This is a genomic window from Sphaerisporangium rubeum, from assembly GCF_014207705.1.
GTDB lineage: Bacteria > Actinomycetota > Actinomycetes > Streptosporangiales > Streptosporangiaceae > Sphaerisporangium > Sphaerisporangium rubeum.
In genome coordinates this window covers 2,393,187-2,450,857 of sequence record NZ_JACHIU010000001.1, presented here as the reverse complement: position 1 = coordinate 2,450,857, position 57,671 = coordinate 2,393,187, and the positions used below count along the sequence as shown (strand labels likewise).

The 57,671-nt window shown below is 69.8% G+C and carries 43 protein-coding genes (1 of these 43 only partly in view); 18 read left to right on the top strand and 25 right to left on the bottom strand.

Features of this window, described 5'->3' with window-relative positions; all coding sequences use genetic code 11:
* Together BJ992_RS10425 and BJ992_RS10420 are read right to left on the bottom strand one after the other, a co-directional pair.
* Positions 1-1,448 carry the 5' portion of an amino acid adenylation domain-containing protein gene (locus tag BJ992_RS10425; protein WP_221474755.1) on the bottom strand. The gene continues 91 nt to the left of window position 1, outside the view, so the window shows 1,448 of its 1,539 coding nt (coding positions 1-1,448); it begins with the start codon at positions 1,446-1,448; its stop codon lies beyond the left edge, outside the window.
* Between the two features lie 96 nt (positions 1,449-1,544).
* Positions 1,545-2,792, bottom strand: coding sequence for an acyl-CoA dehydrogenase family protein (locus tag BJ992_RS10420; RefSeq protein ID WP_184979908.1), 1,248 nt, complete (start codon positions 2,790-2,792; stop codon positions 1,545-1,547).
* Positions 2,793-3,113: 321 nt separating this feature from the next.
* On the opposite strand from BJ992_RS10420, the gene BJ992_RS10415 reads away from it, so the two are divergent.
* Entirely contained in the window at positions 3,114-4,544 is a 1,431-nt protein-coding gene (locus BJ992_RS10415; protein WP_184979906.1) for an extracellular solute-binding protein, read from the top strand.
* 50 nt (positions 4,545-4,594) lie between these two features.
* Here the strand turns inward: BJ992_RS10415 and BJ992_RS10410 are convergent, their stop codons facing one another.
* The 3 genes from BJ992_RS10410 to BJ992_RS10400 are packed head-to-tail and all read right to left on the bottom strand — an operon-like array spanning position 4,595 to position 7,851.
* Positions 4,595-5,434: a methyltransferase domain-containing protein gene (locus BJ992_RS10410; protein ID WP_184979904.1), complete on the bottom strand. Its 840-nt coding sequence runs from the start codon at positions 5,432-5,434 to the stop codon at positions 4,595-4,597.
* Positions 5,435-5,443: 9 nt separating this feature from the next.
* Positions 5,444-6,976, bottom strand: a complete 1,533-nt coding sequence (locus BJ992_RS10405; protein WP_184979902.1) for a class I SAM-dependent methyltransferase — start codon at positions 6,974-6,976, stop codon at positions 5,444-5,446.
* A gap of 35 nt (positions 6,977-7,011) precedes the next feature.
* The gene (locus BJ992_RS10400) at positions 7,012-7,851 is read right to left on the bottom strand and encodes an SAM-dependent methyltransferase (protein WP_184979885.1); all 840 of its coding nucleotides are present in this window, start codon (positions 7,849-7,851) and stop codon (positions 7,012-7,014) included.
* Between the two features lie 226 nt (positions 7,852-8,077).
* On the opposite strand from BJ992_RS10400, the gene BJ992_RS10395 reads away from it, so the two are divergent.
* Positions 8,078-9,460: an FAD-binding oxidoreductase gene (locus BJ992_RS10395; RefSeq protein ID WP_184979884.1), complete on the top strand. Its 1,383-nt coding sequence runs from the start codon at positions 8,078-8,080 to the stop codon at positions 9,458-9,460.
* Between the two features lie 54 nt (positions 9,461-9,514).
* On the opposite strand, the gene BJ992_RS10390 is transcribed toward BJ992_RS10395, so the two are convergent.
* Together BJ992_RS10390 and BJ992_RS10385 are read right to left on the bottom strand one after the other, a co-directional pair.
* Positions 9,515-10,786: an acyltransferase family protein gene (locus BJ992_RS10390; protein ID WP_184979882.1), complete on the bottom strand. Its 1,272-nt coding sequence runs from the start codon at positions 10,784-10,786 to the stop codon at positions 9,515-9,517.
* Between the two features lie 157 nt (positions 10,787-10,943).
* The gene (locus BJ992_RS10385; RefSeq protein WP_343072587.1) at positions 10,944-12,608 is read right to left on the bottom strand and encodes a benzoate-CoA ligase family protein; all 1,665 of its coding nucleotides are present in this window, start codon (positions 12,606-12,608) and stop codon (positions 10,944-10,946) included.
* A gap of 220 nt (positions 12,609-12,828) precedes the next feature.
* On the opposite strand from BJ992_RS10385, the gene BJ992_RS10380 reads away from it, so the two are divergent.
* Both BJ992_RS10380 and BJ992_RS10375 read left to right on the top strand, forming a co-directional pair.
* The gene (locus tag BJ992_RS10380) at positions 12,829-13,623 is read left to right on the top strand and encodes a tryptophan 2,3-dioxygenase (RefSeq protein ID WP_343072586.1); all 795 of its coding nucleotides are present in this window, start codon (positions 12,829-12,831) and stop codon (positions 13,621-13,623) included.
* Positions 13,620-14,822, top strand: coding sequence for an aminotransferase class V-fold PLP-dependent enzyme (locus tag BJ992_RS10375; protein ID WP_343072585.1), 1,203 nt, complete (start codon positions 13,620-13,622; stop codon positions 14,820-14,822). Before BJ992_RS10380 ends, BJ992_RS10375 begins: the two co-directional genes overlap by 4 nt.
* A 64-nt stretch (positions 14,823-14,886) precedes the next feature.
* Here BJ992_RS10375 and BJ992_RS10370 read toward each other — a convergent pair whose 3' ends face one another.
* Positions 14,887-16,149, bottom strand: coding sequence for a cytochrome P450 (locus tag BJ992_RS10370; RefSeq protein ID WP_184979880.1), 1,263 nt, complete (start codon positions 16,147-16,149; stop codon positions 14,887-14,889).
* 57 nt (positions 16,150-16,206) lie between these two features.
* A complete protein-coding gene (locus BJ992_RS10365; protein WP_184979878.1) occupies positions 16,207-17,208 on the bottom strand; it encodes a methyltransferase in 1,002 nt (333 codons plus the stop codon).
* 256 nt (positions 17,209-17,464) lie between these two features.
* Here BJ992_RS10365 and BJ992_RS32745 point away from each other — a divergent pair, with 256 nt between their 5' ends.
* Positions 17,465-18,589, top strand: a complete 1,125-nt coding sequence (locus BJ992_RS32745; protein ID WP_246496594.1) for an alpha/beta hydrolase — start codon at positions 17,465-17,467, stop codon at positions 18,587-18,589.
* 235 nt (positions 18,590-18,824) lie between these two features.
* Positions 18,825-19,382: a hypothetical protein gene (locus BJ992_RS10355; protein ID WP_184979876.1), complete on the top strand. Its 558-nt coding sequence runs from the start codon at positions 18,825-18,827 to the stop codon at positions 19,380-19,382.
* A gap of 222 nt (positions 19,383-19,604) precedes the next feature.
* Here the strand turns inward: BJ992_RS10355 and BJ992_RS10350 are convergent, their stop codons facing one another.
* The 3 genes from BJ992_RS10350 to BJ992_RS10340 all read right to left on the bottom strand — a co-directional run bounded on the left by BJ992_RS10350 (position 19,605) and on the right by BJ992_RS10340 (position 27,080).
* Positions 19,605-19,946, bottom strand: a complete 342-nt coding sequence (locus BJ992_RS10350) for a VOC family protein (protein WP_184979874.1) — start codon at positions 19,944-19,946, stop codon at positions 19,605-19,607.
* A 100-nt stretch (positions 19,947-20,046) separates the two neighbouring features.
* Positions 20,047-20,850 carry a DUF4240 domain-containing protein gene (locus tag BJ992_RS10345; protein ID WP_184979872.1) on the bottom strand — a complete coding sequence of 268 codons (804 nt, stop codon included), beginning with the start codon at positions 20,848-20,850 and terminating at the stop codon, positions 20,047-20,049.
* 95 nt (positions 20,851-20,945) lie between these two features.
* On the bottom strand, positions 20,946-27,080 hold the full coding sequence (locus BJ992_RS10340; RefSeq protein ID WP_184979870.1) for a DNRLRE domain-containing protein: 6,135 nt from the start codon (positions 27,078-27,080) through the stop codon (positions 20,946-20,948).
* A 114-nt stretch (positions 27,081-27,194) separates the two neighbouring features.
* Between BJ992_RS10340 and BJ992_RS10335 the strand changes: the two genes are divergently transcribed.
* A complete protein-coding gene (locus BJ992_RS10335; RefSeq protein WP_184979868.1) occupies positions 27,195-28,247 on the top strand; it encodes an AfsR/SARP family transcriptional regulator in 1,053 nt (350 codons plus the stop codon).
* Positions 28,248-28,346: 99 nt separating this feature from the next.
* Here BJ992_RS10335 and BJ992_RS10330 read toward each other — a convergent pair whose 3' ends face one another.
* The 3 genes from BJ992_RS10330 to BJ992_RS10320 form a co-directional block, all read right to left on the bottom strand.
* Positions 28,347-30,656 (bottom strand): ATP-binding cassette domain-containing protein, encoded by a 2,310-nt coding sequence (locus tag BJ992_RS10330; protein WP_184979866.1) that lies wholly within the window; start codon positions 30,654-30,656, stop codon positions 28,347-28,349.
* A 133-nt stretch (positions 30,657-30,789) separates the two neighbouring features.
* Positions 30,790-32,181: an FAD-dependent oxidoreductase gene (locus BJ992_RS10325; RefSeq protein WP_184979864.1), complete on the bottom strand. Its 1,392-nt coding sequence runs from the start codon at positions 32,179-32,181 to the stop codon at positions 30,790-30,792.
* Positions 32,182-32,314: 133 nt separating this feature from the next.
* Positions 32,315-33,466 (bottom strand): epoxide hydrolase family protein, encoded by a 1,152-nt coding sequence (locus BJ992_RS10320; protein WP_184979862.1) that lies wholly within the window; start codon positions 33,464-33,466, stop codon positions 32,315-32,317.
* A gap of 519 nt (positions 33,467-33,985) precedes the next feature.
* On the opposite strand from BJ992_RS10320, the gene BJ992_RS10315 reads away from it, so the two are divergent.
* Positions 33,986-35,098 carry a serine hydrolase domain-containing protein gene (locus BJ992_RS10315; protein WP_184979860.1) on the top strand — a complete coding sequence of 371 codons (1,113 nt, stop codon included), beginning with the start codon at positions 33,986-33,988 and terminating at the stop codon, positions 35,096-35,098.
* Positions 35,099-35,191: 93 nt separating this feature from the next.
* Entirely contained in the window at positions 35,192-35,758 is a 567-nt protein-coding gene (locus BJ992_RS10310; protein WP_184979858.1) for a dihydrofolate reductase family protein, read from the top strand.
* Positions 35,759-35,899: 141 nt separating this feature from the next.
* Here BJ992_RS10310 and BJ992_RS10305 read toward each other — a convergent pair whose 3' ends face one another.
* The 3 genes from BJ992_RS10305 to rfbH form a co-directional block, all read right to left on the bottom strand.
* Positions 35,900-36,967, bottom strand: coding sequence for a glucose-1-phosphate thymidylyltransferase (locus tag BJ992_RS10305; protein ID WP_184979856.1), 1,068 nt, complete (start codon positions 36,965-36,967; stop codon positions 35,900-35,902).
* Between the two features lie 39 nt (positions 36,968-37,006).
* Entirely contained in the window at positions 37,007-38,335 is a 1,329-nt protein-coding gene (locus tag BJ992_RS10300; RefSeq protein ID WP_184979854.1) for a nucleotide disphospho-sugar-binding domain-containing protein, read from the bottom strand.
* A gap of 93 nt (positions 38,336-38,428) precedes the next feature.
* Positions 38,429-39,733 (bottom strand): lipopolysaccharide biosynthesis protein RfbH, encoded by a 1,305-nt coding sequence (gene rfbH / locus BJ992_RS10295; RefSeq protein WP_184979852.1) that lies wholly within the window; start codon positions 39,731-39,733, stop codon positions 38,429-38,431.
* 419 nt (positions 39,734-40,152) lie between these two features.
* Between rfbH and BJ992_RS10290 the strand changes: the two genes are divergently transcribed.
* Together BJ992_RS10290 and BJ992_RS10285 are read left to right on the top strand one after the other, a co-directional pair.
* Entirely contained in the window at positions 40,153-41,466 is a 1,314-nt protein-coding gene (locus BJ992_RS10290; protein WP_343072584.1) for a nucleotide sugar dehydrogenase, read from the top strand.
* Positions 41,463-42,449 carry an NAD-dependent epimerase/dehydratase family protein gene (locus BJ992_RS10285; protein ID WP_184979848.1) on the top strand — a complete coding sequence of 329 codons (987 nt, stop codon included), beginning with the start codon at positions 41,463-41,465 and terminating at the stop codon, positions 42,447-42,449. The genes BJ992_RS10290 and BJ992_RS10285 overlap by 4 nt, the downstream gene beginning before the upstream one ends.
* A 60-nt stretch (positions 42,450-42,509) precedes the next feature.
* Here BJ992_RS10285 and BJ992_RS10280 read toward each other — a convergent pair whose 3' ends face one another.
* Both BJ992_RS10280 and BJ992_RS10275 read right to left on the bottom strand, forming a co-directional pair.
* Positions 42,510-43,634, bottom strand: a complete 1,125-nt coding sequence (locus tag BJ992_RS10280; protein ID WP_184979846.1) for an acyltransferase family protein — start codon at positions 43,632-43,634, stop codon at positions 42,510-42,512.
* A gap of 248 nt (positions 43,635-43,882) precedes the next feature.
* Positions 43,883-45,103 carry a class I SAM-dependent methyltransferase gene (locus BJ992_RS10275; RefSeq protein WP_184979844.1) on the bottom strand — a complete coding sequence of 407 codons (1,221 nt, stop codon included), beginning with the start codon at positions 45,101-45,103 and terminating at the stop codon, positions 43,883-43,885.
* Positions 45,104-45,268: 165 nt separating this feature from the next.
* Between BJ992_RS10275 and BJ992_RS10270 the strand changes: the two genes are divergently transcribed.
* Together BJ992_RS10270 and BJ992_RS10265 are read left to right on the top strand one after the other, a co-directional pair.
* A complete protein-coding gene (locus BJ992_RS10270) occupies positions 45,269-46,021 on the top strand; it encodes a class I SAM-dependent methyltransferase (RefSeq protein WP_184979842.1) in 753 nt (250 codons plus the stop codon).
* Positions 46,018-47,148, top strand: coding sequence for a DegT/DnrJ/EryC1/StrS family aminotransferase (locus tag BJ992_RS10265; protein WP_184979840.1), 1,131 nt, complete (start codon positions 46,018-46,020; stop codon positions 47,146-47,148). The genes BJ992_RS10270 and BJ992_RS10265 overlap by 4 nt, the downstream gene beginning before the upstream one ends.
* A 6-nt stretch (positions 47,149-47,154) precedes the next feature.
* On the opposite strand, the gene BJ992_RS10260 is transcribed toward BJ992_RS10265, so the two are convergent.
* On the bottom strand, positions 47,155-47,838 hold the full coding sequence (locus BJ992_RS10260; protein ID WP_184979838.1) for an HAD family hydrolase: 684 nt from the start codon (positions 47,836-47,838) through the stop codon (positions 47,155-47,157).
* 304 nt (positions 47,839-48,142) lie between these two features.
* Here BJ992_RS10260 and BJ992_RS10255 point away from each other — a divergent pair, with 304 nt between their 5' ends.
* The 5 genes from BJ992_RS10255 (at position 48,143) to BJ992_RS10235 (ending at position 53,060) form a co-directional block, all read left to right on the top strand.
* The gene (locus tag BJ992_RS10255) at positions 48,143-49,756 is read left to right on the top strand and encodes an MFS transporter (RefSeq protein WP_184979837.1); all 1,614 of its coding nucleotides are present in this window, start codon (positions 48,143-48,145) and stop codon (positions 49,754-49,756) included.
* A 249-nt stretch (positions 49,757-50,005) separates the two neighbouring features.
* Positions 50,006-51,253, top strand: coding sequence for a cytochrome P450 family protein (locus tag BJ992_RS10250; RefSeq protein ID WP_184979835.1), 1,248 nt, complete (start codon positions 50,006-50,008; stop codon positions 51,251-51,253).
* Between the two features lie 171 nt (positions 51,254-51,424).
* Complete coding sequence (locus BJ992_RS10245) at positions 51,425-51,850, top strand: hypothetical protein (RefSeq protein WP_184979833.1); 426 nt, start codon at positions 51,425-51,427, stop codon at positions 51,848-51,850.
* Complete coding sequence (locus BJ992_RS32740) at positions 51,847-52,083, top strand: helix-turn-helix transcriptional regulator (protein WP_343072583.1); 237 nt, start codon at positions 51,847-51,849, stop codon at positions 52,081-52,083. The genes BJ992_RS10245 and BJ992_RS32740 overlap by 4 nt, the downstream gene beginning before the upstream one ends.
* Positions 52,080-53,060: an NAD(P)-dependent alcohol dehydrogenase gene (locus tag BJ992_RS10235; protein WP_184979829.1), complete on the top strand. Its 981-nt coding sequence runs from the start codon at positions 52,080-52,082 to the stop codon at positions 53,058-53,060. Before BJ992_RS32740 ends, BJ992_RS10235 begins: the two co-directional genes overlap by 4 nt.
* 7 nt (positions 53,061-53,067) lie before the next feature.
* Here the strand turns inward: BJ992_RS10235 and BJ992_RS10230 are convergent, their stop codons facing one another.
* The 4 genes from BJ992_RS10230 to BJ992_RS10215 all read right to left on the bottom strand — a co-directional run bounded on the left by BJ992_RS10230 (position 53,068) and on the right by BJ992_RS10215 (position 57,499).
* Complete coding sequence (locus tag BJ992_RS10230; protein WP_221474752.1) at positions 53,068-53,949, bottom strand: prephenate dehydrogenase; 882 nt, start codon at positions 53,947-53,949, stop codon at positions 53,068-53,070.
* A 12-nt stretch (positions 53,950-53,961) separates the two neighbouring features.
* Positions 53,962-54,999: a 3-deoxy-7-phosphoheptulonate synthase gene (gene aroF, locus BJ992_RS10225; protein ID WP_184979827.1), complete on the bottom strand. Its 1,038-nt coding sequence runs from the start codon at positions 54,997-54,999 to the stop codon at positions 53,962-53,964.
* A 307-nt stretch (positions 55,000-55,306) separates the two neighbouring features.
* Positions 55,307-56,110, bottom strand: a complete 804-nt coding sequence (locus BJ992_RS10220) for a TIGR03084 family metal-binding protein (RefSeq protein ID WP_184979825.1) — start codon at positions 56,108-56,110, stop codon at positions 55,307-55,309.
* 348 nt (positions 56,111-56,458) lie between these two features.
* Positions 56,459-57,499, bottom strand: a complete 1,041-nt coding sequence (locus tag BJ992_RS10215; protein WP_184979823.1) for a carboxymuconolactone decarboxylase family protein — start codon at positions 57,497-57,499, stop codon at positions 56,459-56,461.
* Positions 57,500-57,671 lie beyond the last annotated feature (172 nt).

Sequence of the window (57,671 nt, the reverse complement as noted above, 5' to 3'; positions counted from 1 at the left end):
CCGACCGTGCGCGGGAGCCGGTCGAGGATCTGGAACGTCACCGGCGGGGTCGCGTTGCCGAACCGGCGGCGCAGCACGGCCCGCCACGTCGCGGCCGTCCCGCCGGTCTCGGCCGGGACGACGTGCGCCACGAGGCGCACCACCAGGCCCTGCGCGTCGGCCACCGGGACCACCGCGCACTCGGTCACCGACGTGTCGGCCGCGAGCGCCGCCTCGATGTCGGTGAGCTCCAAGCGGACGCCGTTGAACTTGACCTGGAAGTCCTCGCGTCCGCCGAACTCCAGGGTCCCGTCGGCCCGCAGGCGTCCCCGGTCGCCGGTGCGGTAGCACCGCGCGCCGCCGGGGCCCGCACCCCGGATCGGCCGGAACGCGGGATCGTCCCCCGCCGTGCCGACGTACCCGGGGGTGACGTACGGGCTCTCGATGACGATCTGACCGGCGACCCCCGGCGGACAGGGCCGGTCGTGCTCGTCGAGCACCACCACCCGCCGCCCCGGTATCGCCGTCCCGATCGGCACCGTGCCCTCCCACGCCGCGCCGACCTCGTGAAAGGTCGCGAGAATCGACTCGGTGGGCCCGTAAAGATTGACCAGCCGCACCCGCGGCGCCACGCCGCGCAGCCGCTCGACCAGCTCCCCCGTCAACGGCTCCCCCGCCAGCAGCAGGCACCGCAACCCCGGTGCTCCCTGCCACACGTCCGCCAGCCGCCGCACGAAACTCGGCACCGTCTGAAAATGCGTGACCCTCTCCGCGACCAGCCAATCGGCCAGCCGCTCCGGATCGGCCCGCACCCGATCAGAGACCGGACAGACCGTCCCGCCGGCCACCAGAGCGGAGAACACCTCGACCAGCGCCGCGTCATACCCCGGCGCGGCCCACTGCGCCACCCGATCCCCCACCCCGATCGAGAACTCCGAGGCGAACCACGTGACGAACTGCGCCAGCGTCGCATGCGTCTGCGGGATCCCCTTCGGCTTCCCCGTCGACCCAGAGGTGTAGGTGACGTAGGCCCACCCGCCGTCGTCCTCAGGCGGCGCCGGCACACCGCCGGCCGGTACGGACGTCACGTCGAGGACGTGACCGCCGAACTCGTCCCGGTACCAGCGCAGCAGGCCGTCCTCAGGCCGCTCGCCGTCCACGACGATTACGCCGGGACGTATGTCGGTCAGTACGGCACGGCCGCGCTCGCCGGTGTCGCCGGCGCTGAGACAGACCAGGCGCGCACGGGCCATGAGGACGGCGAGGCAGGCGACGACCTGGCGGGGACCCGAGGACATGCGGACGGCGACGGGCCGGCCGGCTGGGAGGACGGCGGCGAGGGACGACGCCTGCGAGACGAGGTCCCGGTACGACAGCTCCTCCCCCGGCCAGGACAACGCGACGGCGCCGGGGTGCCGTACGGCGATGTCCAGGACCAGGTCAGGCACGGTTTCAGAAGGCTCAGTCACTCGTGTTCCCTTTCACGTCGCGGCGTCCACGGCGAGTGAGAGGTCGCGTGGTGGGCCACGCGGCGTCGAGTGGAGTGCGCCGGCGGGGAGGCGCTGTCAGTGGTGCGGGTCCTCGATGCCGAAGCGGGCCATCGCGAGCTCGCGGTTGGCCATGGTGGACAGGTAGACGGCGATGCCGGCGTGGCTGTGCAAGGTGGACATGTCACGCCAGATGCGCTCGACCCGCTCGCCGTTGCGCACGGAGCTGGAGCCGGCGGTGGGGAACAGGTACCGCTGCACGGCGTCCCAGCTCAGCCGGACGGCCTCGCGGCCGATGGTGGCGATGCGCAGCTCCTGCTCGCGGGTGAAGTGCTCGGACCCCTTGGCGCAGGTCTCGGTCCACACGCGCAGCGCGTTGCGGATGGCACCCTCGGCGGTGTCGATCTTGGCGGACGCCTCGCCGTACCAGAACTGGAAGTCGGGGTTCTCGGCCCGGCCGGTGATCGGCGGGAACGACGTGGTCCGCGACACCATCAGCTCGGCGTACGCGTCCAGCATCCCCTGCGCCATCCCGACGGCCAGCACCGCGCTCTCGAGGATCATGAAGCTCAGCGGCCCCCCGCCGTACAGCGGGTTGCCGTGCAGCCGCAGACCGGGGGTCCCCTCGGTGACCGACACGCCGCTGATGTGCGAGGCGATGGTCCGGTGGTCCGGCACGAACGCGTCGTCGATCACGATGCTGTGCGACCCGCTGCCCTTGAGCCCGAGCTGGCCACCCCAGTCGTCGAGCCGCCGGAAGTCCGAGCGCGGCACCATGAAGAACATCGGCATCGGCGGCTCACCCTCGCCGTACGGCACGAGCGTGTGGCCCATGAAGTGCGTGGCGTACGGCGCACCCGAGCAGTAGGCCCAGGTGCCGCTGATCCGCCAGCCCCCCTCGACCCGCTCGGCCGTGCCGGACGGCATCACCGTGGCGGGGCTGATGAACTCGCCGCCGGCGAAGACCTCGTCCTGGGCCCGCTCGCCCAACAGCGTCGCCGCGGCCAGCGCGTGCGCGGCGCCGAGGGTGAACATCCAGCCGGTGGACGGACAACCCCGGGTGAGCGTCATCGCCACCCGCATGAAGGTGTCGACGCCGAACTCGTAGCCGCCGTACCGCCGCGGCACCAGGATCCGGTAGAACCCGGCCCGGGAGAACCGTTCGTGCACGTCCTCGGAGTAGTACGTGCGCGCCTCGGTCGCCGCCTGCTCCTTGACCAGGAGCGGGATCAGCGCCTCGGCCCGCGCCACGACCTCGTCCGGCGTGAGGCCGGGCTCAGGCGGCGGGACGACTCCCTGGTCGCGAACATCGGTGATAACAGACATTGCCGCAGGTCCTTTGTCCGTGGATGGTCCGGCTCTCCGCCACGTCCGGCCATGGGGTCAGCGTCACACCCGTGTCCGGCGGCACGCATCTCCGTGCGTGCGATGTGAACGTGCGCGAACGAGCACTGGGGCACCCCTGTGACCTCGCGATACCGCAACCCCAAAGATGCGGCGGCCCGGCCGCGGCGTGAATCATTCGACGTGAACCGTGCCCCGCCGTCCGGCCGACGACTTCCGCGAGCCCGCCGACCGCGGGACCGACGTGACGCTCCCTTACGTGCGACCCGAGACGCCATGCCGTGGCGAGCAGGAGGAGATCGAGTGAAGAGCAGAACCGTCATCGACGTCTGGGTGCCGGACCTCACCTTCCCCGGATGGATGGACCGGTGGTACCAGCAGGCCGCGGACTTCGAGCGGCGCCACCCCGAGTACGAGGTCCGTGTGTCCGGCCAGGACTTCTGGACGTTCCCGCTGAAGGTCGCCGAGGCCTCCGCCGCGGGGAACATGCCGGCGCTGGCCGAGTACTACTTCTACGCCGGCCAGGCGGCCTACGACTCGCTGGCCCCCGACGGCAGCCCGATGTTCGCCTCCCTGGAGAAGGCCCTCGCGGGCCGCAGCGAGGTGCTCGGCGAGCCGGTCGTGCTGCACGACGTCATCAAGCCGCTGCGCGACTACTACACCTACAACGGCGACCTGGCGTGCATGCCGTCGGTCGGCACGACCAGCCTGATCTACGCCAACAAGGACATCATGCGCCGCGCCGGCATCGACGCGCTGCCGCGCACGTGGCGTGAGGTCGAGGAGGTGTGCGACCGGCTCGCCGCCATGAAGGACGGCCCGGCGTACCCGATCACGTGGTCCGACCACGGCACGTTCTTCCAGCAGGCCCTGGCGATCCAGGGTGGCCTGCTGGTGGACAACCACAACGGCCGCACGGGGCCGGCGACGACCGTGGACCTCGCGAGCAACGAGATGCTGACGTGGGTCGAGTGGTGGCGCGGCCTGCACGCCAAGGGCCACTACCTGTGGACCGGCGGCATCCCCGACTGGGCCGGGACGTTCAAGGCGTTCGCCGACCAGACCGCGGCGATCCGCATCACCTCGTCCAACGACGTGAACTACATGGTGCAGGCCGCCAAGGCCAACGGCTTCGACATCGAGGTCGGCATCTTCCCCTACCCCGACGACATCCCGTACGTCGGCAACGCGGTCGCCGGCACCGGCATCTGGATGGCGAACAACCTGGACGAGGCGACACAGGAAGGCGCGCTGGCGTTCCTGATGTGGCTGCACAGCCCGCGGGTCGCGGCCGACCGCCACAAGGCCAACAGTTTCATGCCGCTCACCCACTCGTCGTTCGCGCTGCTGGAGGAGGAGGGCTGGTTCGCCGAGCACCCCTACCACCGCGTGGCGAGCGAGCACGTCCTCGCCTACCCCGAGGGGGCGATCCGGTCGGTGCGCGCCACCGGCGACGTGCCGATCTCCGAAGGCGCGCTCATCGGCGACTTCGCCGGCAACCAGGACGTGATGACCCGCGCCATGGGGGACGTGCTGAACGGCGCCGACCCGGTGACGCGGTTCATCGAGGCGACGGCCGAGGCGCAGCGCCGGCTGGACGACTACAACGCCGACCGCGCGGACGGCGGGCCGACCAGCCCGAGCAGCCTGCGCGTGGAGCACTTCGCCGCCGCGGCGGCGGGCCGCGACTACTCGGCGGCCGACATGGAGAAGGTCGTGAAGCTCGGACGCTGAGAGACCAAGAGGCGGCCCCGGGAGTGATCCCGGGGCCGCCTTCGCGTGTGTCAGGCCGTCTTGCGGCCCACCGCGACCAGGTAGCCGAACTCCTTGATGAGGCCCACCGGCGTGCGGAGGATCTCCAGCATGGGGATGATGTCGGCGCCGTACCGGGCCACGAGGTCGTCCCACTTGGAGTTGACGCCTTCGATGGTCCGCACCGACGACCTGGCGGTGTGCGTGCTGATGTCGAGCAGCTCCACCAGCTCAAGACCCGACTCGGCGACCAGGGCCCGGTACTGCTCCTCGTCGAGCAGCGGCCCGGCGGCCATGTCGCGCAGGAAGTCGCGCACGGCCTTCTCGTCGGCGGGGTCCATCGGCGCGTTCTTCAGCTTGTCGGTCCACACGACCCGGCCGCCGGGCCGCAGCACGCGGCGCAGCTCACGCAGGGTCTCAAGGCGCGGCATGTGCAGCAGCGCGTCGAACACCCAGACCACGTCGAACGAGTCGTCGGGGTACCCGAGGTTCAGCACGTCGTCGTTGTACTCGAACCGCACCCGGTCCGACAGGCCCTTGGCGGCGGCCCGCCGGTTGGCCTCGTCGATCTGCGGCTGGAGGTTGGAGACGCCGACGATCTCGGCGGGGGTGGCCTCGGCGACCTGGAACGCCGACAGGCCGATGCCGCAGCCGACGTCCAGCATGCGGCCGCCGTTCTCCAGGCCGGACTTGGAGATCAGCAGGTCGGTCATCCGTTCGGCGGCGACCCGGTTGGAGCTGTCGTCGGCGTCGTCGTGCCAGTAGCCCTGGTGGAAGTTCTCGTCCCACACCTCGATGAGCACCAGGCTGATGGTGTCGTAGAACTCGGCGGTCTCGGCCGAGGTGGGGGCTGCTGCTTGGTCGGTGGTCATGCGGGCTCCCTAGAGTGGCTTCTCCGCCGTGATGAAGATGAACGTGCCGGGGGTGGCCTCGTGGCGCACGGTCAGCCCGGCGTCGGCGAGCCACCGCTTGATGTCGGCGAGCTCGAACAGCCGCATGCCTTCCTGGTGGCCGGGGAAGTAATGCGAGTTCTGGAAGTAGTAGGCCAGCGGGTCGGCGGCGTTGCTGAAGGTCATCAGCGTGAAGGTCCCGCCGGGCTTGAGGCAGCGGCCGATCTCGGCGATCGCGGCGGGGGTGTCGGCGGGGAACGCCTGCAGCGCGTTCCAGCACAGCACCGCGCCGAGCGACGCGTCGCCGAACGGCAGCACGCGCGCGCTCGCCATGACGGCGGGGAGCTGCGGCAGCCGGGTGCGCAGCGCGGTCAGCATGGGGACGTACGCGTCGTAGGCGATGACGCGCTCGGCGCCGACGGCCTCGACCAGCATCTCGGTCCACCGGCCGGCGCCGCAGGCGAGGTCCAGCACGGGGCCGTCCACCGGCGCGACGTGCTCGGCGATGTAGCGCCGCTCGTCCTCGGGGGTGACCTCGCCGCCCCAGTTGCCGCCGGCGATGCGCAGGAAGTTGGGCCTGGCGTAGGCCTCGTAGAACAGGCCCATGCTCGGCAGCTCGGCGAGCTTGTACAGGAAGTCGCCGGGGTTGTTCTGCGCACCCTCGGACAGGTTGAGTATGCCCTTGCCGGCGGGGAACTCGGCGGCGCAGCTCACGCAGCGCACGGCGCCGCCGGCCACCTCGATGCCGCTCTGGCAGGTGGGGCAGCGGAACGCCGAGGCGTGCGGCGCGAAGATCTCCACCGGCGACTCCGGCGGGGTCGGCACCTGGTCGCGCGGCGGCACCGACCCGGTGACGACCGGCGCCGGGGTGCCGTTGCCGGCGGCCCAGTACGCCTTGGCGCCGGCGTGACCCCACACGGTGCGGGTGTCCTTCTGCCAGTTGGCGGCGATCTGCTCGGCGCTGAGCGCGCTGATCCAGCTCTGGTCGAACGCCTGCTCGTCGTTGTCCATCAGGGCCCACACCGCAGGTGACGGGAACACCCGGCCGATGACGGGACGCGCCGGGTCGAGCTCCTGCAGGCCGCGCTCCAGGCGGGTCCAGTCGTCGGCGGTGAGGTCGCGGTCGGCGGCCACGGCGAGCACACGCTCACGGTCGGCGGGGAAGTGCGCCACCAGGTACGCCAGCGCCACCGACAGCGCGCCGCCGTTGGCCGCGCGCCGCCACAGGTCGAGGTACAGGTCGAGGCCGGCGCGCGCGGCGGCGGTCACCGGGCCGGGCTCGGGGTACTCGGCCTCGAGCAGGATGCCGAGCAGCACGGCGAGGTACGCCTTGCGCTCGTCGTCCACCTCGGCGAGCCGCTCCACGACGAGAGACACCGCGGGGACGGCGAGAGCGGTCAGCTCCCCCTCGACCCACAGCGCGTCCACCAGGCGGTGGAACTCCTCGCCGAGCCGGCCGGGGCTCGCGCCGGTGAACGCGTCGACGACGCCGGCCACCGCCGGGTCGACCGTGGAAACACTCATGTGCAGCGTCCTTTCTCAACAATGGATGGCCGTCGTCAGCGGATGGGCTTCCTCGCGGAGACGATCACGTAGCCGATCTGGTCCTTGCGCGGCGCGAAGAACCCCGAGTGCAGCCGGGAGAACTCGCTGACGGCCTCGTCGCCGAACTTGGCGGCCACGGCGTCCCTGCCGGACATCGCGACCCGCAGGTACTTGGCCTTCCTGCCGAACACCCGGGGGCCGCACTGGGTGTACTCCTCGATCTCGAACCCCGCGGCGCGCAGGTGGTCCAGCCACCCCGGCAGCGTCGGCAGGACGGGGAGCTTGAGGGTCTCCATGAACTTCGCGATCCGGCGCGGCTCGGCGTCCGATTCGAGGCTGAAGTCGGAGAACGTGAGCCTGCCGCCGGGACGCAGCACCCGGAACAGCTCGCCGAGCACCTGGCCGAGGTCGGCGGCGTTCTGCAGCGACTCGAGGGCCAGGACGGCGTCGAAGGCGCCGTCGGGGTGGGTCAGCGCGGCGTAGTCGCCGTACTCGAAGGTCACCTGATCGGTGAGGCCGGCCGCGGCGGCCCGCTGCCGGGCCTTGTCGATCTCGAAGCCGCTGACGTTGACGCCGGTGACCCGCACGCCGAAAGTCCTGGCGAGGAACACCGCGGTCGCGCCTGGGCCGCAGCCGGCGTCCAGGACGTGCTCCCCGGGACGCAGGCCGAGCGTGTCGGCGACCTTGCGGCTGACGCGGTGCACGGCCTCGGTGAGCGGCACGTCGTCGTCGGTGTCGTCGTACCAGTACCACATGTGGATCTGACCGTCACGCAGCTCGTCCCCGATGGGGGACCGTTCGTCGTAGTGCTCACCGATGACGGCCGCGCCGGCGGCGCCGGTTTCGTTCCCCATGGATTCGTCGCTCCCGTCGAGCGGCCCTCGCGGCCTCCGGGGAGGCGAAGGACGCGGAGTGATCTGCTGTTCAATGGTGGGCCGCCGCCGCGTCCCCCCACATCTCCGAGAGTGCCGACCACCACCCCTATAAGGGTCCTGCCTGCGCACACAGGAAGATGCGCCGCTTACGCGGCCGGGGGACGCTCGCCTGGACCATGTCCGAAAGCGGATCGGAAGGCACCTCATGACCACGATCAGCGAACGCGACGCGAGCGTCGCTCTTCCTGGCGAGCCGGCCTACGAGGCCGCGGCCCAGGTCTTCAACCTCATCGCTCCCGCCACCCCGGCGGCGGCGGTCACCGTGCGCACCGCCGACGACATCAGGTCGGCCCTGGCGTACGCCAGGTCCGCCGGCCTCGGCGTGCGGGTGCACAGCACCGGACACGCCTCGGCGACGGCGCGGCCCATGGACGACGCACTGCTCATCCGCACGCTCATGGACGGCGGCGTCGAGATCGACGCCGAGCGCCGGGTCGCGCGGGTCCCCGCGGGGACGCGCTGGGGTGCCGTGGTGGAGGCCGCCGCGCCGTACGGGCTGACCGGGCCGCACGGCTCGTCCCCCACGGTCGGTGTCGTCGGGTACCTGCTGCGTGGCGGCCTCAGTTTCTACGGCCGGGCCACCGGGCTCGCCGTCAACAGTGTGCGCGCCGTGGAACTGGTCACCGCCGACGGGGAGCACCGCCGGGTGGACGCCGAGTCCGACCCCGAGCTGTTCTGGGCCCTGCGCGGCGGGGGCGGCGGCTTCGGCGTCGTCACGGCCGTCGAGATCGGCCTGTTCCCCGTCGCCAAGGTGGTCACCGGCGCGGCGTACTGGACGGCCGAGCACGCCGAGCGGCTGCTGGCGGCCTGGCTGGCGTGGGCCCCGTCCGCGCCGGCCGAGGCCTCCACCTCGCTGCGGATCATGAACCTGCCGCCGGTTCCCGAGGTGCCGCCGGTGCTCGCCGGCCGGCCCGTGGTGTGCGTGGACGGCGCCGTGCTCAGCACCGGTGACGACGCGAGCGCCGCCGAGGCGTGCGCCGCCGAACTGCTCGGGCCGCTGCGGGCCGTCGCCGAGCCGGTGATGGACGGCTGGGCCACCACCACGCTCGCCGGGGTGCTCGAGGCGCACATGGAACCCGGTGACCCGTTGCCGATCGCCGGCGACCACATGCTGCTGCGTGAGCTCGGCGACGAGGGGGCCGAGGTGTTCCTGCGGATGCTCGGCGCGGACTCGGGGTCACCGCTGCTGGTCGCGGGCCTGCGTCAGCTCGGCGGCGCCGTCGCCGAGCCGTCGCCGTACGGCGGCGCGCTGAGCCACGTGGACGCCGCGTACGCCTACTCCGGCGCCGGGATGCCGATCCCGCCGCTGACCGCCGAGGAGATCAGGGAACACTGCGCGAAGGTGCGCGCGGCGTTCGCACCGTGGGACACCGGCCGTACCGTGCCGTCGTTCGTGGAGGAGATCGGCCAGCCGCAGCGGCACCTGGACGCCGACCGGGTCGCGGCGGTGGACCTGGTGCGCGAGCGGGTCGACCCCGAGGGGCTGTTCCGCGGCGACGTCACGCCGAACGCGACCGCGCTGGTGTGACACCACGCCAAAGGCCCCGGCCGTTTCGCGGCCGGGGCCTTTCCTCGTGTGCGATCAGGTGCCGGCCGGCACCTTCGGCTCGGCCGTCGCCTCGGTGACGGCGGCGCGGCGGCGCTGGGAGCGCTTGTTCCAGGCCCGGACCAGCGGCTGCTCCAGCAGGTAGTAGCTGAGCGTCGCGGCCACGACGCTGCCGACGAGAGTGAACGTCACCAGCGGCCAGAAGCTCGCGCTGCCGCGCAGCATGGCGTCGATCACCGGGGTCTTGCCGAACACGTTGCCGTTCTCCACGAAGAAGTTCTGGAACGGGACGTGCCAGAGGTAGATGCCGTAGGAGATGCGGCCGAGGTACCGCAGCGGCGCATTGGCGAGCGTGACGTCCATCAGCCGCGACCGGGCCTCGGGAACGGCCAGCGGGATGATGAACAGCATCGCGAACACCAGGATCAGGCAGTGCCCCACCAGTTCCTGGGTCATGCCGCCGACGGTGCCGTCACCCGGCGTGCCGAACGGCTTCGGGATGTTGAGCAGGTAGATCGCCAGAGCGCCGAGCCAGTACAGGTTGGGGTGCCGGGCCGCCGACCGCAGGATGCCGGAGGCGATGCCGGTGACCTCCGCCTTGGCGGTCGCCACGGCGAGCCACATGCCGCAGGCGAACGCGCTGACGTAGTAGAACGGCCAGAACCACAGCTCGTACGGACCGGTGAAGCTCGGGTTGTTGGTGTAGGCCACCCACGCGAGGCCGATGACCAGCAGGATCACCGCGGGGATGGTCGCGCGCCGGGCCCGCACCGCGGCGTCGGCGGCGGTGCCGGCGAACTTGACGGCGAGCCACGCCAGCAGCGGCAGAGCCAGGTAGAACGTCAGCTCGGTCGGGACCGTCCAGGTGTGCTGGAGCGCGATGCCGGGCTGGTCCGCCGGGATGAAGAAGTGCAGCGCCAGCAGCGGCCGGATGACGTCCCACGCGCTGTTGATGCCTTGCAGGTTCACCGCCAGCAGCGCCACCACGACGACCAGCCAGTACGCCGGCAGGATGCGCAGGCCGCGGCGGAACAGGAAGTCCCCGACCGCGGGGCCGCGCGTGCCGGTGATGACGGCGCGTGCGAAGGGGCGGTACAGGAACAACCCCGACAACACGAAGAACGGCGGCAGCATGACCGTGAGGCCGTCCGCCAGGTGGCCCCAGATCCCGTTGCCGGGCTGGTCCATGAAGTTCGTGACACCGGACTGCCACGCGACGTGGAAGACCAGCACTCCCACCGCGAGGACGCCGCGGACTCCTTCGAGTTTGGGAATGCGTTTATTACTGCCGATCTCCGCATCACTCAAGCGAGTCGTCGCCATAGTAGCGTTCCTCCCCTCAGGGGCCGGTTCCCCTGCTTGGCTTAATTTCGTGCCGTTTTTCCGGCTCGCGACGTCATCGTCGCGTCAAGGGTCGGGGTGGAGCATCTTCAGAAATGCGGAGTTTTCTCTCGCGGTGAAAAGCTCACACCGCGTCGCGTAGTGCCCTGCGGTCCAGCTTGCCGTTGGCGGTCTCCGGCAGGTCGTCCACGAACCGCACGTCTCTGGGGTACTTGTGCGGCGCGAGCGTGGCCCGTACGTGGTTCTTCAACTCGTCCGCGGTGACCGGCCGCCGCGCCACCACCCACGCGCGGGGCAGCGTCAGGCCGTCCACCTGGTAGCCCACGACGGCGCAGTCGGCGACCGCGGGGTGCGCGCGCAGGCAGTTCTCGATCTCCGAGGGGGCCACCCACACGCCGCTGACCTTCAGCAGGTCGTCGGCGCGGCCCTTGTAGTAGAAGAAGCCGTCGGCGTCCCTGCTGAACAGGTCACCCGAGCGGACGGTGTGCGGCGCGGGGAAGGTCTGCGCGGACTTCTCCGGTGAGCGCCAGTACTCCAGCGCGCACGTCTCGCCGACGATCTCCAGGACGCCGACCTCGCCGTCCGGCACGGTGTCGCCGCCGGAGTCGACCACCCGTGCGCGGTAGCCGGGGACCGCCTGGCCGAGGCTGCCCTGCCTGGCGGCGCCGGGACGGTTGGACAGGTAGCCGTGGTAGACCTCCGACGAGCCGATGCAGTCGATCACCTCGACGCCGAACGTCTCGATCCACGCGCGGTGCAGATCCGGCGGCAGGGCCTCCCCCGCCGACAGGCACACCCGCAGGCAGCTCAGGTCCTGCGCGGCGGCCTCGGGGTGGTTCACCATGGCGCTCATCATGGTCGGCACGTTCACCAGCACCGTCGGCCGGTGCTCGGCGATCAGCTCGAACATCTTGTCGGCGGTGCTGCGCTCGGGGAACGCGATGCCGGCGGCGCCGACGCCGAACGGGAACAAGGCGGTCAGGTCGCGCGCGTACCCGAAGAACAGCTTCGGCACCGGCAGCACCACGTCGTCGGGCCGCATGTCGAGCACGCCGCGCGCGAACCACTCGAAGCTGAGGCGAGGCGCGCGGGCCGCCAGCACGCACGCTTTCGGCGCGCCGGTGCTGCCGGTGGTGAACTTGAAGATCGCGACGTCGTCCCTGGTGGTCGGCGCGGCGTCCAGCTCGGCGGGCTGCGCGGCGACCAGCGTCTCGAAGTGCCGCTCGCCGTCGTGCAGGTCGCCAGGCGCCACGCCGGTGACCAGCAGGTTCCGTATGCCGGCCGCGCGCAGGCTGTCCAGCGTCGCGCCGTCGGCCACCACGACCGCGGGCTCGACATAGTCGGCGTAGTACCGGTAGTCCTTCGGCTGGAGGAACGTGTACACCTCCGCGGTGACCGCGCCGATCTTCTGCGCTCCGTACCACGTGGCGACGAAGTCGACCCCGTCGGCCAGCGCGATCAGCACACGGTCCCCCTGCCGCACCCCGATCTCCCGCAGCGCGTTGCCGACCCGGTTCACGCGCACGGCGAGCTCGCCGTACGTGGTGCGGCCCTGCGGCGTGATCAGCGCGGTGCGCGCCGGATCGTTGCGGTCCACGAAGTGGGTGGCGATGTTGAACTCGCGTGGCACGTCCTCGTAGCGCATCGGCCCTCCTGCGCGCGGCTGCGTGACCCGCGACGGTCCGGTCCGCCGCGGGCTGGAGCTGTCCATGAGCGCGCGTGCGCGCGACACGACGACATCGTCGGCGGGAAACGCCTCGGCGCGCATCTCGGAAAATGCGGTGTTCACCGCTGGCAGGAAGCTGCCGCAGGCGCGCAACTAGCTGCCGCTCGCTCATATGGCCCGGCGGCGGGGCCGATTCCAGCATTGATTCAAGCGACGGACCGCGACGCGGCTTTCCGGAGCGACTTCGCGAAACCCAGAAAAGGGGTGGAGAAATGCAGCACCCAAGCGACCCGCGCCTGGTCCCCTCCCGGCGTCCCGTTTTCCGCGCCGAGGCGGTGCGGCCGTGATACTCGAACGCTCAGAAGTGCTGACGTACTCGTCGTACCTGTCGCTCGACGAGGTGCTGGTCGCGCAGCGGCCGCGCTCCGGCAAGCACGACGAGATGTTGTTCATCGTGGTGCACCAGGTCTACGAGCTGTGGTTCAAGCAGTTGCTGCACGAGTTCCGCAAGCTGCAGCAGGACCTCACCGAAGGCAGCACGGCGCACGCGCTGGCCACCTTGCAGCGCTCCTTGAAGATCTTCAAGATGGCCGTGGCGCAGATGGACGTCATGGAGACGATGACGCCGCGCCAGTTCATCGCGTTCCGCGACAGCCTCGGCACCGGCAGCGGCTTCCAGTCCGCGCAGTTCCGTGAGATCGAGGCGGTGCTCGGCCGGCGGGACCGCAGAGTCCTGGCCGCCTACCCCAAGGGCAGCGCCGAGCTGGCGCGGCTGGAAAGCGCGACGACCCGTCCCTCGTTGTACGACTCGCTGCTGACGTACCTGTTCATCCGCGGTTACGCCGTGCCGCACGAGATGCTGAAGCGCGACGTCACGCAGCCGCTGGAGCCGTCGGAGGCGGTGCAGGAGGTGCTGCGGCAGGTGTACGCCGACGACAGCGGCGCGTCGCACATCTGCGAACGGCTGATCGACCTCGACGAAGGCATGCAGGAGTGGCGGTACCGGCACGTCAAGATGGTGGAGCGCATCATCGGCGACCGCACCGGCACCGGCGGCTCCACCGGGGCCCACTACCTGCGCGGCACGCTGTTCGCGCCGATGTTCCCCGACCTGTGGGCCGTGCGGGGGCGGCTGTGACCACCTCGGCGCTCCAGGACGCGGTGACGTCCCCTGCGGCACGTCTCGCGCCGCACTACTCGATGTTCGGGGTGGCCGAACGGCTCACCCTGACCGGCCACTCCCACCAGGCGTGGCCCGACGTCGCGCTGTCGGGCCAGGTCGACGCGCTGCGGGACGCGGCGCTGGCGCTCGACGACAAGTGGGAGCTCGCGTTCAAGAAGGCCGACCGGGTGCGTGAGGGGGTGCGCCGGTTCCTCGGCGACCCCTACGGGGAGATCGCGCTCGGCGCGAGCACCCACGACCTGGTGGTGCGGTTCCTGTCGGCGCTCGACCTGCGGACCCGTCCGCGCCTGGTCACCACCGACGGCGAGTTCCACACGCTGCGGCGCCAGCTCGCGCGCCTCGCCGAGGAAGGCGTGGAGGTCGTCCGCGTCCCCGCCGCACCGGTGGCGACCCTCGCCGAACGTCTCGCCGCCGCGGTGGACGACCGCACGGCCGCCGTCTTCGTGTCCGCGGTGCTGTACGAGACGGCCAGGATCGTGCCGGGGCTGCCGGGTCTGGCCGAGGTGTGCTGGCGACGTGGCGCCGAGCTGCTCGTGGACGCCTACCACGCGGCCGGCGCCGTGCCGTTCACCACAGAAGGAATCGAGTCGGCGTGGGTCACCGGCGGCGGCTACAAGTACCTGCAGCTCGGTGAGGGCAACTGCTACCTGCGCCTGCCTGAGCACGCCGACACCTTCCGGCCCGTCGTCACCGGCTGGTTCGCCGAGTTCGGCACCCTGAGCGGCACCCACGACGGCACCCGGGTCGGCTACCCCGCCGGCGCGGCCCGCTTCGCCGGCGCGACCTACGACCCGACGAGCCACTACCGCGCGGCCCGTGTGCTCGACTTCTTCGACGACCACGGCCTCACCCCCGGCTACCTGCGCCAGGTGTCGCTGCACCAGATGTCCGTGCTGACCCGCGCCTTCGACGCCATCGGCGCGCCGGCCGAGCTGATCGACCGCGACCGCGACGGCTCCCCCGAGGACTTCGGCGGTTTCCTCGCGCTGCGCACCCCCCACGCGGCCCGCCTGACGTCCGGCCTCGCCGCGCGCGGCGTCCGCACCGACCACCGGGGCCGGTACCTGCGCCTCGGCCCCGCGCCGTACCTGTCGGACGAGCAACTGGAGACCGCGGTCGCCGCGCTCGCCGCCGAGCTCACCGACCGGCCCTGAACATGAAGGCGGCCCGGCGAGGCGTGTGGGGGGACACGCCCCGGCGGGCCGGGCTCAAGGGGACCTACCGGGTGACGACCGGCACGTAGTCGTGGCCGCGGACCAGCCACCGGTCGCGGTAGCTCGGCGTGCCGGCCACCGCCAGAGCGGGGAAGCGGCGCAGGAGCATGGGGAGCGCGATCTGCGCCTCCATGCGGGCCAGCGGAGCGCCGACGCAGTAGTGCATGCCGGCGGCGAAGCTCAGCGGCTGCACGTCCGTGCGGTCGGGGTCGAACGTCTGCGGGTCGGGGAAGCGGCGCGGGTCACGGTTGCCGGCCCCCATGATGGCGACGATCTTGGTGTCGGCGGGGATGCGCACCCCCATCACCTCGACCTCGGTGGCGGCCCACCGGCTCGTGGCCTGCACCGGCGGCTCGAACCGCAGCGTCTCCTCGACGTACCCGACGGAGAACCCCGGCTCGTTCTTCAGCCGCTCGGCGAACTCCGGCCGTTCCAGCGCCTGGAGCACACCATGGCCGATCAGGTGGGTCGTGGTGTCGAAACCCGCGTTGAGCAGGAGCATCAGGTTCCCCATCAGCTCGTCGTGCGTGAGCCGGTCACCGTCGTCGTCCCTGGCCTGCACCAGGCGGGTCAGCAGATCGTCCTCAGGGGTACGGCTGCGGCGCTCGATCAGCTCGTTCAGGTACTCCGACAGGTCGTCCATGGCACGGTCGGCCCTGGCCAGCTCGTCCACATTGGTCAGGCCCTCCAAGGCGATCATGACCTCGGCGGCGACCTCACGGAACCACACCTGCTTGTCCTCCGGCACCCCGAGCAGCTCGCTGATCACCGCGACCGGCAGGCGGAACGCGAACTCCCCCATCAGGTCCACCGGGGAGCCGTCCGCGCCGAGATCCGCCAGCCGGTCCAGCAGCCGCTCGCTCATCCGCTCGACCGTGGGCCGCATCGACGCCACCGTGCGCGGCGTCAGCGCCGTCGTCACCAGGCGGCGCATCCGGCCGTGGTCCGGGGGGTTGGTGTACAGCATCGAGTTGGTGAAACCGCGCAGCGACGAATGCGACCGCCAATTGGGGTAGATCAGGTCGTAGTTCTTGTCGTCCTGCACCAGCAGCCGCGGCTCCCGCAGCACACGGGTGCACTCGGCGTACCCGACCGCCACCACCAGCCCCGGCTTGACGTGCAGCAGGTTCCCGAACGCACGCAACTCCTCGTACAACGGGTACGGGTCCTTGCGTCCCTCCGGCGACACCATGGCCGCGATCACCGCCGCCGGCCCGCTCAACTCGTGCGCACGCGCCGGCTCCCTCTCAAGCACCTGCTCCGCCATCGCGGCGTCTCCTTTGTCTCCGACCTGAACAGGCCCCGGATCCCCCCCGGCCTGTGACTAGGCGCGGGCCGACATCTCGACGACGGACAACACACCCGCCGGATACACGCCTCGCACCGACAACCCGCACGCGGCCCCGAGCTTCGCGAGGTCGCCGACCCCGCGTTCCTTGCCGCCGTAGTAGGCGAGCATCCGCAGGTCCATGCCGGTGTGCGGGGACTCGCCGTCCGGCCCGACGTTCTCCACGACGAACACCGACCCCTCGGCACCCGCCGCCTCCGCGCAGCGGCGCAGGATCGCACCCGCCGCGTGGTCGTTCCAGTTGTGCAAGATCAGCGAGAGCACATAGCCGCCCGCGCCGGCCGGCAACGCATCGAAGAAACTCCCCGGCACCGCGTCCCCCCGGTCGGCCAGCCCCGCCGCCGCGAACGCCTTACGCGCCGCCTCGGCCGTCTCCGGCTGGTCCACCACGGTCCCCCGCAGCTCCGGATGCCTGCTCAGCAACTCGACGACCAGCGACCCGTCCCCGCCGCCGACGTCCACGACATGACCGAGCCTCCCCCAGTCGAGCGCTTTGGCGATCGCGGGAGCCCGCACCGGCATGTCGGCCGCCATGCTCGCGTCGAACTGCGCCGCCAGCCCCGGCTCGGTCGTCATGTCGTCCCAGAACGTCCGGCCGAACGTCAGCGGATACGCCGCCTCCCCGGTCCTGACGCTGTGCAGCAGATGAACGAACGAAAGCTCGGCCCGTCCCGTCCACCCCTCGATGTCGATCTGCGCACGCATGCCGTCCGGGTGGTCGTCCCGCAGCAGTTCCCCCTTAGCGGTCAGCCCGTAACCCCCGTCCGCCTCCCGGACGAGCACCTTGCGAGCCGCGAGATACCGCAACAGCCGCTCAAGCGCATCGGTATCCGCCTTGACCAGCGGCGCCATGGCCTCCGCCGTCCGCGTCCCCGCCACGATGTGATCAGCGACCCGCAAGGTCGCCGCCACCCGCAACGCCATCGGAGTGCCAAGGTGAGCCATGGCCCACAACCCGGCCCCGTTCCCGTCCGCCATGACGCCTCCTCAACCACCCCGAGCTCCGGCCGACCCGGCCCCACCGGCCGCACGTCAATGCTCTTGCTCCTCCTGGACCCCCCGCACCTTTGAGAGTGCGACCTGTCACCCTCCGCACGCTCTCCCATGACCACGACCACGCCACCTCTCGGCGACACCGGCACCGCGACAGCCCCGGTGTACCGTTTCCGCAGGTGAAGCCGGTGAAATACCGCCTCGACCGCACCACGCGTCCATCCCCGAGAGAAGCAGGCCCATGACACCGCCACGACCCGGCATCGACCCCGAGCTCCGCGCGCTGCTCGACGGCCTGCCGTCCGTCCCCGCGCTCACCCCCGAGTTCGTCGCCGAACTGCGCCTGCTCCCCACACCCCCGATCGAACCCTTCCTCCAGGACCGCGCGATCACCCACACAGAGGTCGCCGTCCCCGCGCCGGACGGCACCCCGATCCCCCTGTCGATCTTCAGCCCCGCCGACCCCCGCACACCGGCACCGTGCGTCTACTGGATCCACGGCGGCGGCATGATCATGGGGAACCGCTTCGCCAACATCGACCTGCCACTGGAATGGGCCGACAGGTTCGGCGCCGTCGTCGTCTCCGTCGACTACCGCCTGGCCCCCGAGGCCACCGGCACCACCCTGGTCGAGGACTGCTACCACGGCCTCCTGTGGACCACCGGCCACGCCACCGCACTAGGCATCGACCCCACCCGCGTCGTCATCGCCGGCATCAGCGCCGGCGGCGGCCTGGCCGCCGGCACGGCCCTGCTGTCCCGCGACCGAGGCACCCCACCCCTGGCGGCCCAGCTCCTGATCTGCCCCATGCTCGACCACCGCAACACCACCACCTCCAGCCACCAGTACTCCGGCACCGAGACCCCAGGCACTCGACCCCCCGTCACCGAGAATCCCGGCGACCGGACCTCCGGCACCCGGCACCCCGCCACCGAGAACCCCGACGGCCAGACCTCCGGCACTCCGGACCGCGGCGACCAGAACCTCTGGACCCGCGAGATGAACGAGTTCGGCTGGCACGCCGTCCTAGGCGAAGACCCCGGCCCGTACGTCCCCGTCTACGTCTCCCCCGCCTTGGCCGACGACCTCTCCGGCCTGCCTCCCACCTACATAGACGCCGGCACCGCCGAGCTCTTCCGTGACGAGGACGTCGATTACGCCACCCGCATCTGGGCCGCGGGAGGCCAGGCGGACCTCCACATCTGGTCAGGCGGCTTCCACGCCTTCGACGCGCTGTTCCCGCAGGCCGCGCTCTCGACCGCCGCGCGCCGCACCAGGAACGACTGGCTCTCCCGCGTCCTGACCCCGAGCGGTCCCCTTCCCCCGCCACCTCAGTCGCCGTCCTCCCGCGACGACCGCCGCTGACCCTCCCCTCCGTCCTGCGGCGGACGGCCCGGCGAGCGCAGGCAGGCAAGAGCCCTGCACGGACGGTCAAAAACCGCCGCCGTCGACGCGCCTAATGTCGGGTCCGCAAGAGGGTGATCACCTCGGAAACCCCAGCGGATTCACCGAACCGCGGCGACCGACTCTCGCCTGCTGCGGGAACGGCGAAGCGGAAACAACGGGAGATGTTCTCCACACGACAGACGAGGACCAAACAATGCGACGTTTCTTACTCCTCATGATCGGCGCTCTCGTACTCGGGTTGACGGCGACATTCGCGCCGATCACAGCGGCCGGCGCCGACACCGCCTCTGACCCGGATTTCCAAGCGGACGCCAAGGCCGCGGGACTGTCGGCCACCGAGGCCGAGAATCTGCAGAGGCGCGTCGACAAGTATCTGACCGAGCACGGCGGAAAGCAGGTCGCAGCCAACAAGATCGAGTACGGGACAGGCGGCACCCTCCTGCTCAGCCTGCCAGGCGAACGGTTCGCGCGCGAACTCGACGAACCTGTCGCCGTGACGACCACATGCGATTACGGCTTCTTCTGCGCGTGGAGCGGCACCAACTTCACCGGCGACAAGCGTTCCGAGTACTACTGCAGCGAACTGATCTCCATCCCCTGGTCCGGCACGGGATCCTGGCGGAACGAGCAGACCCGCGGCACCGTCGCGAGGTTCCTCAACGGGGCCAGGAACGAGATCGATCGCTCGACGGCCCCGGGGTACAAATTCTCCTACAGCTGGTCGCCGGTCTTCTTCATCGACATCTGCTGATCAACCACGTCTCGACCACGACCACCGAAATCCCACCTTCGAGATGCTCGGCCGGATATTCCGGCCGAGCATCTCGCGTCCGCGGTCACATGGTCCGGCGACGACCAGCACTCGCACGCCGTCCGCACCGCCGCGGCCGGCGCCTCTCAGGCACGCGCGCCGGCCGCCACCGGCCGATCATCGCCGCGGCCCCTCGAACCGGACCGACCGGACACGCTCGCGCTACCCGGACCCGCCGCCGAACCCGATCTCGTTACCGTCCGGATCCCGGTAGACGACCTTGCGCACACCGTTGCCGTACTTCTCCTCCTTTGCGGGCTCAAGACCCCCCGCGGTGACCCACGCCGTGACCACGTCGAGGTTCTCGAAGAACACCGTGAGCACAGCGGAACCGGCCCGCTCGAGATCACGCACGACATACACGTACCGATGCTCCGCCAGTTCCCACACGGCCTCCGTCTCGTGCGGGAAGAACGCCGGCGGCACTCCCAGCAGCCGTTCGTACCACTTCAAGGCCTCCGCGTAGTCACTGACCGGGATGCCCACGAAAAGGTCGACGTCCATACCCCAATTTTAGGCTGCAGGACCGACAAAACCCGTGCTCAGAGAGGGAACGTGAAACAGGTCGAAGTCACCCGAGTCCATCCTCCTTCCAGCGGCCGGCTCACCGGAGAACGGGGGGAAGCGGGGGTGGAGGGCTCATGTGGAGCTGTTCGGCCAGCGTCTTTGTGATCATTTGAGCTTCCTCGGCGACGAGTGACTCCATGGCTGTGGCGTCACGTCCGCCGAAGTAGTCCCGGTCCATCTGGAACTCGGCCCTGACGATCTTCCTACCTCGTTCGATCTGGACGCGATTCGCCGTTGTGTTCACCACGATCGCGGCCTTGACTCTGTCCAGCGACGTCTGCCGCCACCACGCTCGCCATGCTTCGGAGTCGTTCAGCGCGAGATCCAAGGCATGGGCGGCCTTCTCGTAATGTCGCGGCACGCCTTTCCAAGCGGAGCCACGGCTCGTCGCGTACCACCGCGTATCGGCCGGCAGGCCGGCCAGGAAGGGGTCGAAATCGTCGTACCAGTCGAGCCCGGCCTGATTCCACAGAGCCTCCGCCACGACGTCTGGCAGCAGTTCGGCCTCCCCCGCGTCCCACTCATCGTCCTCGGCGCTCGCGGGATCGGCGACGACGGCCGAATAGGCGTCCCGCCCGGCGGCGACAACCGCGTACAGCAGATTCTCCAGCGCGTCCCCGAGCAGCGGAAGCGCTCCACCCGGGGCGGTACCGTCGGGGACCGGCGCTCCCTCCAGAGGAAGCGCCGCGAGAACCCGCACTTTGCCGGAAAGCTGAGCGGCGAAACCCTCGATCTGCTCACCCGTCAGAGACGAAAACCGCTCTCGAAGATCATCGGCACTTTCCTCGTCGACGACCCCGCCGAGCACGTCAACGAGTTCCCAGAACGCATCGTCCGTCACCGCGCCGGCTCCGATCCCTGGTCTCGGGAAGAATGGCGAGCGTCGAGTCGCCCGCCACTCTCCCGCATCTTACTCCCGTGGTGGAGTCCCGGCTCCTACTTACAACTGGCGAGCTGCCCCGGCGGACAGTGACCGTGCACGATGAAATATCCTGTGATCCGGCCGAATTCCCACCACCGCGCCTGCAGGTACCCGCGCTTCCGCACAAGTATCTTGTAGCTGCACCCTCCGAGAATCCCGAAATAGAAGTTGCACTTTCTCAGTTGCTCGGCGGGCCGGACGACACCGCGGCTTGCGAGACTGATCCCGTATTTATATGTCTTACGACCGAAGAATATCTCGTACCCGATATAGAGCCGCTTGTCATTCTTTGCTTTGTTCGAGTTGCCGTTGGGTCGCTGGACCGCCGTCCTGGCCTTGGCCAGGTTCACGCTGCAGCCGTTCCGCTTGCAGTAGTTGATCGCCTGCTGTGTGGTAGTGACCGTCACGACGGCACCGACCGTCCAGATCAGCGCGTCCATCAGGGCGGCACCGCTGATAGCCAGGAGTGGGACGACGAATACGAAACGTCCGTCGAAATCGCGATTGTTGACTGGATCGGCGGCACCGTACTCGTAGTCGTTCGCACTGCCCGCCGATACGGGGTCGGTCTGGAGGAAGCGACCGGTGACCGGGTTGTACAGGCGCACACCCATGAGGACGATGTCGGCGAGGGTGTCGCTCGCACGCTGAGCGCCGCCTAGCCACTCGTAACGATCACCCAGGTTGTCTGCGCGATCGACACCGTACTCGTTCTGCTCGGCGTAGCCGTTGATCCCGGTGGCCCCACTGCTGTTGGCGGCGGTGGCGACCACGTTGCCGTGCAGGTCCGTGAGTTGCAGCGCCACGGTGCCGGTGCTTGCCTGTACGGCGGCGAGGCCCGAGAAAGCGCTGATGTTCCGGGTCCAGCCGCCGTTGGTCTCCTTGATCCAGGTCGGGATGTCGCCGGTGCCCGAGTAGTGGTTCATCTGGACGCCGGCAGAAGAGGTGACGGTCCGTACACGTCCGAGAGGATCGAGCGTGAAGGTCTTCGTCGCCGACCCCTGTGTGAGGCTCCTGACCATGTCGCCGGCGTAGTACCCGACGGTCAGGGCAGCGTTCCCAGCGTTGCCGCCTGCGGGGACCGCGGTCACCCGGCCGAACGGATCATGGGTGTAGCCGGTGTCCTTGATCCTGTCGGCCGCGTCATAGGTGTGGTTCACCGTCGTCGGCGTGGTCGCGGTGGAACACCCGCCGTCATCGTTTCCCGGATAGGTGGCCAGGCTGGTGCGGTTGGTATCGGCATCGAATCCGTAGACCCTCGTGGTGCATGTCGTGTCGTAGGTGTCGGCCACCCGCGTCAGCCGGCCCGCCGGGTCATAGGTGTAGCGCTGGAGGCTGCCGCTTGGCCCGCTGGTCTCGGCGAGTCGCCCTTCCGCGTCCGGAACCGCCTCGAAGGCCAGCCAGCGGACTCCTGACTTGGCATAGGTCAGCCCTGTCTCCCTGCCGTTCGCGTCGTACCGGATGTTCGCCGTCAGCCCGTTGGGTGCGACCTGCACGGCCAGATTGCCGGCGGCGTCGTAGGCCGCGGTGAAGGTGCCCACGGCACTGTCGGTGATGGCGACGGGGAGACCACGCCGTTCGACGCCGCCCAAGGCGTCGGTGCCGTCGTAGGTGTAGGTGGTGGTTCCCTTCCCGTCGTTGACCGTGGCCACCCGGCCGGCCGCGTCATACGTGACGGTGGAGACGTTGCCGTCGGCGTCGGTTGTGGTGACCACCCTGCCGAGGTCGTCGTACGTGGTCCCCACCGTCACCCCACCGGCGCTGACAGCGGTTTCCAATCCGGTCGCCGGGTCATAGGTGTGTGTGGTGTCCGGTAAGGCCGAACTGCTCACCCCTGTCTCGGCGACGCTCGTCGTGATCGTGCGACCGGCCGCATCGACCGTGGTGGTGGCCGTCCGGACGCCACCTCCCGACGTGGCGACCGCCGTCGCGGTCTCTCCCCAGTAGCCGTAGGTCATCACTGTGGTCGGGACCGGTGTGCCGGACGGCTGTGCGACAGGTCCTGTCCGGCAGACCAGACCGGCCCAGTGCGGCTTGTCACCACAGGCACCGGCCGCCGGGTCGGCATCCGCGGTGTAGTAGACCGTCGCCGTCGTCCCGGCGTCGGTGCCGGCGGACGCCGGCATGCGCCGCTCCAACTCGCGTCCCGTCTCGTCGTAACGAGTCCGGTAGACGATGTCGCTGCCGCCGGGCATGACGGTGGTCTGGCTGGTGGGGAGTGCCAGCGTCCAACCTGAGGCATCTCCCGGTTCGAGCGGTTCGTACCCCGTCCGCACCGTCCGGACGTCCGCCGCGGCCACGGTGCCCGCGCCGTCGACCACCAGCGGTCCGGTGACCGTCGTGGTCAGCAGACCGGACGCCACCGCGTCCTCGGGCCTGCCTTCGTCGTAGACGTATTCAGTACGCAGCCTGGCGGCCACACGGACGTCGTCGGCGAGAGCGACCCGGTGGGTGGGCCCGTCGGTTCTCAGCGGGCTGCCGGTCTCGTCGTAGGTCGTGATCTCCGCGAGGAGGTCGGCGCGTTCCGCGCTGGAGGCGCGACCGGCGACATACGGATCCGTTCCGGTGGTGGGTGACAGAGCCTGGGCACGGTTGCCGGCCGACAGGTTCCACACGACGTTCCCGGACTCGTCGTAGCGGGACGCGGACACCTGCCAGCCTCCCGCCCCGTAGCCTGCCGTGTTGACGGCACGGCCGTTCACATCGAGGTACGTGATCGCCGCGTAGGTGTAGTCGGTGGCGTTCGGGGCGTAGGAGCCGTCGCCGGCCTTGCCCGGCACGTGGGTGGTCGGAAACATCGCGGTTCCGGTACGCGGCAGATCGCTGATCTGCCCCCATGTGGCTGTCTGCGCCGATGTCAAAGCCACCGGGCTGTCGATGGGCACACCATAGGAGATGGCCTGCGTCGGGTCGACCGCTCCGGCTTCGCGCTGTACGTCCGCCAGACGTCCACCGGAGTCGTAGTTCATCCTCCAGGGAGCGAGACCTGCGGGTGTCAGCTGGGAGAGCCGGCCCTCCGCCGTGTAGTAGTAGGTGGTCGTGAGGTTGACACGCGGATCACGCATCTGGCGCAGGTGGCCGGTCGAGTCGTAGCTGTAGGACGCCACGACCGTGGTCCGCATCGCCGAGACGGCGGGATCGTAGGCCGTGAACGAGATGCTCTTGACGAGTCCGGCGTAGTCACCCCAGCCGCTGGGGACGCCGGTGGCGGTGGTCGTCGTGGCGTAGGCGATGTCGAGTGCCTTGCATCCCGGCGCCGGGGCCGCGGAACAGTCGACTCCCTCGGGGACCGGTCCGAGCATACGGCTGACCCGGCCGGCCGGGTCGTACCTGTACGAGGAACTGGACGAGTCGCCGGGTTCGTCGATCTCGCCGACCCGCCACGCCCCGCCGGTCTGGGTGAAGACCGTTCTGACACCGTCGGTGTCCGTGTGCGTGAACTGGGTGGCGGAGTCCTTGGTGACTGTGGATCCGTCGACGGCATCCGACACTCCGGCGAAAGTGCCGTCAGGCTGCACCTGGTAGGTCCAGATGGCACCGTCCGCCCCGACGAAGAGAACGTAACCCTTTTCGGAGTGGTCCTCGAAGGTCAGCCCGGACACCATCGAGGTGGACGCGGGGAACGATGCCGTCCACCCGGGACCGAAGACTCCAGCGGTGTCCTGAGATGCGCTCGGCGGCGAGAGCGCCGTGTGATCTCGTGACACGTTCATGTCGAAGGCCGAGACATCGGTGGCGGAGACGGAATAGTCGCCGGTCAGCAGCGAGACAGTGCCTGGGCCGACCTCCTTGGCCGCGTAGGAATCACCGAACGCGGTGCGTTCCAGCGTGAACTCCACCTCGTCGGAGCACGCTTCTCCGCCTGCGTTGACGAAGCAGGCCCGCAGCCCGACGGGGCCGTCGCCGCGTCCCGCCGCGGCCATCGTGGCGGCCACGTCCCAGTACAGGGAGGCGAAGACCGCGCTTGTCCCTGTCGTGACGGTCGTGTACGGCCAGCCGGGGATCGGGGTGGCTGAGCCCGGTACGGTGACGTGCGCCGGAGGTATGGCCACCCAGGTCCCGCTCGCACCGACGTCGGCCTTGTACTCGTACCGGACGCCGGTGTGCCCCGGTGCGGCGCGGGACGCGACGGTGACGGCGGCCTGGGTACGATCGTCGGTCAGCGGCGCGGTGACTTCGCCGGCTCCCACGCCGAAGGTGTAGCTCGTCACCACGGAGGTACGCAGCGCCATGTCGCGGGTCTTGACCGACAGCGTGTGCCAGCCCTGGGCCGGGTCGAGTGTGATCGTCCTGGGGTCGCCGCCGCCGTCGTTGTCGTCCACCAGTGTCGGGGTGGAGACGTTGTCCAGGCCCCAGTAGTAACCCGCGCCGTCGGCGGACGTGGTGTCGACGGTGCACGTCACCGGGCCCGTGGCCTTGCCGGTCCACACGTTCGCCGGGTAGGCCGGGCACGAGATGGTGGGTGCGGCGGGGGCGACGGTGTCGACGGTGAAGTACCGGTACGTGGAGTAGTCACGGGAGTAGTCGGTGCCGTCGTACGCACGAGCGCGCCAACGGTAGCGGTAGCCGTTGACCAGCCGGCCCGACGGGACGGTCACCGTGCCGAGCTCACCCTGCAGGATCCCGCTGACGCTGCCGGACCAGACCGTACCGGTGCCCTGAGCGGGGTAGCCCGGGTCGTGTTCCACGGAGAAAGAGATGGTCTCGTTGTCCCATTCGCCGTCACCGACCATCCCGGTCAGCGTCGGCGTGACGGAGGTGACGAAGGTGCCGCCGTTGGTGCCGCCGACGCTGGGATCGACGCTCAGGTGGTGCGGGACGGTCGGGTAGGAGTTCCACTGGATGGCGAGCCGAGGGCCACCCGCCCCGGCGGTGTTCTCCGAGGAGCGGAACATCCGCCAGTTGGTGGCCTGGGTCTCGGACACCGCGCGGATCTGCAGGCCGTGATTCTCGGCCGGGTGGTCGGTCCAGTACTGGACGATGTCCTCGATCGACCACAACATGTCGTGCTCGGGGCAGCTCGAGTCGTAGCCGTACGCCTGGCTGGTGTTGTCCACCATGCCGGTCGTCGTGGAATTGGGCTGGTTCGACAACGTCAGCGTCGCGGACGACCAGGACGAGGTCACCCGCTTGACGCGGATGCCGAGACCGGAGGCCGGCCCGCCGCAGGCGTTCGACTTGTAGTTGGACAGGTACAGGTCGGCGTTGAGGATGTGCTTGTTGAGGAGGCCGCCGAGCTTGAAGTTGAGGTACGTCCGCGCGGTCTTCGCACCGGACCCGAAACGGCCGGCGTGCAACCAGGTCGCCGATGTCTGGGAGTTGGTGTAGTCGTCGGACACGAAAGTGTCGGTTTGCAGTGTCATCTGCATGTACGGGTCGATCGTCACCGGATAGGTCACGTCGGCCGCGTCGAGGAAGTCCATGGACGGCTTGAGCACCAGCAGCGTGCCGTTGCGGCCCTGCTCGATCGTGGAACCGACTTCCGCTCGCCTGCCCGCGTCCGGTGACTCCGCCGCGGCGGCGTCCCACATGTGCGGCGGAGGCGCCGCGGCGACCACCTCACCCTTGCCAGTACCGGCGTTGTCGGTCAGCCTCAGCCGGTTCTTCGAGTCCTTCGACAGGGACACGCCGGCCAGCTCGACCGGCAGGCGGATCTCCATGGGGGCCGTGGGTTTCCGCTTCAGCACCACATAGTGCACGAACCCGCGCGGCTGCGCCTGCACGACCAGGTCGGCGCCGGGAGCGATGTCCGTCCATGTCGCGGTGTTACCGGAGATCTGCGGCCTGCCGAGCGGCGTGAGCCAGGAGACTCCGAACCTGTGCCGGTCCTTGCCCGAGCCGGTGATGAGCTCTGCGAGCGGCCCCGTACCCCCCGCCGAGATCTCGACCTCCGCCCCGGCGGCCGGAGACCTCGGCTCCAGATGGCCGTCCCGCTCCACCAAGGTCGTGTCCACCGGCGTCCACACCCCGTCCCGCTTCACCCGTACGGGACCTGCGAAGATCTCGGTCCTGGCCGAGCCATCGGGCAGATAGACGGTCGTCGAGTCCTCCGTCCGGGCCGAGAGATCCTCGACGGGCGAGTTCTGTAAACGAGCGGTGAGCGCGGCCGACGTCGCATCGGGACGCTCGGTTATCGGAGCGGCCGGCACCTCCTTCGCAATTGTTGCGGGAGAAGCAGTTGACGGGGCAACGAGAGTGGACATCGCCATGAATACAGCGACCACGCCACCTATGATCTGTGTGCGCACGTACCGCCGCCTGACATGGGGAAACGTCATTATGACTCCGGCTGGTCGTCCTATTACGACATACGAGGCGGAGTGTACGGCCGGACGGCATATTTTCCGCACATTGGCAATGTGCCTGACGTACGCAAGGCGTGTCGTCCGGCCACTTCGTCCTTGCCAAAAATTCCGGCGATTGGTAAGATTCCCAAGAGTGCCGCACGGCTCAAATTACACCGCACGGGGGCTGTCGTGCTGTTCCATGTATTGGGTCCACTCGTGGTCGAGGACGCGGCAGGCAGGGACGTCGATATCGGTAGCGGCAAGCTCAGTCACCTGCTTGCATTGTTCTTGTTGAACGCCAACAGTCGCGTTTCTAAACACTGGATCATCGAGCACCTTTGGCGGCACAACGTGCCGAGATCCGCTACGAGCAATCTGAAGACCTACGTCACGACTCTGCGCCGACTGCAGGTCCCCATCGCCACACACAAGGATGGATACCTGCTCACGGTGGCCCCGAATGAGCTGGACGCAGACCTGTTCGAGCATTTTGCGGCGACAGGCCGCGAAGCGCTCGAAAGGCGAGATCTCTACAATGCGGCCGCCGCTCTGGAGAGCGCAACAGGTCTCTGGCGCGGTGATCCACTGCATGGCGTGGATCTGGATGTCGAACTCTCCTTATGGACGGAACGTCTACGCGAGGGCTTCCAGACGGTGACCGAAGACTTCTTCGAGGTGCGACTGGCCCTTGGACGCCATCGGGAGATAATCGGCCCTTTGAAGATATGGACCGTGAGACATCCCCTGCGCGAGCGAGCCCACGCACAACTCATGACCGCTCTTTATCGGGACGGACGGCAGGCCGAGGCTCTGGATGTTTATCAGAGCTTCCGCACCAACCTCGTGGCGCAGATCGGGCTGGAGCCGACACCCGTACTGAGGGATATGCAGCGGCGCATACTCCAAGAAGAGGACAGATTTCGTATCGACCCGGTCGTCCATATGCTCATGGAAAAGGCCAGGGTGGCTATTCTTCACACCGATTCCGCCGGCTCATATGATGCCGGCGCCTGGAGCTCCGTTCAGTAACCGAATCGGCACCCGCGTGATGATTCCACCGGTCGCGCGGTGGTAAGTAGCCGTGGCGGGGGCACTGCGGTCATGGCCGTGCCCCCGTGTCGCGGATGTTCAGAGAGCAGGGGCCGGTTCCAGGGTGTGGGTGGCGCGGTAGTGGCGGAGGTGTTCGGCGGTGAGGGATTCGGCGGTGGTCAGTAGGTCGGCGGGGGTGCCGGTGAAGATGATTTCTCCGCCCTGTTTGCCCCCGTCGGGGCCGAGGTCGATGATCCAGTCGGACTGCTGGATGACGTCGAGGTTGTGTTCTATGACTATTACGGTGTTGCCCTTGTCCACCAAGGTATTCAACAGGGTGAGCAGCGTGTCCACGTCGGACATGTGGAGGCCGGTGGTGGGTTCGTCGAGGACGTAGACGGTGCCGGTGGCGGTGAGCTGGGTCGCCAGTTTGATTCTTTGGCGTTCGCCGCCGGAGAGGGTGCTGAGGGGTTGGCCCAGGGTCAGGTAGTCGAGGCCCACCTCTATGAGGGAGCGGAGTTTGCGGCGTAGGGGGGCCTCGGTGAAGAAGGTGGTGGCTTCTTCCGCGGTCAGTTCGAGGACGTCGGCTATGGATTTGCCGCGGAGTTTGTGGGAGAGGACCTCGTCCTTGAATCTGCGGCCTTCGCAGGCGTCGCAGTGGGTGGTCACCGGGTCCATGTAGGCCAGTTCGGTGATGATGACGCCGCGGCCCTGGCATTCGGGGCAGGCGCCTTCGCTGTTGAAGCTGAACAGGGAGGCGGCGGTGCCGGTGGACTTGGCGAACAGGGTGCGGATGGGGTCCATCAGGCCGAGGTACGTCGCGGGGGTGGAGCGGGACGAGGCGGCTATCGCCGACTGGTCGACGTAGACGGTGCCTTCGTGGGTCTTGACGAAGACCTCGGCTATGAGGGTGCTTTTGCCGGAGCCGGCCACGCCGGTCACGGACGTCAGGACGCCGGTGGGGACGTCCACGGAGACGTTCTTGAGGTTGTGGAGGGTGGCGTCGCGGACGGGGAGGGTGCCGGTGGGGGTGCGGAAGGTGGTCTTGGTGCGGACGGCTCGGCGGAGGCCTTCGCCGGTGCGTGTGTCGGCGGTGCGGAGGCCTGCCACGGTGCCTTGGTAGACGATCTCGCCGCCGTTGGCGCCGGCTTTCGGGCCTACGTCCACGACGTGATCGGCTATGGCGATGACGTCGGGGTCGTGTTCGACCACCAGGACGGTGTTGCCCTGGTCGCGTAGCGCGCGCAGGAGGTCGTTGAGGCGGCCCACGTCGCGGGGGTGGAGGCCGACGCTGGGCTCGTCGAAGATGTACGTCATGCCGGTGAGGGTGCTGCCGAGGTGGCGGACCAGTTTGAGGCGCTGGCTCTCGCCGCCGGACAAAGTCGATGTCGCGCGGTCGAGGCTGAGGTAGCCGAGGCCGATGGCGGCGACGCGGTCCAGTGCGGTGCGTGCGGCGGTGGCCAGGGGGGTCGCGACCGGGTCGGTGATGGCGGCGAGGACGGCGATCAGATCGGTGATCTGCATGCTCGACCAGTCGGCGATGTTACGGCCGTCGATCTTCGTGGCGAGTGCCGTGGGGTTGAGGCGTGCGCCGTCGCAGGAGGTGCAGGGGCCCTCGGTGATGAATTTGGCGATGGCCTCGCGGGTGCGTTCGCTGACGGTGCTGAGGTCGCGTTTGACGCCGAGGCGGGTGAAGCGGTCGACCACGCCTTCGTAGTTGGTCTTGTAGGCGCCGCTCTTGGTCTTCAGTTCGACCTTGAAGCCGCTGCCGTGCAGGAACAACTGCCACTCGTCCGCGGTGTAGTCGGCGAGGCGCTTGTCGGGGTCGAGCTTGCCGGAGTTGCCGTACAGCTGCCAGTCGGGGGTGCCGACGCTGTAGTTGGGGAGGCGGATGGCGCCTTCGTTGAGCGACTTGGACTTGTCGAGCATCAGGTCGACGTCGGCGCGCACGCTCTGGCCGAGGCCGTCGCACTCGGGACACATGCCTCTGGGGTCGTTGAACGAGTACGTGGACACCAGGCCGTCGGTGGGTGAGCCGTACCGTGCGAACAGCGCGCGGATCATCGAGTAGATGTCGGTCATCGTGCCGACCGTGGAGCGCGCGTTGCCGCCGACGGGTTTCTGGTCCACGATGACCGGCGCGGTGAGGTTCTCGACGGCGTCGGCGCGGGGTCGTTCGTACTTCGGCAGCTGGTTGCGGATGAACGCGGGAAAGGTGCCGTTGAGCTGGCGCTGTGCCTCGACGGCGATGGTGTCGAAGACGATGGAGGACTTGCCTGACCCGGACACGCCGGTGAAGACGGTGATCTTGTTCTTGGGGAGGGTGAGGGAGACGTCCTTGAGGTTGTTCTCACGCGCACCGGTGATCCGGATGCCGTCGGTCTCTGGCGTGTCGGCGGTGGCGCTCATGGATGTCTCCTCCTCGGCGGGGGTGCGTACGCGAACGGGGACCGCGCTCAGCGCTGAGCGCGGTCCCCGTCAGCCTCACAGGCCCCGTGAGGGTGCCGCATCTTCGTGCGTGCGGTGTCCGAGGACGGTCGGGTCAGGCGGCGGGACGACTCGGCACCGCGGGTTCGGTCACCGGTGGGGTGACGACATTGCGGGGGGCCTTGCCGGCGTTGCGGAGCACCCGGAAGATCATGCCGGGGGCCATCAGCGCCTGCGGGGGATCGACCAGGCCGGCGACCCGCATGAAGGTGCGGGTGATGCGGCCGTCCTGGGTGGCGGCGGCCTGGAGTTTGGCCATGTAGGAGTTCATCATGCGGACCATGAAGGGCCGGGGGCCCTGGACCTCGGGGTAGGACAGGTCGCCGCCGGCGGAGATGCCCCAGGGGACCTCGATGACGGCCGCGATGTCCTTGAGGAACGCGCGCGGGTCGGGGTGATCGCCCTTGGCGAGGTGGGTGCGCAGGGTCAGGGACTCCAGCGCCGCCACCGTCATGCCCTGGCCGTACACGGGGTTGAAGCTGCACGCCGCGTCCCCCATGACCAGCAGGCGGTCGGGGAAGCGGTCGAGCTTCTCGTAGTGGCGGCGCACGCTCGCGGGGTACCGGAACGCCACCGGGTCGTCCAGCGGCTCGGCGTCCTTGATGACGTCGTAGACGTCCGGCACCGGCAGCGACCTGGCGAAGTCCATGAAGCCCTCGGGGGTCGCGGGTGCGCTGTCGCCGAGCACGCCGGTCATGGACACCGCGGACTTGCCGCCTTCGATGCGGGAGAAGAACGCGCCGCGGGGGTGCGACGGCGACGACACCGGGTTGATCGACAGGTCGCCGTTGAGGATGCTCTCGTCCGGCAGCCGGAAGACCTGCGTGGTGTACGTCAGGTTGATCTTGATCTGCTGCTCGGCGGGCCGCTCGTAGCCGAGTTCCTCCAGCCAGACCGGGGTGCGTGAGCCGCGTCCCGTGCAGTCCACGACGAGGTCGGCGTCCAGCACCTCCTCGGTGCTGCCGGCCTCGTGCCGCTGCACCCGCACGCCGGTGACCTTGTCGCCGCCGGGGGTGGCGACCAGGCCCACGATGTCGGTCTCCTCGACGAACCGCACGTTCGGCAGCGCCTCGACACCCTTGCGCACGTGCGCCTCGAGCACGGGACGGGCCGCCGACACGCAGGTCAGGCCGGTGGTGCCGGGCTTGAGCCGCACGCCGTTGAAGTACCAGCGCAGCTCGCCGAGGTCGCCCGTCGGCACGCCGGCGGCGACGGCGCCGGCGGTGAAGCCGGGGAAGAGCTCTTCGAGTATCTGCTGGCCGCGGGCCAGCAGGCCGTGCACGTGGCGGCCCTGGGGGACGCCGCGCCTGGCGGTGGTCACCCCGATGAGCTTGTCACGGTCGACGATCGTCACTTCGGCGTAGGCCTCGGACAGCACCCGCGCCGCCAGCAGACCCGCCATGCTCCCGCCCAGCACGACCGCGCGGTCGCCCACGAGGTTGCCCATGGCGGTCACCTCCCTTAAGTCCTGCGGACCAGGTCTCGGACACATGGTCCGGTCTGCGGATCCGCTGATTTCCACCACATCATCAGGAATCGTCAGGACGCGTGGCCGTGCCGCGCATCTCCTGGAGTGCTGATCAGAGCGAACGCGCGAAGGCGCGGATGTCGCCGACGAGCAGTTCGGGCTGCTCAAGTGCGGCGAAGTGGCCGCCGACCTCGAACTCGGTCCACCGGGTGAGGCTCGGCAGCGTCTGCTCGGCCCAGCGCTTGATCGGCCGGGTCGCGTCGGAGGGGAACACGGCCACCGCGGCCGGCATCTCCAGCGGCCAGGGGCCACCCCAGGTGCGCGCGAACGCCTCGTCGCCGTAGGAGGACTCGTAGTAGAGCTGCGCGGAGGAGCCCGCGGTGGCGGTGAACCAGTAGATCGAGACGTTGGTCAGGATCTCGTCGCGGTCCACGACCTCCTCGGGGGCCTTGTCGGCGGCGGTCCACTCGTAGAACTTCTCCACGATCCAGGCGAGCTGGCCGGCCGGGGAGTCGGTGAGCGCGTACGCGAGGGTCTGCGGCCGGGTGGACTGGATCTTCTGCCAGCCGGTGCCGTCCTGCGCGAAGTGGCCGCCGTGCATGAGGCGCTGCATGTCCGCGCCGTCCAGCTCGGCGATGGCCGCCTCACCCGGGGGGAAGGTGACGAGCATGTTGATGTGCACGCCTGCGACGTGCTCGGGGTCGGCGAGGCCGAGCTGCAGCGAGATCGGCTTGCCCCAGTCGCCGCCCTGCGCGATGTAGCGGTCGTACCCGAGGCGGCTCATCAGCGTGGCCCAGGCGCGTGCGACGCGGCCGACGTCCCAGCCGGGCTCGTCGGTGGGGCCGGAGAAGCCGTAGCCGGGGATGGACGGGATGACGACGTGGAACGCGTCGGCCGGGTCGCCGCCGTGCGCGCGGGGGTCGGTCAGCGGGCCGATGACCTTGGTGAACTCGGCGACGGAGCCCGGCCAGCCGTGGGTGATGATCAGCGGGGTGGCGTCGGGCTCGGGTGAGCGCACGTGCAGGAAGTGGATGTTCGCGCCGTCGATCTCGGTGAGGAACTGCGGGAAGGCGTTGAGTTTCTCCTCGACGGCACGCCAGTCGAACTCGGTGCGCCAATACTCGGCCAGTTCCTTGACGTATTCCACCGGAACGCCGCGCTGCCAGCCGAGGCCGGGGATCTCCCCAGGCCAGCGGGTGCCGGCGAGTCTCGCCTTGAGGTCGTCGATGTCGGCCTGCGGAATTTCAATACGGAAAGGACGCATTGTGCACCTGATCCTTTAGTGGTGGGTCCGCGCAATATCGTCGCTCCGCACACTCGGCCCACGCATCTCCGTAAATGCGATATTCCAGCCATCACCGGTTTACCGTGCCGGACATTCCGCGCCACCCTCCGTTCACCCACCGCGCCGGGCCTGCCTGAGCGGTACGGCCCGGCGCCGCCAAGCGACTCGCGAAGCAAGCCCGATATCGCATGAGATGCGGAGTTTAGGGGTGACCCCAGTACCCTCCAGAAATCTCGTCGCCCGCGACGAAGCGCTAGCATCATTCAAAATCGGCACGCGACCAGGGCATCCAGGCGTGGTGCGCATCCTTCGGCCACGCCGGGCGGCTTTTATCGCAGAATGCTTTGTGCCGCCATCGCGTTGTCGCCCGTCACCTCCCCGGACGAAAATTGTGAGTGTCCCATCACGGGAGGATCAACGCGATCGGTATCCGACGATCACGCCGCCGGCCTTCGCGGACCGGCGGCCTGCCATGACATCCAGCGCAGAGGACAGACAATGAGCGATCTCCAGCAGCAGGTGCAGACCGCCATCGACGAACTGGTCGCCTCCGGCGCCGAGCGCGGCCTACAGGTGGCCGTGTACAAGGACGGCGAGCTCGTGGTCGACGCGGTGGCCGGCCTGGCCGACGGGGAGACCGGACGCGCACTGACCAGCGGCACACCGATCTACAGCTCCTCGACGGGCAAGAGCCTCACCTCGGCCGTCGCGCACGTGCTCGCCGAGAAGGGTGTGCTGGACTACGACACCCCCATCGCCGAGGTGTGGCCGGAGTTCGCGGCGCACGGCAAGCAGGACGCCACCCTGCGCCAGGTGCTCGACTTCACGGTCGGCCTGCCGGCCGTGCCGCCGGACACCACGCCGGACGACCTGGTCGACTGGGACAAGATGACCACGGTGCTCGCCGAGAGCGAGCCGTGGTGGGAGCCGGGTTCCAAGGTCGGCTACCACCCGCAGACGTTCGGCTGGCTCGTCGGCGAGGTCGTGCGCCGCACCACCGGCAAGCCGATCTCGGCGGCGCTCGCCGAGCACGTCACCGGGCCGCTCGGCATCGACGGCGAGGTGTTCCTCGGTGTCCCCGCCGAGCGCCTCGACCAGGTGGCCAAGCTGGAGTCGGCCGGCCCGCCGATCGACTTCGACCAGCTCGAGGCCATGATGCCGGCGTTCTTCAAGATCGCCCCGCGTGCGGTGCAGCTCACCCCTGAGATGTGCAACCGGGCCGACTACCTGACCGCCGACATCCCGGCCGGCGGCACCGTCACGGCCCGCGGCGTCGCCAAGATCTACGCCGCGCTGCTCGGCCCGGTGGACGGCGTCCGGCTGATCTCCGCCGAGCGGCTGGAGAAGATCGCGCAGCCGTCGTCCCAGGGTGTGGACGAGATCTTCAGCTACCCCACGGCGTACGCGCTCGGCTACAACATGATGCGTCCGGTCGAGAACCCCCCGGCGGGCCCGATCATCGGGTGGCCCGGCGCCGGCGGCAGCCTCGCCGACGCCGACCTCGGCACCGGCACCGCGCTCGCCATCACCAAGGTCAGCTTCACCCCCGGCGACTACACCACCGTCGGCGTGATCTCCGACATCGTCACCAAGTCCCTGACCCCGGCCTGATCGCGGGCCGATCCGTTCCCCACGGCCGGCCGCCTGCCGGACCCGGACACCTCCGGGTCCGGCGGCGGCCTGCCGCTTTTCCAAGGAGCCCAGATGCGCAAGATCATCGCCGTCGTCTACGCGTCGCTCGACGGGGTCATCGAGAACCCCGAGTGGTCGATGCCGTACTTCAACGAGGAGGCCGGCGAGCGGGCCACCGCCACGCTGTTCGCCAGCGACGCGCTGCTGCTCGGCAAAGGCACCTACGAGGGTTTCGCCGAGGCGTGGCCCACCATGACCGACGAGGGCCCCGGCCCCGAGGGTTTCGCCGACCGGATGAACAGCATCCAGAAGTACGTCGTGTCGGCGACCATCGAGAAGGCCGAATGGGGCCCGGTGACGGTCATCAGGGACAACGTGATCGATGAGATCACCAAGCTGAAGGACCAGCCGGGCAAGGACATCCTGATCTACGGCGTCGGTCAGCTCGCGCACTCGCTGCTCGAGGCCGGGCTGCTGGACGAGCTGGAGATCTGGGTGCACCCGGTGCTGGTCGGCGTCACCACGCCGGGGAGCCAGATCGTCAGGGAGGGCAGCAAGGTCCTTCTGGAGCTGGCCGAGTCCACCACGTTCCGGTCCGGCATCGTGGTGCTGTCGTACCGTCCCGCCGCCGGCGAGTGACCCTCCCGCCGTCCCGGCCGGTCCGGCCGGCCGGGACGGCGGGATGCTCGGACGGAACGCACCGGCACGGAACGGCGCAGCGCGGGGGTCCCGGTCGTGCCGGGGGCCGGCCGTGCGGGGGCCGCCGTCTGTGCGGCGGCATCAGGCCGCGATCTCGATACGGGTGTGGTCGCCGACCACCAGGCAGTGCTGCGCGTCGCCGTACAGGGCCGGTACGACGGTCGCCGAGCGGCCGATCAGCGAGCCGAGCAGCCCCGACACACCGGAGATGGACGCGCCGTCCAGCACGATCGAGTCGGCCATGCGGGTGCCGCGCACCACGCAGGCGGGGCCGATGGACGTGCCGGGCCCGATGTGGCTGTCCTCGACCAGGGTCCCCGCGCCGATGATGGCCGGGCCGGTGACCCGGGACCGTACGATCCTGGCCCCCGGCCCGATCACGACGCTGCCCTCCACGACGCTGGCCGCGTCCACCGCGCCGGCCACCGAGGGACGCAGGCCCTCCAGCAGCCACCGGTTGCAGGCCAGCACGTCCTCGGCCCTGCCGGTGTCCTTCCAGTAGCCGGTGTACTCGCTGGCGCGCACGTCGGCGCCTTCGGTGAGCAGCCACTGCACCGCGTCGGTGATCTCCAGCTCGCCGCGCGCGCTCGGCCGGATGGCGGCCACCGCCTCGTGGATCGCCGGGGTGAAGAAGTACACGCCGAGCATGGCGAGGTCGCTGCGCGGGTGCCGCGGCTTCTCCACGAGCCGCCGCACCGCGCCGTCGCCGTCCAGTTCGACCACCCCGAAGTCACGCGGGTCGGGGACGCGGCGCACCACGACCTGCGCGGCGGGACGCGCGGCGCGGAAGTCGGCGGCGACGTCCGCGACACCGTCGGGGAGCATGTTGTCACCGAGGTACATCACGAAGTCGTCGTCGCCGAGGAACCCGCGGCCGAGCGCCACGCAGTGCGCGAGACCGAGCGGACGGTCCTGCGGGATGTAGGTGACCCTGGCGCCGAAACGCGAGCCGTCGCCGATGACCTCGATGATCTCGTGAGCCCGCTCCCCCACCACGACGCCGATCTCGGTCACCCCGAGGTCGGTGATGTTCTCGATGACGTACTCGAGCACGGGCTTTCCCGCGATCGGGATGAGCTGTTTCGGCATCGAGTAGCTGAACGGACGCAGGCGGGTGCCCGACCCGCCGGACAGGACCAGAGCCTTCATCAAACCGTCTCTTTCCGCGTGTCCGCAGAGGACCGGGTCTCAGCCCCGGTCCGCGGTCAGCTTCACCAGGTCCGGGATGATCTCGGCCGGGGTGGGCCGCGCCAGCCAGTCGTCGCGCAGGCTCGCGGCGCCGTCCCGGTAGGAGGGGTCCTCGACCATCTTGACGATCTGGGTGCGGATCTCGTCCACCGACTGGGTCTGGTGGTTGAGCCGCATGCCGGCGCCGTGGTCGGTGACGTACCGGGCCGCGATCGGCGAGAGGATGTGCCGCTCGGGGAGCTTGAACTCCGCCTGCTCGCCGTCGCTCTCCAGGCTGTTGCTCTGCCGCTCGTCGGTGTCGGTGACGAGCTGCGGCAGGCCGTTGGCGAGCGAGGCCCAGAAGGTGCCGCTCGATCCGTGGTTGATGCTCACGGCGCAGGTCGGCAGGAGCTGCGACAGCGGCACGTAGTCGACGGTGCGCACGTTGGACGGGACGGCGCCGATGCCCTGGAGCTGGTCGCCGTTCAGGGTCGCGATCATCTCGACGTCCAGGCCGTCGACCGCCTCGAAGATCTTCGGGGTGCGCCACTCGCCTTTCATGTACATGCGGGTGGACACGCCGAGGGACAGCGCGACGCGCGGCCGCTCCGGCTTGGCGTACAGCCACGCGGGCTTGACGCCGCCGCCGTTGTAGTTGATCCAGCGCACCGGCACCGCGGTGATGCCGGTGGACAGCCGCATCTCCTCCGGCATCGGGTCCAGGGAGAACTGGCCGAAGACCAGCTCGTCGTCCACCGCGACGCCGTAGCGGTCCGCCAGGGGACGCAGCACCTCGACCAGGGGGTTCGCCTCCGGCGCGCCGCCGCGTGCGCGGTGCGCGGCGAACCGCTCCCCCACCCAGCCGCTGTAGTCGGGGGCCATCAGCATGCGGCCGTGCGCGGCGCCGCAGGCCTTGGCCGCGACGGCGCCGGCGGGGAACCACGGGTCCCACAGCACGAGGTCCGGCTGCCACGCCTTGGCGAACTCGACCAGCTCGATGTTGCTGGTGCTCGGCTCCGGCGGCAGGTGGAAGCGCACGCCGAACAGCAGGAAGTTGGCGTAGACGTCCCAGTTGTCGCGCACGTCGTCGGTGACGCCGAGCGCGGCGGCCTGGCGGTCCATCTCGGCGTGGTCGATCACCAGGTCGGGCCGTGCCCAGTCCTGCGCCGACTGCGGGGCCTGAGCACCCTGGGTGACCACGGCGGTGAGCCCTGCGGCGACGACCTGCTCGGTCGCGCCGTCGGGGCCCGCGACGCACACCTCGTGTCCGGCGTTCTGCAGCGCCTGAGCGTACGGGATGATCGGATACAGATGGCACATATGTGGCCAGACGGTGATCATGACACGCATTGCTGTCTCCTAGCTACGACTTGCCGTGACGAGTCCGAGGCGCACGCGGCGCCGGCCGGGACCTACGGGGGCGGCGGCCCCGGCCGGCACGCGTCATCCGCGCGCCTCCACGAATTCCTTGATCGAGGAGACGACGTAGTCGATCATCTCGTCGGTGAGCCCGGGGTAGACACCGACGTGGAAGGTCTGCGTCATGATGATGTCGGTGTTGGTCAGCTCACCCACCACACGGTGCGGCACGTCGGTGTAGGCCGGGTGGCGCAGCAGGTTGCCGCCGAACAGCCGCCGGGTGCCGATCTTGCGGTTCTCCAGGAAGTCGATCAGCTCGGCGGCGGCGAACGGCGCGGACGGCTCGACGGTGATGACGAAGCCGTACCAGCTCGGGTCGCTGCGCGGCGTGGCCTCCGGCATGATCAGGTGCGGCACGGCGTCCAGGCCCTCGCGCAGCCGGCGCCAGTTGCGCCGCCGCGTCGCGCAGAAGTCGTCCACCTTGTTGAGCTGGCTCAGGCCGAGCGCGGCCTGCAGCTCGGTGGCCTTCAGGTTGTACCCGACGTGCGAGTAGATGTACTTGTGGTCGTAGCCCTCCGGCAGCGACCCCATCTGGTAGCTGAAGCGCTTGAGACACGTGTTGCTCTCGCCGGGCTCGCACCAGCAGTCCCGGCCCCAGTCGCGCAGCGACTCCACGATGCGCGCGAGCACCACGTTGGACGTCAGGACGCAGCCGCCCTCACCCATCGTCATGTGGTGCGCCGGGTAGAAGCTCACCGTGGCGAGGTCGCCGAACGTGCCGGTGGGCTCGCCGTCGTAGAACGAGCCGACGGCGTCGCAGTTGTCCTCGATGAGGAACAGCTCGTGCTCGGTGGCCAGCGCGGCCATGTCCGCGACGTCGAACGGGTTGCCGACCGTGTGCGCGATCATGATCGCCTTGGTCTTGGGGCCGATGGCCGCCGCCACCATGTCCACCGTCGGGTTGTAGGTGCCGAGCTCGACGTCCACGAACACCGGGACCAGGCCGTTCTGCAGGATCGGGTTGACCGTGGTCGGGAACGCCGCCGCGACCGTGATCACCTCGTCGCCGGGACGCAGCCGCATGTCCTGCAGGCGGTGCGAGGTGAGCGCCGAGACCGCCAGCAGGTTCGCCGACGAGCCGGACGTGGTCAGCAGGGCCTTGCGGCGCTTCATCTTGCGCGCGAACACCGACTCGAACTTGCGTGCGCGCGTGCCGGCCGCCACCCGCAGTTCGAGTGCCGCCTCGACCAGCGCGACACGGTCCTCGACGTCGTGCACCGCGCCGGTCGGCCAGATCTCGCTGACCCCCGGCACGAACCCCTCGTCGGTCAAGGTGTCCTGGTGGTACTTGCGGACCTCGTCCAGGATCAGTGCCTTGTGGTCATTCATCTCCGGTCCTTTACTCATCGGGTCTGCGGTGCTCGGCGGTCGTGACGGAGAAAGAAATAAAAGGTGCACGGACCGCGGCATCGTCGTCGGAGCCCGAGGCGCGGCGTCGCGAGGAACATTCAGGAGAACGCCGCGGCGACAGCCCCGCGGCGCATGACTACAGGATCATTCTCGGGGGACCGCCGCGCATCTCCTGGAGTGCGGTTCGCATTGTCATCCGCGCGGTATTCCTGCCTCGCATTTCAGGAGATGCGCTGCGTAACGGCAGCGAATGACTATGTGCTCGTGCAGGGACGACCCCGGGGCGGTCCATGCCCGCATGAGATAAACGGCGCCGCGCCCCGATCGCAAGTGATCGCGTCTCAATAGTCCCGACGGGAGCGTACATGCGTTTTCTACCTGAGCACCAGAATTTTAAGGTGGCCATTGTCGGACTCGGTTATGTCGGTTCGTGCTTCGCGGCGATGCTCGCGGACCGCGGATGCGACGTCGTCGGGGTCGACAACGACGACCGGCTCATCGACGAGCTCGGCGCGGGCCACTGCCGGTACCAGGAGGAGGGCCTCGCCGACCTCCTCTTCTCCGGTCTGGCGGCCGGACGGCTGCGGGTGACCACCGACTACGCCGCGATACGCGAGGCCGACGTCGTGCTGATCGCGGTCGGCACGCCGGTGCGCGCCGACGGATCCCTGGTGGACGACCAGCTCAGCGGCGCGTGCGCCGAGGTGGGCCGCCACCTGCGTGCCGGTCACCTGGTGATGGTGAAGAGCACCGTGCCGCCGGGGGCGACCCGCACGCTGGTACGGCCGCTGCTGGAGCGTGGCGGGCTGACGGCCGGCGCGGACTTCGGGCTGGCGTTCACGCCGGAACGGTTCGCCGAAGGCACCGCGCTGCGTGAGCTGCGCCGGCTGCCGATCGTGGTCGGCGGCCTGGACGCGGCGAGCACCGACGCCGCCGCGGAGTTCTGGCGCACGACGTTCGAGGTCGAGGTGTTCCCGCTGGGGTCGCCGGAGTCCGCCGAGATCGTCAAGCTGGCCGACAACTGGTGGATCGACCTGAACATCGCGCTCGCCAACGAGCTGGCCAAGTTCTGCGCGCTGTTCGGCGTGGACGTGCTGGACGTCATCAAGGCGGCCAACACGGTGCCGAAGGGCCAGGGCAACGTCAACATCCTGCTGCCGAGCGTCGGCGTCGGCGGGTCGTGCCTGGTGAAGGACCCCTGGATGGTGTGGCGTGCCGCGCGCGAGCGGGGCCTTGAGATCCTCACCGCGCCGATCGGCCGCGAGGTCAACGCCGGCATGCCGGAGTACACCGCGCAGATCATCATCGACGAGCTGGTGCGGCTCGGCAAGCGGCCGGCCGCCTCGACGGTCGCGGTGCTCGGCCTCGCGTTCAAGAACGACACCGGCGACCTGCGTGCCACGCCGGTGGAAGGCGCGGTGACCGCGCTGAAGAAGGCCGGTCTGCAGGTCCGGGTGTACGACCCGCTGGTGGACCCGGTGCAGGCCGAGGAACTGGTGGACATCAAGCCCGCCGCGACGCTGCGTGAGGCCGTGCAGGACGCCGACTGCGTGGCGATGATGACGCTGCACAAGGAGTTCACCGGCATCGACTTCGCCGAGCTGCCGGTCGCGACGTCGTGCCTGGTGCTGGACGGCCGCGCGTACTTCTCGCAGGAGAAGATCACGTCGCTGCGGCGGCTCGGCTACGTGTACCGGGGGGTCGGCCGGTGAGCGGCGCGCGCGCCGTCGTGACCGGCGGCTCGGGGTTCATCGGCGGCCACCTGGTGGCCCGGCTGCTCGCCAGGGGCGACGAGGTGACGGTGTTCGACAGCGGGCCGCCGCCGGCGAACCACCCGTCCAGCGGCACCCGGTACGTCCAGGGGGACATCCGCGACCCGGCTCAGCTCGGCGCGGCGATCACCTCCGATGTGGACGTCGTGTACCACCTGGCGGCGGTCGTCGGGGTCGACCAGTACCTGGCGCGGCCGCTGGACGTCATCGACATCAACTTCTCCGGCACCCGCAACGTGCTGGACCTCGCCACGCGGGCCGGGGCACGGGTCGTGGTGGCGAGCACCAGCGAGGTGTTCGGCAAGAACCCCGTCGTGCCGTGGCCCGAGGACGGCGACCGGGTGCTCGGGCCGACGTCGGTGGACCGGTGGACGTACTCGTCGGCCAAGGCGCTCGCCGAGCACCTGACGTTCGCGTTCGGCCGTCAGCACGGCCTGGCCGCCACCATCGTGCGGTACTTCAACGCGTACGGCCCCGGCCAGCGGCCCGCGTACATCGTGAGCCGCAATGTGCACCGCGCGCTGAACGGCCTGCCGGTCGTGACCTACGACCAGGGCCGCCAGACGCGGTGCTTCACGTTCGTCGGCGACGCCGTCGAGGGGACGCTGCTGGCCGCGGCCCACCCCGGCGCGGTCGGCGAGTCGTTCAACCTCGGCACGATGGTGGAGACGACGATCGCCGACTGCATCGACCTGATCGCCAAGCTCACCGGGGCCGACGCGCCGGCCATCGCGGTGGACACCGGTGAGCGGCTCGGCAGCGCGTACGAGGACCTGGCGCGCCGTGTCCCCGACAACGCCAAGGCCCGTGCGGTCCTCGGCTGGGAACCGCGCACCACCTTGCAGGACGGGCTCACCGCGACCATCGCGTGGGCCAGGCAGAACCCGTGGTGGCTGGCGCTGCCGGACAGCGGCGCCGTCTGACCTCATAGAACCGGCGCCGGCCGGGGTGCTTTCGCCCCGGCCGGCGCCGGTCGCCGTTCGTCAGGCGGGGACGGCGGCCGACGGGTCCTCGACCCGGTGCCGGGGGGCCGGCGGGGTCTTCTTGGACCGGCTCCAGTGCTTCATCGCGGGCTGCTCGACCAGCTTGTACAGCAGCCAGCCCGCCACGACGTTGAGGAGGGTGAGGCCGATGACGAGCAGCGTGCCGCCGAGGACGCCGTAGGACGCTCCGGGGAACAGCGTCGGCACGAGCCAGAACAGCACGAGCGCCTGCGTCATGTAGAAACCGAACGACACGTTGCCGAGCCACACCATCGGCTTGGTGCCGAGGACGGTGAGCCTGCCGCGCAGGTTCGCCGTGGCGAAGGCGCCGATGGCGAGCGCGAACGGCGCCGCGGTGACCAGGGTCTGGTTCCACGGCGACGGCACCATCAGCGTGGCGGCGTACGCGACGACCACCAGCAGCGCCGCCGGGACGAGGCCGAAGCGCGGGAAACGGCCCTGGATGACGATGCGCGCGACGACCATGCCGAGGACGAACTCCAGCAGCCGCACCGGCGGGAACATGTAGATGAACCAGAACTGCGGCAGCGCCAGCGCCTCACCGGGGAAACGCGGCTCCGACGGCAGCAGGGTGAGGGTGGCGACACAGGTGAGCGCCATGGCCCCCACGGTGAGGACGGCCCACAGCCACAGCCGGTTGTCGGCGATCTTGCGGATCGGGATGATCAGCAGCGGGAACAGCAGGTAGAACAGGATCTCCGAGCACAGCGACCAGGCCGGCATGTTGGCGCCGCCCCAGTAGTTGGGGTCCGAGCTCCACGCGTTCACGAGGAACAGGTTCGGCAGGCCCCACGCGGGGGTGAACGCGGCGGCGAACAGCAGCATCGACAGGCCCCACGTCACGACGTGGTTCGGCATGATCTTCACAAGGCGGCGGCGCACGTAGGCGCCGGTCCGCTGCCCCGGCCGCCACGACCACGTGATCACGAAGCCGCTGAGGATGAAGAAGAACGACACGCCGATGGACGCGCCGGGTGAGAAGAACCAGTACAGGCCCTGTGTGACCCCCGGGTCGGCGAACGGCGTCGTCGGGTTCTGGTTCCCGGGGCTCAGCGGGAACACGGCGTGGCACAGGAACACCAGGAGGGCCGCGATGATACGCATTCCCGTCAGCGCGGGGAGATCTCGCCGGTGTTCGTTCAAAGGGGGGCTCTGCGGTGAACTCGTTATCGCGGACAAGGTGGTGCCCTCTTTCCTAGACGGTCCTGGCCGGATATTCGCGAAAAGAACTATCTAGGCGTAAGATTCGCGCCGCGCCACGTGGCGCCGCATCTCCCCACGTGCTGAACCACAGGAACGACCCCATGGAAATGCGGCCGGTAAGGCACCGGCCGCATGCGATCGGGGGTCGGTCAGATGATGTGCACGTCGGGGACGTAGAGGATCCAGCGTCCACCGCGGGCCTGGAACACCGTCTCCTTCGCCATGATCTCCTCGGCGTGGTTCCACGCGAACAGCACCGCGTAGTCCGGATCGGCCTCACCGAACCGCTCGGGGGCCACGACGGGGATGTGCGAACCCGCCACCAGCCGGCCCTGCTTGGCGGAGGTGTTGTCCACGATGAACGGAATCAGGTCCGGGCCGATGCCGCAGTAGTTGGTCACCGTCGCCGCCTTGGCCGGCGCGCCGTACCCGACGACCGTGCGGCCTTCCTCGCGCAGCTTCACCAGCAGCGACTTCAGGTCGTGGCGGATCTTCTCCATCGAGGCGCTGAGCCGCTGCAACGCGGCGTGCTCCCCGAGGCCGCGCTCACGCTCCTGCTCGAGGAACTCCGCGACCGCCGGAGCGGGGGTGCGCATGCCGGGCCGGCCGAGGGTGTAGCGCATGGTGCCGCCGTGCAGCGCGAGCGGCTCGGCGTTCACCAGCTCGAGCCCGTACAGCTCGGCCATGGCCTTCACCGAGCGCACCGCCAGGTAGAACGTGTGCTCGTCGTAGATCATGTCGAACGCCGTCTTGCCGACGACGGTGCCGAAGTAGGGCTCCTCGAACACGAAGACGCCGTTCGGCGCGAGCAGCAGCTCCACGCCGCGCGTCACCGAGGCCAGGTGCGCGATGTGCGCGATGCAGTTGGCGCCGAAAACCACGTCCGCCGGGCCGTGCTCCTCAAGGATCTTGGCGGCGGTCGTCTCGTCGAAGAACTCCGGCAGCACCCGCACACCCTTGGCCCGCGACATCTCCGCGACCTCGGCCGACGGCTCGATGCCGAGGTGGCGCACGCCGGCCGCCGCGATGGTCGCGAGCATGACGCCGTCGTTGCTGCCGATCTCCGCGATGAACGGGTCGGGTCCCGTGAGCTCGTGCTCAAGGAAATAGCGCGCGTTCTGCTCGAAGTGCTTGCGGTGAACGGCGGAACCAGACGCGTGATAAGGGTACGAGTCGTGGTACCTGATCTCCTGCGGCACGTCCTCCATCAGCTGGGTCATCGTGCAGGAATCGCACATGCCGACGGCGAGCCGGAAGAAGAACTCGTTCTCGATGTCCCGCGGCAGAAGGAAACCGTTACCGCGGGGCTGCCGCCCGAGGTCGATCGATTCCTTGACGACGCCGCCGCAAATCCTACAGGGGCTCTCCATGCGCTCAGATTAGCCACGGGAGCTGCGGTGTTCTTCTCCAGAAATGCCGTGCGGCGGCCGGTCAGCACTCTTGAAGATGCGGCGCTCACGGGCCGCGCGGGACGCTCGCCGCATGGCGGGAACTGCGCGCGCCTGCCCCCACATGCCCCCAGTGAGGAGTCACCGATGACCACGGAAGCACCCGCACGGGACACCAACGTCTACGGGTCGGAGGTGAGCGAGGTCTACGACCTCGTCTACCAGCGGCGTGGCAAGGACTACGAGCAGGAGGCCCGCGAGGTCGTCACGCTGGTGCGGTCGCGCAAGGCGGACGCCGACTCGCTGCTGGACGTGGCCTGCGGCACCGGGGAGCACCTGCGGTCCCTGCGCCACATCTTCTCGCACGTCGAAGGCGTGGAGCTGTCCGACACCATGCGTGAGGCCGCGCGTGCCAAGCTTCCCGGCGTCGCCGTGCACCCCGGCGACATACGCGACTTCGACCTCGGCCGCACCTTCGACGCGGTGACCAGTCTGTACAGCACGGTCGGCTACATGGCGTCCACCTCCGAGCTGGACTCCGCGGTGGCCAGCATGGCGCGGCACGTCTCCCCCGGCGGGGTGCTCATCGTCGAGCCGTGGTACTTCCCCGAGCGGTTCACCGACGGCCACATCGGCAGCGACCTGGTGCGTGACGACGTGCGCACGGTGACCCGGGTGGCGCGTTCGGTGCGCCACGGCGACGCGGTCCGGCAGGAGGCGCACTACATCGTGGCCGACGCCGACGGCATCAGGCACTTCGAGCACGTGCAGGTCTTCACCCTGTTCACGCCGCAGCAGTACGTCGCCGCCTTCGAGCGCGCCGGATGCAGCGCCGACTACGTGCAGCGGGACGACATCCTCGCCGGCCGCGGGTTGTTCGTCGGCGTCAAGTCCCGATGATCCCGCTGTTCAGGGTCGCGGTCGACCAGGGGGCCGGCCCCCTGGTGGCGGAGGCGCTGCGCACCGGTGTGCTCGGGCACGGCCCGCGCGGTGAGGAGTTCGAGCAGGCGCTGCGCGACCGGCTCGGCGTGCCGTACCTCACGACGCTCAACAACGGCACCTCGGCCCTGCATCTCGCGCTGCGCCTCGCCGCGGGCCACGGCGACGGCGGCGGCGACGGCGGCGGCGGCGAGGTGCTGACGACGCCGTACACCTTCGAGGCGACCAACTGGGCCATCCTCGCCAACGGGATGCGGATCCGGTGGGTGGACGTCGACCCCGGCACCCTCACCATGGACATGGACGACCTGGCCAGGAAGATCACGCCGCGGACCCGGGCCGTCATGGTGGTGCACTGGGCCGGCCACCCGGTGGACCTGGACCGGCTGGCGTCCGTGCTGGACGACGCCGAGGCGGCGCACGGGTTCCGGCCCGCGGTGATCGAGGACTGCGCGCAGGCGTGGGGCTCGGTGTACCAAGGCGTGCCGGTCGGCGCGCACGGCAACCTGTGCGCGTTCAGCTTCCACGCCACCAAGCACCTGGCGTGCGGCACCGGCGGCATGCTGGTGACCCCCGACGAGGAGAGCCACCGGCGCGCGCTGCGGCTGCGGTTCTTCGGCATCGACCGCAAGGCCGACCGGGTCAACGGCGACTACGACGTGCCGGAGTGGGGGTACAACTTCTACCTCGGCGAGCTCGGCGCGGCCGTCGGCCTGGCCAACCTGTCGTCGGTGGACGCGCGGGTGGACATCCACCGGCGCAACGCCGAGTACTACGACACGGCGCTCGCCGGTGTCGCCGGGGTCGAGCTCACCACGCGTGAGAAGGGCCGCGACTCGTCGTTCTGGCTGTACCCGGTGAAGGTCGACGACCGCGCGGCGTTCATCCGCAGGCTGGCGGCGGCGGGGATCACCGCGAGCGCGGTGGTGCGGCGCAACGACACCCACACGGCGGTGCGCGACGTGTACGACCCTGAGCTGCCGGGCCTTGAGTCGGTGCACGACCGGGTGGTGCACATCCCGGTCGGGTGGTGGGTGTCGGAGTGGGACTGCGAGCACATCGCCGAGACGATCCGCTCGGGGTGGTGAAAGGGGTCAGGCCGGGACCGTGGCCGGGGACGGCAGGCCGAGTGCCTGCCACACCGGCGGGTCGAGCAGGGTCGCGGCGCGCAGGTCGGCGTCCAGGGTCACGTCCGGGTGGGACGGCACGCCGATGACGTACATCCCGGCCACACGGGCCGCGGCGACGCCGTTGGCCGAGTCCTCGACGGCGACGGCCCTGCGGGGGTGCACGCCGAGCGCGCCGCAGGCCCGCAGGTACGGCACCGGGGACGGCTTCGGCGCGCCGGCGCTGACGCAGTCCACCACCACGTCGAACGCGGCACGCAGGCCGATGCCGTCGAGGTATCCGGCCACGATCTCGGCCGGGGTGTTGGTCGCCACCGCGAGCGGCCGGGTGCCGTGCAGCGCGGTGACCAGCTCGACCGCGCCGGGAAGCGCCGCGACGCCGGAACCGATGCCGCCGCACACCAGCTCGTACACCGTGCGGGCCAGCGTCTCCGGCGGCTCCGGGTGGCCGAGCAGGACGGCCAGCGCGTGTCCGAGCTCGCGCAGCTGCAGGCCGACGAGGCGGGTGCGGGCTCTCGGGTCGAGCGGCACCCCGTAGTGGTCGAACAGCTGCCGGTACGCGCTGTCCCACGAGGTCTCGGTGTCCACGAGCGTGCCGTCGCAGTCGAACACGACCGCGTCGTGCGGGACGGGCCCCGCTGGTCCGGTCATGCGGCCCAGCCTCACACCGGGCTCGTCCGGCCGCATCTTCACGAATGCGGCTTACGCCACCCCTATGCACCACCCCTATACCGCGACCCCAGTCCGTCCCCCGGCATATCACCGGCCTCATTCCCAACCAGGACGGGCCGTCCTATCGTCGGAGACGGACGGGGTTCGTCTCCGCGCACCTTGGGAGATGACCCGCCGGGTTACCCGTTGATAGGACAGAATTCAGCGTTCCCATGCCGGTTAATCATGTCGCGGCGGAATTCGAAGTCAAGAACGGCCCGCGGACACAAGGGAAGGACGTTCGATGGATGCCAATGCCGTAGCCGGGTCCGGTACGCGGGCCGGGCGGCGGGAGTGGATCGGCCTGGCCGTTCTGGCCCTGCCGACGCTGCTGCTCGCGCTGGACTCCAGCGTGCTCTACCTCGCGCTGCCCCGGCTGAGCACCGACCTCGGCGCCAGCCACGTCCAGCAACTGTGGATCACCGACATCTACGGCTTCCTCATCGCGGGCTTCCTCGTCTCGGCGGGAACCCTCGGCGACCGCATCGGCCGGCGCAAGCTGCTGATGATCGGCGGCGCCGCGTTCGCCGCCGCGTCGGTGCTGGCCGCGTACTCGACCAGCCCCGAGATGCTGATCGCCACCCGCGCGCTCATGGGGATCACCGGCGCGTCGCTGATGCCGTCCACGCTGGCGCTGATCAGCAACATGTTCACCGACCCCAAGCAGATGGGGACCGCCATCGCGGTGTGGATGAGCTGCTTCATGGGTGGCATGGCCATCGGGCCCGTGGTCGGCGGCGTGCTGCTGGAGAACTTCTGGTGGGGCTCGGTGTTCCTGCTGAGCGTGCCGGTGATGGCGCTGCTGCTCATCGCGGGGCCGAAGCTGCTCCCCGAGTACCGCGACCCCGGCGCCGGCAAGCTGGACCTGGTCAGCGTGGGGTTGTCCCTCGGCACGATCCTGCCGCTCATCTACGGCCTCAAGGAGCTCGCCAAGAACGGCTTCGAGGCGGTGCCGATCGCGGCCATCGTGGTCGGCGTGATCGTCGGTGTGGCGTTCGTGCGGCGGCAGCGCGCGCTGCCGAACCCGCTGCTCGACCTGCGGCTGTTCAGCAACCGCGCCTTCACCGCGGCCCTGGCGATCATGGTCGGCGGCGGCCTGATGAGCGGCAGCTACCTGCTGGTCAACCTCTACCTGCAGACCGTCGAGGGCCTGTCCCCGCTGAACGCCGGCCTGCTGCTCGTGCCGCAGACGATCGTGACCGTGGTCAGCCTGATGATGGCGCCGGCCATCGCGCGCAAGGTCCCCCCGGCGTACGCCATCGCCGGCGGCCTCACGCTCTCGGCCATCGGTTACGTCCTGATCAGCCAGGTCGCGACCGCGTCCGGCCTGCCGCTGCTGCTCACCGGCCTGTACGTCGCGGCGTTCGGCGCCGGCCCCATGGCGGGCCTCGGCACCGGGCTGATCATGGGGTCCGCGCCGCCGGAGAAGGCCGGGTCGGCGGCGGCGATGTCGGAGACCGGTGGCGAGCTCGGCATCGCGCTCGGCATCGCGACCCTCGGCAGCGTCGGCACCGCCGTGTACCAGGGCACGCTCAGCGTTCCCGCCGGCACGCCGGCCGCGGCGGCCGAAGGCGCCACCGAGAGCATCGCGGGTGCGCTCGGCGCGGCGGCGGACCTGTCCGGCCAGGCCGGGGCCGCGTTGCTGGCCGCGGCGCGTGAGGCGTTCACCACGGCCATGAACACCGCGGCCGGGGTCAGCGCGCTGATCGCCGTGACGCTCGCCACGATCGCCGTGATCGCGCTGCGGCACGTCGCGCCGACCGGTGACCACGGCGGCGGCGAGACCGGTGAGTCCGGCGAGGCCCCCGTGGAGGAGATCGTGGAGACCCCGGCCGGGGAGACCGCCAAGGTCACCTGACCGCTGCTTTCACAAAAGGCGCCGGATCTCACGTCCGGCGCCTTTTCTCATTCGCGGCGGCGTCTTCCAACGTGCGGGATGTGACCAGGGTGCCCCTATCTTCATATACGGACCTGTGAGTGCGGCCTTAAAATCGAAGCACGAAACCTCGGATGCCTGCGAATCAATCACCGGGTATTTCTCCCTGCCATTTTCGAAGGACATCCCTTGAGGTTTCATTCCCAGCGACGAGATCCCGGGAGACTTCCGATGGAACAAGGCTGCCCCGTCCGCCTCGACACCACTGGCCGCGACATCCACGCCGAGGCCGACAAGCTGCGCGCCATGGGACCGGCGACCCCGGTCGAGCTGCCAGGCGGCGTCCTCGCCTGGTCGGTGAACCGGCACGACGTGATCAGGGACCTGCTCACCGACCCCCGGGTCACCAAGAGCGCGCGCAACCACTGGCCGAAGTTCATCAACGGCGAGATCCCGCCGGACTGGGAGATGATCAGCTGGATCGCCATGGACAACATGGTGACCGCGTACGGCAAGGAGCACGTCCGCCTGCGCAAGCTGGTCGGCAAGGCCTTCACCCGCCGCCGCACCGAGGCCATCCGGCCCCGCGTGGTGGAGCTGACCAACCACCTCCTCGACGCGCTGGAGGCCGTACCCCCCGGTGAGCCGGTGGACCTGCGTGAGCGGTTCGCCTATCCCCTGCCGGCGCTCATCGTCGCCGAGCTGATCGGCATGTCGGAGGAGGCGCTCGCCAAGACCGCGAAGGTCATCGAGATGATGATCGACACGACGGTCAGCCCCGAGCAGGCCGCGGCGATCCTCGGCGGCTGGCGGGACGCCATGGCCGACCTCATCGCGGACAAGCGCGCCAACCCCGCCGAGGACATCACCACCGACCTCATCGCGGCCCGTGAGGAGGACGGCTCCCGCCTCACCGAGGCCGAGCTGACCGACACCATCTTCGCCATCCTCGGCGCCGGCTCCGAGACCACGATCAACTTCTTCGACAACGCCATCACGGCGCTGCTCACCCACCCCGATCAGCTCGAACTGGTGAAGTCCGGCCAGGTCTCCTGGGACGACGTCATCGACGAGACCCTGCGTGTGCAGTCCCCGCTGGCGCAGCTCCCCCTGCGGTACGCCGTGGAGGACATCCACCTGGACGGCGTCACCATCCCCAAGGGCGACCCCATCCTGATCAACTACAGCGCCGTCGGCCGTGACCCCTCGCTGCACGGCGAGACCGCCGGCGAGTTCGACATCACCCGTGCCGACAAGGAGCACCTGTCCTTCGGCCACGGCCCCCACTACTGCCTCGGCGCCGGCATCGCGCGCATGGTCGCCGCCATCGGCCTCGGCACCCTCTTCGAGCGCTACCCCGACCTCTCCCTGGCCGTCGAGGAGAGCGACCTCCAGCCGCTCCCCACCTTCATCATGAACGGCCACCGCACCCTCCCCGTCTACCTGAGGGCCGCCGTCCCGGCCGCCGCCTCCGCCTGACCCCCGAGGCGTCCCCGGCGCGGCAAGCGCCGCCACCCCCGTCGTACCCCTGGTACGGCGGGGGTTCTCGCGTCTTGGGGGCCGCGGAGCGATGTAAAGCTTTCTAGACATCAGGTAAAGCATTCGCTACATTGGAGATGTCAAGAAAGTTGTACATCGAAGGAGCCGGGAGTGACTCTCGAAGAGCGGCGCGCGTGGATCATGCTGGTGGTCAGCGTGATCGGTTACGCGGTGTACGTGGTGGTCGTCCTACGGAACGCCGCGGGCCGGCCGCTGGCCGAGACGGAGTACGCGGCGGCGATGCTCTGGACGATCGGCGCCGGGATCGCCGCGGCCATCCTGCTGGAGATCGTCTTGTCGATGGTGCGGCCGGGGTCGCTGGTCAAGGACGAGCGCGACCGGGAGATCGGCCGGTTCGGCGACCACACGGGACAGGCGTTCGTGGTGATCGGCGCCGTTGCGGCGATGCTCATGGCCGTCGCCGGATGGGACCGGTTCTGGATCGCCAACGTGATCTACCTGTGCTTCGTGCTGTCGGCGGTGGTGGGGTCGATGGCGAAGCTCTCCCTGTACCACGGAGGCGTCCCGCAGAAGTGAAGGCGACGAGAGTCACCAACCGCATCCGAACGCTGCGGTTCGCGTGTGACGAGATGACACAGGCCGATCTGGCCGAGCGGATCGGGGTGACCAGGCAGACGGTCATCGCGATCGAGCAGGGACGGTACTCGCCGTCCCTGGAGATGGCCTTCCGGATCGCCAGGGTGTTCGGGGTGCCGCTCGACGACGTTTTCCAGTATCCGGAGTCACCGGAAGAAGAGGACAAGCCATGAAAGCGATCGCCAACGACGTCTACGGGCCCGCCGATGTGCTGGAGCTGCGGGACGTGGAGAAACCGGCCATCGGGGACGACGAGGTGCTGGTGCGGGTGAAGGCGGCGGCGGTGGACGCCGGCGTGTGGATCCTGATGACGGGACGGCCCTACCTCGTGCGCCTGATGGGTTTCGGCCTGCGCCGGCCCAAGGTGGCGGTGCGCGGCCGGGACCTCGCCGGGGTGGTGGAGGCCGTCGGCGCGAAGGTGACGCGGTTCCGGCCCGGCGACGAGGTGTACGGCACGTGCGACACCGGCTCGTTCGCCGAGTACGCCGCGGCGCCGGAACGCCTGCTGGCACGCAAGCCGGAGCGGCTGTCGTTCGAGCAGGCCGCCGCGGTGCCGGTCTCCGCGGTGACGGCCCTGCAGGGACTGCGCGACGTCGGCCAGGTGCGTGAGGGCCAGCGGGTCATGATCATCGGCGCCTCTGGAGGTGTCGGGTCGTTCGCGGTGCAGATCGCCAAGGCGCTCGGCGCGCGGGTCACCGCCGTGTGCAGCGGGGCCAAGGCGGACGCCGTGCGCGCGCTCGGCGCCGACGACGTCATCGACTACACGGCCGAGGAGATCGACCGCGACGGGCCGGTGTACGACGTCGTCCTCGACCTCGGCGGCGACCGGCCGCTGCCGCTGGTCCGCCGCGCGCTGACCCGGCGCGGCACGCTGGTGCTCGGCGGTGGCGGCTACAAGAGGTTCCCGGTCACCGGCGGCTTCGGCCGCACCATCAGGACCGTGCTGTTCACGAGGTTCTTCGTCTCGCAGAACCTGCGCGGCGTCACCGCCAAGGAGGACGCGGCCCCTCTAGAGGACCTGACCCGCCTCATCGACTCCGGCGCCGTCACACCGCTCGTGGACCGCTCCTACCCCCTCGCCGACGCCTCGGCCGCGCTCACGCGCTTCGCCGCCGGCCACACCACCGGCAAGATCGTCCTCACGGTCTGAGCACGGCTCAGGGTGCGGGGTGCAGGACGTCGAGTATGTGCTCCCTGCCGCGGTTCCCTCTGGTCAGAAGGTCGGTGAGCGCGTCCTGGTCGGTGGACCTGAGCGCCTTGGCGGCCTCGGTGAGGTCGCGCACGATGGCGTCGAGCACGGCCGCGATGGGGTGCGCGTTGTGCTGCAGGATGTCGCGCCACAAGGCGGGAGCGCCGAGCGCGATCCGGGTGGTGTCATGGAGCCCCTTGCCCGCCAGGGACAGGGTGTGCTCGTCGGCGGCGGCGAAGTGGGCCGCCAGAGCGGCGGAGACGAGGTGGGGCACGTGCGAGACGGCGGCCACCACCTCGTCGTGGGCCTGCGCCGACAGGATCGTGGGCCGCGCGCCGCACAGGGTGACGAGCGTGGCGACGGCACGCAGGGCCTGCGGCGCGGTGGCGGGCTGCGGGCACAGGGCCCAGGGCCGCGTGTCGAACATGTCGGCGTGCGCGGCGGTGGGACCGGACAGTTCGTGACCCGCGATGGGGTGACCGGGGACGTACGTGGCCAGGTCGCAGCCCGCCTGCTCGGCCTGCGCGAGGATGCGGGACTTGGTGCTGGCGACGTCGGTGTAGACGGCGCCGAGGTCGCGGCGCTGCGCGTCGGCGAGCACGGTGGCGACGGTGGACGGCGGCGTGGCCACCACCACGACGTCCGCACGGACCTCGGTGGCGGGGAGAGCGGTGCCGGCACCCATCCGTACGGCCTCCGCCAGGGCCTCGGGGTCCCGGTCGGTGAGCCGGACCCGCACACCGGCGCGCCGCAGCGCGAGGGCCACCGACGTGCCGATCACGCCGGTGCCGACGACGGTGACGCCGCGCACCATGCGCGCGGCAGGCGAGGGAGAGGGCAGCAGCTTCATGGGACGACCTGGTCAGGCGGCGATCGGAGCGGAGACGGGGATGCGGCGGCCCATGTAGCCGGCGAGGTCGCGCACCGTGGCGGACAGGGCCGTGAGGTCCTCCTCCACCAGGGCCTGGGGGCCGTCGCACAGCGCGATGTCGGGGTAGGGGTGGACGTCCACGATGACGCCGTCGGCGCCGGCGACGATCGCGGCGCGGCTCAGCGGCAGGACCAGGTCGCGGCGGCCTCCTGAGTGGGAGGGGTCGACGATGACGGGGAGGTGGGACAGGCGCTGGACGACGGGGACGGCGGAGATGTCGAGGGTGTTGCGGGTGGCGGTCTCGAAGGTGCGGATGCCGCGTTCGCACAGGACGATGTCGAGGTTGCCGCGTTGGGCGATGTATTCGGCGGCCATGAGCCATTCCTCGATGGTGGCGCTCATGCCGCGTTTGAGCATGACGGGCCGTCCGGCGGCGCCGACGGCTTGGAGCAGGGGGAAGTTCTGCATGTTGCGGGTGCCGATCTGGAGCATGTCGGCGTGTTCGGCGACGGTGGCGACGTCGTCGGCGGCGACGACCTCGGTGACGATGGGGAGCCCGGTCTGTTCGCGTACGTCGGTGAGGATGCGCAGGCCTTCGACGCCGAGTCCTTGGAAGGCGTAGGGGGAGGTGCGGGGTTTGTAGGCGCCGCCGCGCAGCAGGGTGGCGCCGGCGGCCTTGGCCATCAGCGCGGCCTGCAGGGTCTGGTCGGGGGTCTCCACCGCGCACGGCCCCGCGATCAGCGTCACCGTGTCGGGACCGATCGGCACACCACCGACCTGGACGGTCGTGCGGTCGGGGTGGTGCTCCCGGCTGACCAGCTTGTACTTGGCGGAGATGCGGGTCACGCTGCTCACCCCGCGCATCGCGCCGAGGTTCAGTGTGGCGAACAGGTCGACGTCACCGACCAGGCCGATGACGATCCGGCTGACCCCCCGGCTGACGAACGCCTCACCACCCGCCAGCTCCACCATCGACACGACCGCCTGGATGTCCGCAGGCGTGGCGTCAGGAGCCATCACGATCACCATATTGTCTTCACCCTTTTCTCGGCCGATCAGGGGACGATCGGCTTTCCTGGACACAACTGTGCACGCTTGCCGGCCGCCGGACGAGCGATACGCGAGGCAGCAAAATGCCGATCCGTTGCCGTTTCCTGACAGCGCCGGGAATTCACAAAAAGGAGAACGCCGCCGGTTGCGCACGGCCGGACCGCCGGCCTGAACCGCGTACGGCCGGACCGCGGCCTGACCGCGCACGAACGGACCGCGGCCTGGACGGCGCACGGCCGGACCGCCGTCGAACAGCGATCCGGCCGCGAGACGAACGCACCGGCGGCTACGCGGCCGCCGCGGTGAACTGGCCCGGCACCCGGCCGGCGCCGGCCGGTCCGCGGTAGCACTGCGCGATGTCCAGCCAGTGGTCGGCCTCGGCGCCTTCCGCCGTCACCTCGAGGTCGTCGCGGTGGCGGCGCCGGGTGGCGAGCAGGCAGAAGTCCTCGGCGGGGCCGCTGATCCGCTCGGTGGCGTTCTCCGGGCCGTAGGCCCACAGCTCGCCGGACGGGCCGGTGATCTCGAAGCGGAACTCCGCCGTCGGCGGGGTCTCACCGCGCGACAGGTACCCGAAGTCCTTGGTGAGCACCGCGAACACCGTCAGGTGCGCGAGGCTCGCGCCGCGCTCCAGCGTCACGCCGAGCGTGTCGGCGATGTCCTGGCCGTGCGCGAACTGCTCCATGATCCCGGCGCAGGCGAGGATGATCGGCGGCAGCGGGTTCACCAGCCACGGCACGACCTGTCCCTCCGGCACCGCCGCGAGCGCCGCGACGACGTCACGCCGCTCCGCGCGCCACTTGCCGAGCAGCGTCTCCGGCGAGTCGGCGGTGTACTCGGCCAGCGCCGCGTTGACGGCCCCGTTGAAGTTCTTCTCCGCGCTCTTGGCCAGCGCCGTGAACGTCTCGGGTTCGGCCGCCGCGAGACGCGCCAGCCGGTAGATGAAGGCGAGGTGGGCGATCTGGTCGTGGATCGTCCAGCCGGGGGCGGGGGTCGGCAGGCGCCACTGCTCGGCGGTCAGCCCGGACACCAGCCGGTCCAGCTGCTCGCCGTCCGCGGTGAGGTCCCTGAGCACAACGTCCAGGTCGGTCACGCGTCTGTCCTCTCACTGGAAAGGGTGTTTCGAGGTGTCGAGCGCACACGTCCCGTGTGGCGACCCAACCGGAATTGCACGCCACGGACCTGACTCGGTATGGACACCAGGAATGCGGTCCACTCCAGAATGCATCCGGGTAAAACGGCTGGGCTACTTCGTGTGTGCGGAGCGGCGGCGCGTGAAATGGAACGTGGAGAATTCACCGGCCTGGAAACGTGCCACGGCGTTTCGAGCCGGACGAGACGCGGCCGGGGTCCGCGTCGTTCCAGCCGGACGAGGCTCGGCCCATGGGCCGGCGATGGTTCTGGCGGAACGAGGCTCCGCCAGAACCGTGCCGGTAAAGGTTCAGGCCGGCCGGATCTCCGCGTGGACGGGCCGGGTCCAGGCGCCTGCCGTGCGGGCCGCCGCCATGGCCGACCACGAGGTCAGTTCCACCAGCTCGCGGTCACCTGGGGTCACGTCGCGGAAGGCTGCCACGACCGTGTCGTCCACCTGGTAGGACGCCATCGCCGTGAGGAGCGCGAGCCTGCCTGCCGCGCGGTGCGCCGCCGGCAGGTCGGACACCGGGCCGTCGGCCCAGGTGCGGCCGAGACCGGGAGGCGTGCCGTCCCAGGTGGCGAGTGCGGTGGACACCATCGCACGGACCTCTTCCGGCACCGAGCGGTACCCTGCCTCCTCGACGGCGTGCGCGGCCCGCGTGAAGGCCCCGGCGACGTGCGGCGATCCCGCGGCGAACGCCAGGTCGGCGGCCGGCATCGCCGCAGGCAGCAGTCCGAGCGACTCCCCCGGCACGGCACCCCTGCGTGCCATGGGACGCATGACCCGGCCGAACATCCGCAGCATGCCGCCACGAGCACCGGCAGGCACCTGAGGCGGCAGCAGCGAGTCACCGAGGAAGACGTTCACCATGCGGTTCAGGTAGTGAAAGGTGACCGCGACCCCGGTCAGCTCGCTCAGTTCCTCCTTCGAGAAATCCGCGTGCCGTGCCGCGCCGTCCCGCGTACCGAGGCCACGGGCCCACTCCGCGACCGGGGACAACTCCGGATCCCCGGCGTGACCGAGCCCCGTGAGCGTCGCCTGGTGCACGTCCACACAGTACGGACAGGTGTTGGCCTCGGAGACCACCGTCGCCACGACCTCCTTGGCCGCACGTGAGGCCCGTCCGTTCGCCAGCAGCGACTCCCGCAGCACCACCCAGGCCGCCGCCAGCACCGCCGGCGCCGGCGAATGCAGCAGCAACGGCGGCGCCAGCATCCCGAAGTCCCGCGAGATCTGCGCGTACACCTCACGCACGGCCGCGTCGGCAGCACGGGGGTGCACCGGTGTGACGTGGCGCACCTGAGTCATCGTTCCCGGCAGAGTGAGCCGGGTCAGCACGGTCCCCATTCGTCGCCTCCTGATGTGTCGACTGGGAAGATTCCTTGGCGAGCCGCCGTAGGACGGCGCCGGATTCGCCGTACCGGCGAACGACCCGCCGTACCGGCGCCGGGAACGGTGCGTCAGGTGCGGGTGGGTTCCAGCCGGAGGTGACCGGCTGGAACCCGACCCAGACATCACA

Bases quoted from the DNA above. Each gene is read 5' to 3' on its own strand.
- BJ992_RS10420 (WP_184979908.1), bottom strand. From the start codon at position 2,792: ATGTCTGTTATCACCGATGTTCGCGACCAGGGAGTCGTCCCGCCGCCT.
- BJ992_RS10410 (WP_184979904.1), bottom strand. From the start codon at position 5,434: ATGACCACCGACCAAGCAGCAGCCCCCACCTCGGCCGAGACCGCCGAG.
- BJ992_RS10405 (WP_184979902.1), bottom strand. From the start codon at position 6,976: ATGAGTGTTTCCACGGTCGACCCGGCGGTGGCCGGCGTCGTCGACGCG.
- BJ992_RS10400 (WP_184979885.1), bottom strand. From the start codon at position 7,851: ATGGGGAACGAAACCGGCGCCGCCGGCGCGGCCGTCATCGGTGAGCAC.
- BJ992_RS10395 (WP_184979884.1), top strand. From the start codon at position 8,078: ATGACCACGATCAGCGAACGCGACGCGAGCGTCGCTCTTCCTGGCGAG.
- BJ992_RS10370 (WP_184979880.1), bottom strand. From the start codon at position 16,149: ATGGCGGAGCAGGTGCTTGAGAGGGAGCCGGCGCGTGCGCACGAGTTG.
- BJ992_RS10365 (WP_184979878.1), bottom strand. From the start codon at position 17,208: ATGGCGGACGGGAACGGGGCCGGGTTGTGGGCCATGGCTCACCTTGGC.
- BJ992_RS32745 (WP_246496594.1), top strand. From the start codon at position 17,465: ATGACACCGCCACGACCCGGCATCGACCCCGAGCTCCGCGCGCTGCTC.
- BJ992_RS10355 (WP_184979876.1), top strand. From the start codon at position 18,825: ATGCGACGTTTCTTACTCCTCATGATCGGCGCTCTCGTACTCGGGTTG.
- BJ992_RS10350 (WP_184979874.1), bottom strand. From the start codon at position 19,946: ATGGACGTCGACCTTTTCGTGGGCATCCCGGTCAGTGACTACGCGGAG.
- BJ992_RS10335 (WP_184979868.1), top strand. From the start codon at position 27,195: ATGGGGAAACGTCATTATGACTCCGGCTGGTCGTCCTATTACGACATA.
- BJ992_RS10330 (WP_184979866.1), bottom strand. From the start codon at position 30,656: ATGAGCGCCACCGCCGACACGCCAGAGACCGACGGCATCCGGATCACC.
- BJ992_RS10325 (WP_184979864.1), bottom strand. From the start codon at position 32,181: ATGGGCAACCTCGTGGGCGACCGCGCGGTCGTGCTGGGCGGGAGCATG.
- BJ992_RS10320 (WP_184979862.1), bottom strand. From the start codon at position 33,466: ATGCGTCCTTTCCGTATTGAAATTCCGCAGGCCGACATCGACGACCTC.
- BJ992_RS10315 (WP_184979860.1), top strand. From the start codon at position 33,986: ATGAGCGATCTCCAGCAGCAGGTGCAGACCGCCATCGACGAACTGGTC.
- BJ992_RS10310 (WP_184979858.1), top strand. From the start codon at position 35,192: ATGCGCAAGATCATCGCCGTCGTCTACGCGTCGCTCGACGGGGTCATC.
- BJ992_RS10305 (WP_184979856.1), bottom strand. From the start codon at position 36,967: ATGAAGGCTCTGGTCCTGTCCGGCGGGTCGGGCACCCGCCTGCGTCCG.
- BJ992_RS10300 (WP_184979854.1), bottom strand. From the start codon at position 38,335: ATGCGTGTCATGATCACCGTCTGGCCACATATGTGCCATCTGTATCCG.
- rfbH (WP_184979852.1), bottom strand. From the start codon at position 39,733: ATGAATGACCACAAGGCACTGATCCTGGACGAGGTCCGCAAGTACCAC.
- BJ992_RS10280 (WP_184979846.1), bottom strand. From the start codon at position 43,634: ATGCGTATCATCGCGGCCCTCCTGGTGTTCCTGTGCCACGCCGTGTTC.
- BJ992_RS10275 (WP_184979844.1), bottom strand. From the start codon at position 45,103: ATGGAGAGCCCCTGTAGGATTTGCGGCGGCGTCGTCAAGGAATCGATC.
- BJ992_RS10270 (WP_184979842.1), top strand. From the start codon at position 45,269: ATGACCACGGAAGCACCCGCACGGGACACCAACGTCTACGGGTCGGAG.
- BJ992_RS10265 (WP_184979840.1), top strand. From the start codon at position 46,018: ATGATCCCGCTGTTCAGGGTCGCGGTCGACCAGGGGGCCGGCCCCCTG.
- BJ992_RS10260 (WP_184979838.1), bottom strand. From the start codon at position 47,838: ATGACCGGACCAGCGGGGCCCGTCCCGCACGACGCGGTCGTGTTCGAC.
- BJ992_RS10255 (WP_184979837.1), top strand. From the start codon at position 48,143: ATGGATGCCAATGCCGTAGCCGGGTCCGGTACGCGGGCCGGGCGGCGG.
- BJ992_RS10250 (WP_184979835.1), top strand. From the start codon at position 50,006: ATGGAACAAGGCTGCCCCGTCCGCCTCGACACCACTGGCCGCGACATC.
- BJ992_RS10235 (WP_184979829.1), top strand. From the start codon at position 52,080: ATGAAAGCGATCGCCAACGACGTCTACGGGCCCGCCGATGTGCTGGAG.
- BJ992_RS10230 (WP_221474752.1), bottom strand. From the start codon at position 53,949: ATGAAGCTGCTGCCCTCTCCCTCGCCTGCCGCGCGCATGGTGCGCGGC.
- aroF (WP_184979827.1), bottom strand. From the start codon at position 54,999: ATGGTGATCGTGATGGCTCCTGACGCCACGCCTGCGGACATCCAGGCG.
- BJ992_RS10215 (WP_184979823.1), bottom strand. From the start codon at position 57,499: ATGGGGACCGTGCTGACCCGGCTCACTCTGCCGGGAACGATGACTCAG.